The 45,055-nt window shown below is 39.6% G+C and carries 33 protein-coding genes (1 of these 33 running past the window's edge); 18 read left to right on the top strand and 15 right to left on the bottom strand.

The features are described from left to right. Both PL9214_RS14090 and PL9214_RS31270 read right to left on the bottom strand, forming a co-directional pair. On the bottom strand, positions 1-1,399 hold the 5' portion of the coding sequence (locus PL9214_RS14090) for a DUF6930 domain-containing protein (RefSeq protein ID WP_072719423.1). Its footprint begins 245 nt before the window's first position; only the first 1,399 of its 1,644 coding nucleotides appear in the window; its start codon is at positions 1,397-1,399; the stop codon falls past the left edge of the window. Positions 1,400-1,563: 164 nt separating this feature from the next. Further along, on the bottom strand, positions 1,564-1,719 hold the full coding sequence (locus tag PL9214_RS31270; RefSeq protein WP_186440364.1) for a hypothetical protein: 156 nt from the start codon (positions 1,717-1,719) through the stop codon (positions 1,564-1,566). 464 nt (positions 1,720-2,183) lie between these two features. On the opposite strand from PL9214_RS31270, the gene PL9214_RS14095 reads away from it, so the two are divergent. From PL9214_RS14095 to PL9214_RS14105, 3 genes are all read left to right on the top strand, one after another. After that, a complete protein-coding gene (locus PL9214_RS14095) occupies positions 2,184-2,540 on the top strand; it encodes a HesB/IscA family protein (protein ID WP_072719424.1) in 357 nt (118 codons plus the stop codon). Positions 2,541-3,146: 606 nt separating this feature from the next. Beyond that, positions 3,147-3,566 carry a tetratricopeptide repeat protein gene (locus tag PL9214_RS14100; protein WP_072719425.1) on the top strand — a complete coding sequence of 140 codons (420 nt, stop codon included), beginning with the start codon at positions 3,147-3,149 and terminating at the stop codon, positions 3,564-3,566. A 293-nt stretch (positions 3,567-3,859) separates the two neighbouring features. Continuing rightward, positions 3,860-4,057 carry a hypothetical protein gene (locus tag PL9214_RS14105; protein ID WP_072719426.1) on the top strand — a complete coding sequence of 66 codons (198 nt, stop codon included), beginning with the start codon at positions 3,860-3,862 and terminating at the stop codon, positions 4,055-4,057. A 443-nt stretch (positions 4,058-4,500) separates the two neighbouring features. On the opposite strand, the gene PL9214_RS14110 is transcribed toward PL9214_RS14105, so the two are convergent. After that, the gene (locus PL9214_RS14110; RefSeq protein WP_245824248.1) at positions 4,501-5,316 is read right to left on the bottom strand and encodes an ABC transporter permease; all 816 of its coding nucleotides are present in this window, start codon (positions 5,314-5,316) and stop codon (positions 4,501-4,503) included. Between the two features lie 393 nt (positions 5,317-5,709). Between PL9214_RS14110 and petC the strand changes: the two genes are divergently transcribed. The 3 genes from petC (at position 5,710) to PL9214_RS14125 (ending at position 8,362) form a co-directional block, all read left to right on the top strand. Continuing rightward, positions 5,710-6,252 carry a cytochrome b6-f complex iron-sulfur subunit gene (gene petC / locus PL9214_RS14115; RefSeq protein ID WP_072719428.1) on the top strand — a complete coding sequence of 181 codons (543 nt, stop codon included), beginning with the start codon at positions 5,710-5,712 and terminating at the stop codon, positions 6,250-6,252. A gap of 102 nt (positions 6,253-6,354) precedes the next feature. Next, positions 6,355-7,338, top strand: a complete 984-nt coding sequence (petA, locus tag PL9214_RS14120) for a cytochrome f (protein WP_072719429.1) — start codon at positions 6,355-6,357, stop codon at positions 7,336-7,338. A 178-nt stretch (positions 7,339-7,516) separates the two neighbouring features. Beyond that, the gene (locus PL9214_RS14125; protein ID WP_072719430.1) at positions 7,517-8,362 is read left to right on the top strand and encodes an alpha/beta fold hydrolase; all 846 of its coding nucleotides are present in this window, start codon (positions 7,517-7,519) and stop codon (positions 8,360-8,362) included. A 124-nt stretch (positions 8,363-8,486) separates the two neighbouring features. Here PL9214_RS14125 and PL9214_RS14130 read toward each other — a convergent pair whose 3' ends face one another. After that, entirely contained in the window at positions 8,487-9,593 is a 1,107-nt protein-coding gene (locus tag PL9214_RS14130; protein WP_072719431.1) for a HEAT repeat domain-containing protein, read from the bottom strand. 330 nt (positions 9,594-9,923) lie between these two features. On the opposite strand from PL9214_RS14130, the gene PL9214_RS14135 reads away from it, so the two are divergent. The 5 genes from PL9214_RS14135 to PL9214_RS14155 all read left to right on the top strand — a co-directional run bounded on the left by PL9214_RS14135 (position 9,924) and on the right by PL9214_RS14155 (position 22,359). Then, positions 9,924-12,740, top strand: coding sequence for a pentapeptide repeat-containing protein (locus PL9214_RS14135; RefSeq protein WP_072719478.1), 2,817 nt, complete (start codon positions 9,924-9,926; stop codon positions 12,738-12,740). Positions 12,741-12,934: 194 nt separating this feature from the next. Next, positions 12,935-19,261: an AAA family ATPase gene (locus tag PL9214_RS14140; RefSeq protein WP_072719432.1), complete on the top strand. Its 6,327-nt coding sequence runs from the start codon at positions 12,935-12,937 to the stop codon at positions 19,259-19,261. A 50-nt stretch (positions 19,262-19,311) separates the two neighbouring features. After that, entirely contained in the window at positions 19,312-19,815 is a 504-nt protein-coding gene (locus PL9214_RS14145; RefSeq protein WP_072719433.1) for a phosphoribosyltransferase, read from the top strand. 517 nt (positions 19,816-20,332) lie between these two features. Then, positions 20,333-20,614: a 4a-hydroxytetrahydrobiopterin dehydratase gene (locus tag PL9214_RS14150; protein WP_072719434.1), complete on the top strand. Its 282-nt coding sequence runs from the start codon at positions 20,333-20,335 to the stop codon at positions 20,612-20,614. 101 nt (positions 20,615-20,715) lie between these two features. Continuing rightward, positions 20,716-22,359: an HD family phosphohydrolase gene (locus PL9214_RS14155; protein WP_072719435.1), complete on the top strand. Its 1,644-nt coding sequence runs from the start codon at positions 20,716-20,718 to the stop codon at positions 22,357-22,359. A gap of 125 nt (positions 22,360-22,484) precedes the next feature. Here the strand turns inward: PL9214_RS14155 and PL9214_RS14160 are convergent, their stop codons facing one another. Next, positions 22,485-25,103: a colicin uptake protein gene (locus tag PL9214_RS14160; RefSeq protein WP_072719436.1), complete on the bottom strand. Its 2,619-nt coding sequence runs from the start codon at positions 25,101-25,103 to the stop codon at positions 22,485-22,487. Between the two features lie 271 nt (positions 25,104-25,374). On the opposite strand from PL9214_RS14160, the gene PL9214_RS14165 reads away from it, so the two are divergent. Next, positions 25,375-26,613 (top strand): hypothetical protein, encoded by a 1,239-nt coding sequence (locus PL9214_RS14165; RefSeq protein ID WP_072719437.1) that lies wholly within the window; start codon positions 25,375-25,377, stop codon positions 26,611-26,613. 30 nt (positions 26,614-26,643) lie between these two features. On the opposite strand, the gene PL9214_RS14170 is transcribed toward PL9214_RS14165, so the two are convergent. Both PL9214_RS14170 and psaB read right to left on the bottom strand, forming a co-directional pair. After that, positions 26,644-26,898: a ribbon-helix-helix domain-containing protein gene (locus PL9214_RS14170; RefSeq protein ID WP_072719438.1), complete on the bottom strand. Its 255-nt coding sequence runs from the start codon at positions 26,896-26,898 to the stop codon at positions 26,644-26,646. 123 nt (positions 26,899-27,021) lie between these two features. Continuing rightward, entirely contained in the window at positions 27,022-29,253 is a 2,232-nt protein-coding gene (psaB, locus tag PL9214_RS14175) for a photosystem I core protein PsaB (RefSeq protein ID WP_072719439.1), read from the bottom strand. Between the two features lie 574 nt (positions 29,254-29,827). Here psaB and PL9214_RS14180 point away from each other — a divergent pair. Then, the gene (locus PL9214_RS14180) at positions 29,828-30,136 is read left to right on the top strand and encodes a hypothetical protein (RefSeq protein WP_072719440.1); all 309 of its coding nucleotides are present in this window, start codon (positions 29,828-29,830) and stop codon (positions 30,134-30,136) included. 19 nt (positions 30,137-30,155) lie between these two features. Here the strand turns inward: PL9214_RS14180 and PL9214_RS14185 are convergent, their stop codons facing one another. From PL9214_RS14185 to PL9214_RS14200, 4 genes are all read right to left on the bottom strand, one after another. Continuing rightward, complete coding sequence (locus tag PL9214_RS14185; protein ID WP_072719441.1) at positions 30,156-31,610, bottom strand: FAD-dependent oxidoreductase; 1,455 nt, start codon at positions 31,608-31,610, stop codon at positions 30,156-30,158. 38 nt (positions 31,611-31,648) lie between these two features. Continuing rightward, complete coding sequence (locus tag PL9214_RS14190; RefSeq protein ID WP_072719442.1) at positions 31,649-32,716, bottom strand: ABC transporter permease; 1,068 nt, start codon at positions 32,714-32,716, stop codon at positions 31,649-31,651. A gap of 66 nt (positions 32,717-32,782) precedes the next feature. Beyond that, complete coding sequence (locus tag PL9214_RS14195) at positions 32,783-33,916, bottom strand: AI-2E family transporter (RefSeq protein WP_072719443.1); 1,134 nt, start codon at positions 33,914-33,916, stop codon at positions 32,783-32,785. Positions 33,917-34,015: 99 nt separating this feature from the next. Next, positions 34,016-34,870, bottom strand: a complete 855-nt coding sequence (locus tag PL9214_RS14200; RefSeq protein WP_072719444.1) for an Npun_R2479 family HD domain-containing metalloprotein — start codon at positions 34,868-34,870, stop codon at positions 34,016-34,018. A gap of 198 nt (positions 34,871-35,068) precedes the next feature. Here PL9214_RS14200 and PL9214_RS14205 point away from each other — a divergent pair, with 198 nt between their 5' ends. The 4 genes from PL9214_RS14205 (at position 35,069) to PL9214_RS14220 (ending at position 39,376) form a co-directional block, all read left to right on the top strand. Then, a complete protein-coding gene (locus tag PL9214_RS14205; protein WP_245824249.1) occupies positions 35,069-36,388 on the top strand; it encodes a mannosyltransferase family protein in 1,320 nt (439 codons plus the stop codon). Positions 36,389-36,450: 62 nt separating this feature from the next. After that, a complete protein-coding gene (locus PL9214_RS30090; protein WP_083580018.1) occupies positions 36,451-37,194 on the top strand; it encodes a YbaY family lipoprotein in 744 nt (247 codons plus the stop codon). A 15-nt stretch (positions 37,195-37,209) separates the two neighbouring features. After that, positions 37,210-37,986, top strand: a complete 777-nt coding sequence (locus PL9214_RS14215) for a polysaccharide deacetylase family protein (protein WP_072719445.1) — start codon at positions 37,210-37,212, stop codon at positions 37,984-37,986. Beyond that, positions 37,970-39,376 (top strand): DUF2079 domain-containing protein, encoded by a 1,407-nt coding sequence (locus PL9214_RS14220; RefSeq protein WP_072719446.1) that lies wholly within the window; start codon positions 37,970-37,972, stop codon positions 39,374-39,376. Before PL9214_RS14215 ends, PL9214_RS14220 begins: the two co-directional genes overlap by 17 nt. On the opposite strand, the gene PL9214_RS14225 is transcribed toward PL9214_RS14220, so the two are convergent. The 3 genes from PL9214_RS14225 to ispG all read right to left on the bottom strand — a co-directional run bounded on the left by PL9214_RS14225 (position 39,366) and on the right by ispG (position 42,589). Continuing rightward, a complete protein-coding gene (locus tag PL9214_RS14225; RefSeq protein ID WP_072719481.1) occupies positions 39,366-39,755 on the bottom strand; it encodes a diacylglycerol kinase in 390 nt (129 codons plus the stop codon). The genes PL9214_RS14220 and PL9214_RS14225 overlap by 11 nt on opposite strands. A gap of 120 nt (positions 39,756-39,875) precedes the next feature. Continuing rightward, positions 39,876-41,162 carry a carboxyl-terminal processing protease CtpC gene (gene ctpC / locus PL9214_RS14230; RefSeq protein ID WP_072719447.1) on the bottom strand — a complete coding sequence of 429 codons (1,287 nt, stop codon included), beginning with the start codon at positions 41,160-41,162 and terminating at the stop codon, positions 39,876-39,878. Between the two features lie 206 nt (positions 41,163-41,368). Next, entirely contained in the window at positions 41,369-42,589 is a 1,221-nt protein-coding gene (gene ispG / locus PL9214_RS14235) for a (E)-4-hydroxy-3-methylbut-2-enyl-diphosphate synthase (protein ID WP_072719448.1), read from the bottom strand. A 235-nt stretch (positions 42,590-42,824) separates the two neighbouring features. Here ispG and PL9214_RS14240 point away from each other — a divergent pair, with 235 nt between their 5' ends. Beyond that, the gene (locus PL9214_RS14240; RefSeq protein ID WP_083580019.1) at positions 42,825-44,663 is read left to right on the top strand and encodes a WD40 domain-containing protein; all 1,839 of its coding nucleotides are present in this window, start codon (positions 42,825-42,827) and stop codon (positions 44,661-44,663) included. A gap of 41 nt (positions 44,664-44,704) precedes the next feature. On the opposite strand, the gene PL9214_RS14245 is transcribed toward PL9214_RS14240, so the two are convergent. Further along, a complete protein-coding gene (locus PL9214_RS14245; protein WP_072719450.1) occupies positions 44,705-44,926 on the bottom strand; it encodes a four-helix bundle copper-binding protein in 222 nt (73 codons plus the stop codon). Positions 44,927-45,055 lie beyond the last annotated feature (129 nt).

Raw genomic sequence — 45,055 nt, forward strand, 5'->3', positions numbered from 1 at the left:
CATCTTCGGTTTTCAAAATTCCTAAATCATAATTGCGTCCCGCCATGGGGTCTTCACCCGGATTAAAACAAATACCTTCGAGTCCTCCCGCTTCTTGTAAACTGCGAATCAACAGTTCTGCTTTGGGTTTAGAGGTTTGAATAACAACCACTGGTAAACCATCTCCAATTTCAGGAATTTCCCCCTCGGCGGCTTGATGAAATTGGGTATTACTTCGTAAATATTTGGCAGTTTCCCAAGGAACAACACCTAAACTTAAGAACGATTTAGGAGGAACTAAATCATCGCGTAACCGAGGAACTTCTACCTCTAGTTCTTCTTCTTCTGATTCGTCATCAGAGGTCATTGCAGCTAATTCATCGGCAATATCAGGTAAGGTTTCCACCTTCACCGATACCTGTTTTTTCTCCCCATCGGGTAAATTAATCGGAATCCGATACCGACGGTTAAGACTGGGGAATTGATATCGAACTAATTTTTGAGTATTATCGCGTAAAAATCGATGTAGTGCTTCTAATGCCACTAAAACAACAGCCGCTTCTTCATCATACAAAATTGAACGTAATCCTTCTAAGGGATGAAGATTACCAAAATTCGGTTGAATTTCCGATAAAGGTAAGCTGGCGAGGTTAATAAAATCATCTTCATCTTCGTCTTCATCCAAATCATCTTCTCGATCAAAGGTGACAAATAAACAATCTTGAGTTAAAAAAGCTTCTTCTAAATTATCATAGGATTTATTTTTCACAACTCGCTCTCGAAACCGTTTTAACGAGTCCAAAGAACGATACATTAATACCCCATAATCCATCCCCAGTTTACCCAAGGTAGAGATATATAAGGTATCAATTCCAAAGAGATTCAATTCAATGGAAATAATTTGATGTTCTCCTAAGCGTTCCCAAGGCGCATCTTTCCAAATCTGATAAGCTTTTTCTGTAACAATTTCCGCATATTGCAGAGGGAGTTGAGGGGGGCGACTTTCCGCCACTTCTTGCAACCCCCGAAAAATTTCATCAATTAGAGGTAAATCCGGGACATATTCAATCACAATTTCTAAATCTTGCAGAACACCCCGCAGGAAAAATTGAATTTCGCGATCTTTAACGACTATTTTTTGAGGACGAGCGACAGGTGCGGGACTTTGGGGATGTTCCATTGCTCGTAATAACGTCCGCACAATTGCTTCTGGCCCCATATCCGTTGGAACCATATCCATTGCTCGCACCATCCCCTGAGAACCGTCCACCCAAATAATACATTCGCCCGGTGCTTCGGAGTCTGCATCAATACTAGGATTCGTATCCGTCGCCATGGGACGTCGATCCCCTTCCCACACACTGGGAATTTGGGGTAAATTTTGAAGCCGACGAAGGGTTGAGTGATTGAGACGTGCCATCAAATTAATCTTCTTGTTGGGTAGTTTCACCAGTTATGATGATGCCGCACAACCAATGGCTGAACCTGCCATATTGTAATGCAATGCTTTCTCCATCTTATAAGAAAAATTCCTGAAAACTCCGTCACTTTAGGCCAGGAGAGCCAAAATCTTACACCACACCCTTACCAAGGACTCCCAACGATTGTAAACCCTGACCAATAGTAGGGATGGGAAAAATCTCGGTTCATGTCAGGTAACTGAATCGGAGACTTTTCATCCACTTGTATATAATATCCTTGTAACGCCTCAAGTTCAATGTTGGCTTGACCTTGAATCATCGAAATTTGCGCCTGTCTTAAAAATTTAGGGTAGATGGTAGAGTTAATATCCCTACCGTCTTATTGTATGGGCGGCGGGTTCGGAATCGGAGAGGTTTCCTATTTTTGAAATACTTTGTTAAAGCAATGGGATAATACTATCATTTTTTTGAATAAACTCAATAATGGCATTAACGTTTTTTACAGTAAAGTTGTCTAAAAGCTTATTAATTTTTCTTTTTAATCGGCTATCTAGCAGGGCTTCAGACATATAGAAGATTTTTATAAGTGATATTTACTATAATAACGATTCGAGAATTCAGCACAACTAATGAGGGAAAGTCTCCAAACCGATTTATCCCTAATTAGAGATCCATTACCCGGCAACGGTGGTCTGCGATAAAATATCAGGAATACAGAAGCCGGATCAAAACACCATTATTTTTTGATCAGTTAAAACTTTACAAAAGGAGTCAGGCCAACCCATGACACAAGCGACTCAAACCCCAACGCAAGGGGTTCAGATGACGGAATCAGCGATTAAGCAAGTTCAATTTCTGCGCGAAAAGCAAGGAAAAGATCTTTGTCTGCGCGTGGGAGTCCGCCAAGGCGGTTGTTCTGGAATGTCATATTTAATGGATTTTGCTGACCCTAGCACCATTCGAGAGGATGATGAAGTCTTTGATTATGAAGGGTTTCAGGTGGTTTGCGATCGCAAAAGCTTACTCTACATTTACGGCCTAGTCCTCGATTATACAGATGCTTTGATTGGGGGTGGGTTCCAGTTTACAAATCCTCAAGCCACTCAAACCTGTGGTTGTGGTAAATCCTTTGCGACCTAAGAGTTAAGAAACCGGGTTTCTAGCAGTTGTTGTTTGATGAGCATCAACCTTTCTGATTCAGAAACCCAGTTTCTGTCTGAGTCATCAAAATTTTTATAGATTGCTTTCGCGTTTTAGATTATAATTAAAGATTGGCAATTAGCGATAGGTCATGAATCCGGCAGAAATCAACCGGTTTAACCTATCGCTATATTTTGAATGTACAACGACTCTTGACACACCTCGCCCTATAAGTGCGAGGATTCTTTAGAAGGAGATAACCCGATGGTCATTGCTCGAACCACAACTCCCAAAACCCTTCTTAGGCGTGTTCTAGTGTCGTGCGACAGGCGATGCCAATTGCCTCTACTCTCTCGCCCCGAAGGGTCTGAGCCTACTTTTAAGTCGTTTTTCACTCACTCGCTTAATCGTTTCTGCTTGTGGGGGCTAGAACTAGAGTGTCAACACCGGTTCAACCATTTCGGTTAAACGCCCTTTAACTAGAGCGTCCCACCACTGGGAATCTCACCCGTCAATTAAGGTCATCGTGGCTTTAATTATTCTAATCCTAGTTCAAATTAACGTAAAGCCGTCCTTCTAGGACGGGGTTTCTACCCAAAATTTTCGATGACAACTCCAGAAGAATTATTTAAGGAAGGTTTTGAACGGTATCAAGCGGGTGAAGACCCAGAAACATTGATTCCGGTGTTTAAAGAAATTTGTAATCAGGCTCCTAAAAATAGTAATGCTTGGACAAGTTTAGCGTGGTTATATTTGTTAGCAGATAAACCCAAATTAGCTTATAACGCGGCAAAATCAGCCGTTAAACTCAATCCCCATGATCCTCAAGCCAGAGTGAATTTAGCGACGGCGATGTTGGAGTTAGGGAAAACGGGGGTGCGTTCCCACGTTGAACTTGCGAGTCAACTGGTATTAGTCGATACGGATTGGCAGCAGGAAATCACTAAAAATTTTGAAGATGGATTAACTCGCAAACCAAATTGGAAATCCTTAATAAAAGTTAAACAATGGTTGTTTGGAGGTTAAGGAACTTTTACCTATTTTTGTGCATCTGATGAAATAATCTAGGTAATTATGCACAGAAACTCAGGCAATATTTGAGAAATTTCGGTTGCGGTGAATTGGGGGAAAATGGCTGTTAATGACTGAAAAGGGCTAAAAATCCAGGAACTCTTAGGAAGTATTGAGAAAATGTAACAAAAAATTACATAAATTCATAAACAAAAGCAAAAAACAGTGATAGTATTTGGTAACTTCAGTCATTAACAATCATAATCAACCGTTCACAAAAAACTTGATAGTTAAATTAAGGAGATGAGATGACTATGGATAGCCAAGTTTTTGTCAAACCCGAAACCCGTAATCACAAAGGCTTTTTTGTTAAACAAGGAGCCTATAAATTGAAAACTATTGATGAATCGGGCTGGGCCTTGATCTGCGTTGATGATACCGTTTGTTATTACGTTGATCCTGATAACTTAGATACAGAAGTTTCGGAGGAAACCGTAGAATCGTGATTCAAGCCATCTTATGTGAGCTTAGAATAAAAACCCTATCTAAATTACAGCGTTCTTGACTCCCGCTATACCCACTAGGGTTAGCGGGAGATAATTTTAGGGTAAAAAACAGTGTTTTAATCAAAATTTAAAAAGTAGAAATTCTTATATTAAATCCTGAAATCGATGCTACAGATTATTATCCTATAGCGCTACGCGCAAGGGAACAGGAAACAGGGAACAGGGAACAGTAAGAAGTGAAAGGGTTTGAGAATTCATAAATGTCCTAACCGTAATGCGTAGTGCTATAAACCTTTGTAGAGACGCGCCATGGCACGTCTCTACAGCGACTAGATGCGTAGCAAACATTTAAGGATTTAATATTAATTTTCAAAGCTGTCCCACTTAATCGAAGACAGCTATTTTTTTAGGGAATGATGAAGAAGGGAAATGTTCTGATTTGGTTAACGTTGATTGCGAAGACGAGGATTAAGAAAATCATTTAATCCTTCTCCTAATAGAGATAAACCAACGACCATAATTGTTAACGCCAAACCCGGAAATAAGGTTGTCCACCAAATTCCAGTGGGTAACGCTTCTAAGGCGATTCTTAAATCATGACCCCATTCGGGAACTTCATCCGGTAAACCTAACCCTAAAAATCCTAATCCGCCTAATGTTAAAATTGCATCCGCCGCATTCAATGTAAATAATACCGGAACACTTTGGATTACATTTAAAAATAAATAACGAGTTAAAATTGTCCAAGTATTAGCCCCTAATGCTTGGGCGGCTTCAATAAATAACTCGGTTTTAACCGAAGTCGTATGATTACGAACCACTCGATAATATTGAGGCACATAAGCGACACTTAAAGCCAGCGCTGCATTCAAAACCCCTTTGCCAACAACAAATGCTAAAGTAATGGAAAGTAATAATCCAGGTAACGTATAAATCGTATCCATTAAAAATAATAAAACCCGATCTATTTTTCCTCCTAAATATCCACTCACCATTCCCAAAGGAACCCCAATTCCCACACTCAAAAGCGTTGCTAATAACACCACTTGCCAAGCCACTTGAGTTCCAAATAACGTCCGAGAAAAGACATCATATCCTAAGCGACTGGTTCCAAACCAATGTTGCGGAGAAGGCGGTTGATGGATAGGATTAGACAGAAATTCTGTAGGACTTTGTATCCATCCCCAAGTTGAAAATAACGGGGATAATACTGCGATTAATAAAAATAAAACGGTCAGGACTAATCCACAAAAAGTCATAGCCGTTGACACAGAAGGAACCTGAAACCCCCTCAAAGGGCGAAAAGATGTAACACTCATTAACTTTAAGATGTTGTGTTTGACATTAGATTACCAAAAACAGAGCCAGGGAAGCAGGGTGAGAAAAGCAGAAGCAGAGGGAGGGGAAATCATTAACTTAAGTTTCGTTGAGCGGTACAAATAATGTGATAATGCTTAGTGAACGAAGATCGGGCTTGCCGTTGTCAAGCGGAGTGAGTCAGGTTTTCCAGTCAATCAGATGCAATCCTTTTTGTGATTGATCTCCGTATCTCTTTCGATCTACCCCTGAAAAAGGGGACGCAGTTGAAAAACTGCAAATAATACTTCCTCCGCGAGTTAAAATCGCGGTTTCCGTTCTCCAGTAAGGTTGAGATGACTCAAATTTCAGGAACCTCGGATGCTCCAAGCATGGGGCGTCGTCAATTCATGAACTTACTAACCTTCGGTTCAGTCACAGGCGTTGCTGTCGGTGCACTGTATCCGGTGGTCAAATATTTTCTACCTCCCGCTAGTGGTGCCGCAGGTGGTGGCGTTACGGCTAAAGATGCTCTGGGTAACGATGTTATCGTCAGTGAATTTTTATCCACCCATAAACCCGGTGATCGCGTTTTAGCCCAAGGCTTGAAAGGCGATCCAACCTACATGGTGGTTGAAAAGGATTCCTCCTTAGCGGACTATGGAATCAATGCGGTTTGTACCCACTTAGGTTGTGTGGTGCCTTGGAACGCCAGCGAAAATAAATTTATGTGTCCCTGTCACGGCTCTCAATATAACGACACAGGTAAAGTTGTTCGTGGGCCAGCACCGTTATCCTTAGCATTGGTTCACGCCACCGTTACGGATGACGACAAATTGAACTTTACTCCTTGGACAGAAACCGACTTCCGCACGGGTGAAAATCCCTGGTGGTCTTAATAAATTTTAGGCTTTAGATTTGGGCTTGGGTTTCTAAAATCTGGAATCTAAATCTAAATATGAAACAGTAGGTTGACTTTGAGAGAGATAGAACAATCTTTTATGCGACAAATTGATCAATGCCTAACTGTACGCCGTTCTAGGCTGTGGAAGTTAGTGTGGGTTGCTGTTGCTGCCGTCGCTTTCTTCTTTGGGGGTGATTTTGCTCTACCCCAGTCTGCTGCGGCTTATCCCTTTTGGGCGCAAGAAACAGCACCCCTGACCCCCCGTGAACCGACGGGACGAATTGTTTGTGCGAACTGCCATTTAGCGTCCAAGCCGACAGAAATTGAAGTCCCCCATTCTGTTTTACCGGATACTGTTTTTAAAGCGGTTGTTAAAGTTCCTTACGATACCAATGTTCAGCAAGTGCTTGGAGATGGTAGCAAAGGAGGTTTAAACGTCGGTGCGGTGTTAATGCTGCCCGAAGGCTTTAAGATTGCTCCTGAAGATCGCATTCCTGAAGAATGGAAAGAGGAAATTGGGGATCTTTATTTCCAACCCTATCGCGAAGATCAAGAAAATGTGGTCATTGTGGGGCCGTTACCTGGGGAAGAACATCAGGAAATTATCTTCCCGGTGTTGTCTCCTGACCCAGCAACGGATAAATCTGTTCACTATGGTAAATTTGCGATTCATGTCGGAGGAAACCGGGGTCGCGGTCAAGTCTATCCGGCTGGAAATTCTAGCAATAATACGCTTTATAAAGCTTCCGTTGCTGGAACCGTTACCCAAGTGACCACCGAAGAGGGAGCGGGTTCCCAGGTGACGATTCAAACGGCGGACGGTCAAACCGTTGTGGATGAAATTCCTCCTGGCCCTTCTGTGATAGTGTCTGAAGGCCAAACTGTTGCCGCCGGTGATGCTTTAACCAATAACCCCAACGTCGGTGGCTTTGGTCAACATGATACCGAAATCGTTCTGCAAAGTTCCACTCGTGTTACTGGGTTAATTGCTTTTATCGCCTTGGTGATGTTAGCTCAAGTAATGCTGGTGATGAAGAAGAAACAGATTGAGAAAGTTCAAGCGGCTGAAATGAACTTCTAAATTTTGATTCATTTTCATGATTTCAACCTGTGTAGAGACGTTGAATCCAGCGTCTCTACAGCTGTTTTGGGGAAGGGAACAGGGAACAGGGAATAGGGAATTACGAATTACGAATTACGAATTACGAATTACGAATAGGCAATAGGTAATTTAATTTAATTTAGGGTTTAAAACTATCATGTCAATTACTAAAAATGAGATTAAAGTTGGATCTTTAGAGTGGTTTTATCGGGAAACAAATCCGGAAAATACTGATAAAATTCCTGTGGTGTTTTTGCATGGATTAGTTTCTCAGAGTTATAGTTGGTTGGTGGTGATGGATGAATTAGAAAAACAAGGATATAAAGCGATCGCACCGGACTGGATTGGATCGGGATATTCAGGAAAACCGGATAAACGAGATTTTGCTTATACTCCTGATGCCTTTATTCAAGGGTTAGAGGAATTTTTAAAACAATTAAAAGTAGAAAAATTTTCTTTAGTTGTGCAAGGCTTTTTAGGTTCAATGGGATTACAATATGCGCTCCGTCATCCTGAACAAATTGAAAAATTAATTATTCTCAATACTCCGATTTCAACTTCTGCTAAACTTCCCTGGAAATTACAACAAATGGCGTTACCGTTTGTGGGAGATATGATGACTCAAGATCCGTTATTAGTGGATCGTACTTTGGAAGGTGGCAGTAAATATGTGATTGAGGATAAAGTTTTAGAAGTTTATAGGAGTCCCTTTTTAAAAGCATCTGCTGCGGGGCGATCGCTCTTAGCAACCTTAAAAAATTTACGGTTAAAAGATGCCCTAACTGAAATTGAATCTGGGTTTAAAAATTGGCATCATCCAACTCAAATTATTTGGGGATTAATCGATCCTTGGTTAGAGTTTACCGATGTTAAAACCTTTGCAAACGGAATTTCTGGGGCTGAAATTGTGACATTAGAAAAAGCCGGACATTATCCCCAAGAACATTGGCCTCAAGAAATCAGTGAAGCTTTAATCTTATTTTTGCGGAAAACGGTGGTTTAGAGAAGAGAACAGGGAACAGGCAACAGGGAATAGGATTTAAAAGTGTCCTAACTGTAATGCGTATTGCTATATAATTTTTTTCAGAAAAAACTAGCTTGAAATTCCCTGTTCTACCGCCTTACCTTCAATTCGGAGGTTCATCGTGGGTCGAAACAGAACGGAGGCGGCTTAATCGATTGGTTGCCCATTTAGCTAGTTCTTTAACTTCAGGATCAGGATCATCCATAGCTCGCTGTAAGATTTGATTCATTTGTGTTGCTAAATCATAAATTCGGGTTAAATCTCGAATAGCATTTTTTCTAACTTCGGCATTTTCATCTTGGAGAGACAAACTTAAGGCGCGGCTCAGGGGTTTTAACGTGCGAGTTCCAATTTCTGAGAGGGCAGCTAAAACTAAACTGCGTTGATTAGAATCAGAATAGATTAATAACTCTAATAACGGTTGAATGGCTCTCGAATCTCCTGCTTGTGCCAGTTCCCAAATTGCATTACTTCTAATATCAGGACTGGTCTGTTTTAAATCATTAATCCATCGTTCCTGGGGATCAAGCCTCAGTCCATAGGAGGGTGGGTGAAGATTGACCGTATCCGTTACAGGGATATTCGCTCCTAGGGGGTTTTCAGAGGTCGTCGGTTGATCGGATGGGGTATCGGGGGTAGAAACCTGTAATGTCGCGTCTCGATAACCATTCTGTTCTACAGGAGCCGGAGGCTGTGACCGTTGGAGAACGGTGGGAGAAACTTGCATCTGTCCCTGGGTAATGGCTTTAACCTGTACCGATGGTGGGGGAGATGGTATTTTTGGGGGTTCAGGGAGATTTTCTGGAACCGTTTGCGCCTCAATATCCACCACTGTACCTTCATCCTCATTAGGAGGACTGATCAGCCGAATTAAGATTAAAATGGCTCCGACCGTAATCACTAAAGCTCCTACCCCTAGGATTAACATCCGTGAGGGGAAGCGGAAAGATGATTTTTTAGGGGGCTGTTTTTGAGGCTTTTTGGCTGGTGGTTTTTCAGGGTTGCTTTGGGCAATTTGCCAGGATAAAGCAGAACGCTCTAAATCTGACCCAGCCGTGAGGGGTCGGGTAAAGAGATGGCTGTTTGTGTCTGTGAGATGTTGGGTTTCGTTCTCAACCTTCGCAACCGCACTCCCACTGAAGCAGAACGTTCCACCACAGTAGGCAATACAAGCGAATACAAATAAGGTCAGGCGATAAAAAGGAGCCATGAGACTCAATTGAGTTTGTGATCGACGCTTAGTGGATATCAGGTAAAACAAAGTTAACAGAGGTTGAGATAAGTTGACACTCTGAGGAAGGTCAAAACCTAGATCATCAGAATGGTGTCAGAAACAATTTTAGGGTGAATAGTAAAGATGTCCTGTTGTTGCAAGAGTTTTGCTCCTAGTTATTATCTTCCAAAAAATCACTTTTTTCCTTAGATTTTAAGGTAGAACTAGGGAGGGTTGAGGGTTGACTGTTGTTGGTGTGGGCGAGTCGCGCTGATGCACCCTACTCCTTGTCTCCTCCTTTCCTCTGTTCCCAACACCCTAAAAATAATGGGAGAATCTTTGTCCCCAGATCGTAAATTTATTACTACTGAACCCCTGTTTATGGCAGGAGAAAAAGCCGAATCTCAAGTCTGGATGGCGATTTGTCAAAGCTTTGAGCCACGAGATTGTATTGCCTATTGGCGTTATCCGATTTTCTCAAAATTGGGAACCTTTCGGAAAGAACCGGATATTTTAATCGTAGATGCAGAATTGGGATTAATTATTATTGAGGTGAAATCAATAACGATTGAGCAAATTCTGGGAATTACAGGTCATCGTTGGGAACTCCAAGAATTTTATACGACCCAGGCGAACCCCTATCAACAGGCAGAACATCAACTCTTTGCCCTACTGGACTATTGCAATTTAGAAGAGATTCTGCATCAGAAGGTTCCGGGTCGTGTCCTCGTCGCCTTACCTCGCATTCTTCACTCTCAATGGCAATACCGGGGATTTGATCGGTTGCCGAGTTCTCCTCCTATTCTATTTCAAGAGGATCTGGGGTTTAAGGGGGTCGAATCTTCGATCACAGCAAACACACCCTTTTTCTCGGAACCGTCACCTGTCAACGGTCAAGATTCCAGTTTAATTGAAAAAATTGAGAATGCACCGTTAGTCACGCGGGGAAGTGAACTTTCTGAGGAACAATGGGGACTGTTAAAGGCGGTCATTAGTGGAACACCGTTATTTCGTCCACCGACTCGTCGCTTTTTTTTCAGCCAAACGGATGATTTAGAAACCGCTTTAACCCGCAGTGCGGTCTTAGCTATTGCTAGACAACGTATTTCTGAACTGGATTTACAACAGGAACAAATTGCCAAAGTGATCCCCCCAGGGCCACAACGAATTCGGGGAATTGCGGGTTCAGGAAAAACGGTGTTACTGTGTCAAAAAGCAGCACAAATGCACCTGAAAAATCCTGAATGGGATATTGCGTTTGTATTTTTTAGTCGGAGTTTATATGATCCAATTTTACAACAAATTGATCAATGGTTAAGGCGATTTAGTTGCAATCAAATCAGGTATGATCCCCAGAATTCTAAATTAAAAGTTCTTCATGCTTGGGGGGCAAAGGATCAACCCGGTTTTTATCGCACCATTTGTCAAGCTGCGGGAGTTTGGAGCCAAAGTGTTCAACAAACAACTCGTTCAAACGCGAATGAAGCCTTAGCAGAAGCTTGTTATCATTTATTAGCATCGGCAACGATTCCCGCTATTTTTGATGCTATTTTAATTGATGAAGGTCAGGATTTTATTGTTGAGGAAGATCTAAAATTTGAGGGAAAACAGCCCTTTTATTGGATGGCGTATCAAGCCTTACGTCCTGTTCATCGGGAAGAAGACAATAATTCTGAAATTCCTCAAAAACGCTTGATTTGGGCTTATGATGAAGTTCAAAGTTTAGAAAGTTTAAAAGTGCCGACGGCGAGTGAATTATTTGGAGATGAGTGGGGACAATTAGTTACGGGAGAATATGGCAACGGAATTAAAAAAACAGAGATTATGTCTCGATGTTATCGGATTCCAGCCCCGATTTTAACGGCGGCTCATGGGATTGGTTTGGGGTTATTGCGTCCGCAAGGATTATTAACCGGAATGAAGTGGGCAGAAGATTGGGAAACGATGGGGTATAAAGTCATATTAACAAATTTGAAAGAACCAGAAAATGATCCCCACAATTCTCCTTTAAAATTGGGCGAAACGATTACCCTTTATCGTCCTGAACACAATTCACCTAATCCTGTATCAGCGTTATGGAAAAAACCTTTAATTGAATTTGAAGCTTATCGTTCTCGTTCCGAAGAATTAACCGCCTTAAGCGATCGCATTCTATATAACTTAAAAATTGATGGCTTGCGTCCCAGTCGAGAAATTTTAGTCATTGTTTTAGGAATGGGATGGGAAGCGATAGAACTTGAAACCAAGATTGCTAACTTTTTAATGCAGCAAGGAATTGATATTTTTATCCCTGGAACACCGGACTGTAATATTCTCAAACCGACTTCTAATAATGCCCATGCGAATCAATTTTGGTGTGAAGGCGGGGTAACTATTTCTCGTATTCATCGAGCGAAAGGACATGAAGCTGATATGGTTTATTTGGTGGGTTTAGATCAAATTGCGGTTGCTGAAAATAATCTTAATTTCCGTAATCAATTATTTGTGGCGATGACTCGTTCACGGGGTTGGCTGAGGTTAAGCGGTTTAGGTTCCTATCCTTTTTATGAAGAATTAGCACGAGTCATTGAAAGCGGAAATACTTTAACGTTTCGTTTACGGTTTCCCCCCCAACGGGATATTAGCATCACCGATGGCGGAGAACTGCTGCGAAGATATAAGAATGGCGATCGCAATTTTCAAGGCGCAAATCTATCCGCTCTCGATTTAACGGGGGTGAATTTAAGTCATGCTAATTTAATTGGAGCGAATCTTCAACAAACCAACCTCACCCATGCTAACTTAAATTACGCTAAATTAGTAGTGGCGAATTTAAGCCAAGCTAACATGACAGGTGCTAATCTACAGCGAGTCAAATGTGTTGGCACTAATTTACAACAGACTCGATTGAATTCTTGTGATTTGAGTCGTGCAGATCTCAGTCATGCTGATTTGAGTCAGGCGCAATTGGTTCGTGCTAATTTGAAGGATGCTAATTTGAGTGGGACAAATTTAACACAGGCTGATCTTTCCTATGCTACTCTTCAGGGTGCTGTTGTTAATGAGGCCAACGGCACAGAAGTAATCCTAACAGGGGCAATATTACCCGATGGTTGGATATTTGCAGGGGCTATCGGACGACCCTCACTGAATCAATTATCATGAAAAGAGTTGAGGATGTTGAGCGCTGAGAGTTGACCGTTGTATGTTCTGACACCCGCTACCTCCACCCGCCACCGCGTACTCAACAAACCGCTTCGTAACTTGCCTTTCTGATGTGAAGGAGTGAGGTGTTAATCACCACACGTCCTATTTCCAGATGACACCCTTTCCCGGTTTCGATAAACAAGAACCCCGCTATGATCACTTTACCTGGCTATCAGATTCTTAACCCGATCTATAATGGTTCGAGAACACTGGTTTATCGTGGGATTCGTTTGTCTGATGGTTACCCGGTTGTGATTAAACTATTACGCAGTGAATATCCAACCGTACCCTCTTTGATTGAATTTAGAAATCAATATCGCATTGCCAAAGCTCTTAATATATCCGGTATTGTTCCGATTCTGGATTTGGAACCCTATTGTAATGGGTTTGCCTTGATTATGGCTGATCAAGGCTATATTTCACTAGCCGATTATTTAGTACAGCGAGAACTAACCTTAAGTGAATTATTAAAAATTGCCATTGAAATTACTCAAATTTTAGAACAATTGTATCAACATCGGGTGATTCATAAAGATGTTAAACTGCAAAATATTTTAATTCACCCGGAAACTTTGAAAGTTCAACTGATTGATTTTAGTATTTCTATTCAACTGAATCATTCCCATCAAGAAGTTGTTAATTCTCAAGGATTAGAAGGAACTTTAGCTTATATGTCTCCCGAACAAACCGGACGAACCCATCGGGGTATTGATTATCGCACAGATTTGTATTCTTTAGGCGTAACACTTTATCAATTATTAACTCGAAAACTTCCGTTTCCATCTTCTGATCCCCTAGAATTAATTCATGCTCATTTAGCCCTGCTTCCTCAGCCTTTAAGCGAAATTAAACCGACCTTACCGATAATGCTCAATAATATTATTTTAAAATTGATGGCTAAAAATCCAGAGGAGCGTTATCAAACTCCATTAGGACTGCGCTATGATTTAGAAAATTGTTTAGAACAATGGGAAAAACTGGGGGATATTCCTCCGTTTCCTTTGGCGACGATTGACTTAAATGATCGATTTATTATTCCCAATAAATTTTATGGACGAGAGCCAGAAATTGAGCGTTTAAATTCGATTGTGAACACGGCTCAATCAGAAATTATTGTAATTACAGGTCAATCAGGAATTGGCAAGTCTTCCCTGGTTCAAGAATTCTATCAAACCGTTGCATATTGTGGAACAGGAGTTTTGCCTATAACTCATTGTGTCACCTTAGACAGTTATTTTATCACAGGCAAATTTGATCAATTTAAAACGAATACGCCTTTTTGGGGATGGGTACAAGGGATTAAACAATTAATTCAACAAGTATTAACTGAACCTTTGGAACAGGTAGAAGCTTGGAAAAAGAAACTTTTAAATGGACTCGGAGATCAAGCCCCGGTTTTAATGGCTGTTATTCCTGAACTGAAAGTTTTATTAAATCAACAGTCTTCCCTGACTGAATCAGAGGTTAATCTTGACCTGAATCAATTTAATCGTTTAATTCAAAAGCTAATTCAAACTTTTGCCAAACCTCATCATCCCTTAGTCATTTTTTTAGATGATTTACAATGGGCAGATGTTGAATCCTTACGATTAATTCAGGTTTTGATGAGTCCTGAACAAAATATTTATTCTACACCTCCAACCTTAGTGCTAATTTTAGCGTATCGGGATGACGAGATCGGGGAAACACATCCTTTAATTAAAATCTTAGAAACCTTAGAAAATTCAGGAATTCCCTTACATCGAATTCCTTTAAATGCTTTAGAAGATTCTGCGATTAATCAACTAATAGCAGAAACATTAGTTTGTTCCTTAGACCGGGCTAAACCTTTGGCAGAATTAGTCAGTCAAAAAACTCAAGGAAATCCTTTTTTTGTTCGTCAATTTCTACAAACCTTATATACAGAAGAACTAATTTGGTTTAATCCGCCTCAATCTTCCTTAAAAAATCGAAATTTATTCGGAGGTTGGCAATGTAATTTAACTCAAATTAAAACCCGTTCGATTAACTCTAATATTTTAGATTTAATTCTTCATCAATTACAACAATTACCTCCAGACACCCAAGAAATTTTAAAAATTGCGGCTTGTTTAGGAAATCAATTTAATGCCGTAGATTTAGCTACCGTAACTGAAAAAACTTATTTAGAAACATTAAAAGCTTTAGAAATTGCTTTACAGGCTCAATTTATTGTTATTGCTAGAGATATTTATCCCTTTTATTCCTTAGAAACTGAAGTATTTTCCCCTCCACACTTTGATCCAAATGAAACCTTACCGTTGTTACAGCCCGGTATTGATAAATACCAATTTATTCATGACCGAGTTCAACAAGCTGCTTATCTTTTAATTCCAACTCATCAACGACAAGCGACTCATTTAAAAATCGGAAATTCGCTTTTAAATCAAATCAAAAAACAATATTTTAATCAATCCATTAAGATTATTTTACATATAATTTCAACCGAAGTTTTATTAAATATCATTAATCAACTCAATTTAGGAGTAGGCTTAATTCAGGATCAAAAAGAACGAGATCAATTAGCCTTATTTAATTTAATAGCCGGACAAAAAGCGAAAATTGCCACCGCCTATCCGACAGCTATTGGACATTTAGCGATTGGTCTGGGGTTATTGGTAACGGAGAGTTGGGAACGAGACTATCAATTAACATTAGAATTATACACAGAAGCAGCAGAAATTGCTTATCTCAGCCAAGATTGGGAAAATTTACACAAGTGGGGAAATATTGTTTTAGAAAATGTTAAAATATTCGGGCATAAAGTAAGAATTTATGAATTAATGATTCAAGCTTATAGGAGCCAAAATCAAGATCACAATGCGGTCAATCTTGCGTTAGCTGTTTGTCAACAATTAGGGTTCACCTGGGGTGATAATTTTAGTGAAGAAAGTTGGCAGGAATTCAAGCATAATTTTATTAAAAATTTAGGGGGAAGAACACCCTTAGCATTATTAGATTTACCCGAATTATCTAATACTAATTTAGTAAATTTATTTAGAATTTTAACCTCTGCTTTTCCTTCTGCTTATCGGGTAATTCCCAAACAATTCCCATTTTGGGTTTTAAAACTGGTTCATTTATCCTATCAACAAGGAAATACAACGTTATCAAGTTTTGTCTATGCTGTATTTGGATTTATTCTTTGTACGCAAGGGGAAATTGAGTTCGGAAATCAAATGGGAGAATTAGCTTTAGAATTATCGCAAAAACAAGCAAATTTTGCAATAATTATCAAAGTTAAACAACTGGTTTATCGGTTTATTAAACCTTGGAAAACTTCCTTAAAGCAGATTTTATCTCCTCTCAAAACTTGCTATTTACAAGCTCAAGAAGCCGGGAGAATTGATGAAGCTTATTGTCTTGCTCAAGCTTATCTTGAAATCGCTTATTTCACGGGAAACGATGTCTCTGAATTGGAGCTTGAATTGAGTCGGTGTTTAAATCAGTTACAAAATTTTAAATCTCCGTCAGAACTATTAATTTTTACAACCTATCATCAAAGCTTGCAAATTTTAAATGGAAAATTAGAGGGAGACACCTCATTAAATTTTACGGGTCATGCTGAAAACGGGACAATAGGAACGACTGAAATTGGATATTCTTCCCAGGAAATTCCTTTTGAACTTAGTTTAAATTTCATGGTTCTGAATTATAGATTAGATAGATTACAACAGGCGAAGGAATGGTCTCAGCAAGCTGAATGCTATTTAAACAAAGACACCTATTTTGTTTTACAACCGTTTTTTTATTGTTATCAATCTTTAATTGATTTAGCAATCTACCCGGAGTTATCGTCAGAAGACCAAGTTAAAATTTCAGAAAAAGTAACTCAAAACCAAGAAAAATTAAAAGCTTTTTCTCAGGGGACTCCGATGAACTTTTCCCATCTATTTTATTTGGTGGAGGCAGAATTTAACCACATTCAAGGAGATTATATTAAAGCCATTGAAGCTTATGAACAAGCGATTATGCTGGCTAAAACCTATCAGTTTATTCAGGAAGAAGCTTTAGCAGAGGAATTAGCGGCTAAATTTTATTTAGATTGGGGAAAAGAAAAAATTGCCAGGGTTTATTTAATTGATGCTTATTATAGTTATGCTCATTGGGGTGCTTTTGCCAAAGTGAAGGATTTAGAATCTCGTTATCCTCAACTTTTAAATTCTATTTTAGCACAACTTGTTATTCCCACAACAGGAACAACAATCAGTAATAATACGACAGAAACCATTATTTCTAGTAGTCATGGAGGTTCGGCTGCTCTCGATTTAGCAACGGTGACAAAAGCTTCTCAAGCTTTATCTCAAGAAATCGATTTAGAACAACTCTTGAAACGATTAATTCAAGTGGTGATTGAAAACGCAGGAGCCGAAAAATGTTGTATTCTTTTATCTAAATCGGGAAAATTAGCGATAGAAGCAATAGCCAGTTTAAATCCGATTAACGGAGGGTCTATTGAGATTGAATCCTTATTAAAATCTGTTTCTGTAGAGCAAAGTAATGCCTTACCTTTATTGATTCTGAATACCGTGATTCAAACCCAAGAGTTTATGATTTTAGCAGATGCTCGTCAAGAATCTCGGTATCGTAATGATCCTTATTTAATAGAACATCAATCCAAATCAATCCTCATGACTCCCATTCAAAATCGGGGGAAATTGATTGGAATTCTGTACCTTGAAAATAACTTAGCAACCGCAGTGTTTACTCCAGAACGATTAGAAGTCCTCAAAATTCTGTTTTCTCAAGCCGCGATTTCCATTGACAATGCTAAACTTTATTCTCAAGTTCGCAATAATGAACAACAGATGACGCAATTCTTAGAAGGAATTCCGGTTGGCGTTGCTGTTTTAGACCCTACGGGTAAACCCTATTTTACCAATCAAAAAGCTCAACAATTGCTCAAAACTAAAGTCACTCCTGGATTATTTTGTGAAGCTTTATCTAATATTTATCAAGCTTATCTCAATTGGTGTCAACAGCATCAATTTGATCAATTAACACCTTATTGTGATTTATATAATCCTACACCCGATACCACGTTTATTTTAGAAGTGAATCAGGGAGAACAAACGATATTGCTTGAAAATTGGGTGACACCGACTTATGATGAAGAGGGGGATTTAATGTATGCGATTCTAGCGTTCCAAGATATAACAAAACGTCAGCAAACAGAACTGGCTTTAAGGCAAGCTGAAGAAAAATATCGCAGTATATTTGAAAATGCCAGTGAAGGCTTATTTCAAACCACCAGGGAGGGGCATTATATCAGTGCAAATCCTGCCTTGGCGAAGATTTTAGGTTATGATTCTCCCTGGGATTTAATGTCAACGGTGAGGAATGTTGAAGAACAAATTTATGTAGATTCTCAACGCCGATTAGATTTTATACAATTAATTGATCAACAAGGGGAAGTTTCAGGATTTGAATTTAAAGCCTACCGCAAAGATGGCAGCATTATTTGGATTTCAGAAAATGCACGGGCTGTCTTTAATGATAAAAATGAATTACTTTATTATGAAGGGTTTGTCGTTGATATTACAGAACGAAAAACTGCCGAAGAAGAACGCTTACAATTTATGGCAAAACTTTCAGAATTGAATCATCATTTAGATGAAGCGTTAGATTCGGAATTTGAACTGACGGATGCAGCGGCGCGATTTGTTCCCCATGAATTTTTATCTTTTTTAGGTTATGAAAGTATTGTGGAAGTTCAGTTAGGGGCAGCAGTTCAAAAAGAAATGTCGATTTTATTTGCTGATATTCGGGATTTTACCAGTCTTTCTGAAGATATGACTCCTGAAGATAATTTTAAATTTATTAATGCGTTTTTAAGCCGTATGGAACCTGCCATCGTCGAAAATTATGGTTTTATTGATAAATATATTGGGGATGAAATTATGGCATTATTTGGCGGGTCTGCTGATGATGCAGTTCGGGCTGGGATTTCAATGATTAGCCGACTGAATGAGTATAATGAAACCCGACAACGCCCCGAACGTCCTCCGATTAAAATTGGGATTGGTATTAATACCGGAGGATTAATGTTAGGAATTGTGGGGGGTAAAAATCGACTGGATAGTACGGTTATTAGTGATTCGGTCAATGTCGCTTCTCGCATTGAGAATTTAACAAAAAATTATGGGGTGTCTTTATTAATTACCCATCCCACTTTTATGGCTTTAGAAAATGCCAACGAGTATGCAATTCGGATTATTGATCGAGTCAAAGTCAAAGGAAAATCCGATGCGGTAACGGTATATGAAGTATTTGATTCAGATTTGCCGGAAATAAAAGCTGGAAAACTTCGGACAAAAACCACCTTTGAATATGGATTAATGCAATATTATTTAGAACGTTACTCAGAGGCTGCCAGATTATTCCAAGAATGCCTACATCACCTCCCTATGGATAAAGTTGCTCAAATTTATTTAGAACGCTGTTTATCTAAAATGTTCTAAGTCTTTGATATGATTTGAACAATCCTTTGTGTGTTGAACGATTACCCAGTATGAGCGATCTGTATATTTCAGCGACGGAATACCACCACAAAATTGAAACCTTAGCCGTAAAAATTTATCAGTCTCAATGGCAATTTAATCAAATTGTCTGTTTAGCGAGGGGAGGGTTACGAGTCGGGGATATTCTTTCTCGGATTTTTGAACAACCGATGGCGATTTTAGCGACATCATCTTATCATGGGCTAGGGGGAAAAGTTCGAGGCGCGATCAAAATTGCTGAACACTTAACTATGACCACAGACACCTTGGGAAGTCACGTTTTATTAGTGGATGATTTAGTCGATTCTGGGATTAGTTTACAAGAATCTATCCGGTGGTTGAAATCCCGTTATCCTCAAATCCAAGAGATGAAAACGGCTGTTCTCTGGTATAAAAGTTGTTCAGTAATGGCTCCCGATTATTTTGTGGATTATCTGGCGGATAACCCTTGGATTCATCAACCCTTTGAATGTTATGAAAACATGAATTTAGCCGAGTTGGAACAGCCGGGTTAAACAAGATGACTAATCGCTTTTTCTCACCCCCTGTTCCCTATTTTCTTTTCCCTTCTGTTCCCTGTTCCCAGTTAAGCTGTTCCCTCTTCCTCTCGATAGATTGTAAAATCTTAATTTTATCGATGTAAAATATTTGATTTTCTTAACATCTGGGGAACACACAATTTAAAAATCCTGTGTTATCTTAAAAAGCGTAAACACTGAACGCATTAAACCGTTTAGGGAGCCAAGGAGGTGATGCCCATGATTGAAAGTAGTAAACGCATGGGTCGCCGGATTGGAAAATGCCGACTGTGCGCCGGGGCTGTCATCTAGTGAAAAGTTTGTGTTCATTTAGGACACTCGCTGACCTAGATAACCGGACTCACACTCAATGATCTTCCGGCAGTCAGGTTCTAATCCAGGAGACCCGCTAGACCGCTCTTACCCTATTGTGAAGGCAAGTGCTAACACAAAGTCTGGGTGAGAGCGGATAGTTATTTTAATCCTACATTTATTGTCATTTTTAAAGTAGCCCATGGTAGGACGACTCAGTAATAGCGAAATTCAACAGCTTTCCCAGCAAGTTCCAGCTTGGACAGTAGAGGGACATTATTTAAAATTAGTCAAACGATTTAAAAATTTTATTGAAGCGATTGAATTTGTAAACAAGTTAGTCGAACCTTCAGAAGTTGCTGGACATCACCCCGATTTAGAGATTTCTTATAATAAAGTCACCATTAGTCTAACAACTCATGACGCGGGGGGTTTAACCGAGAAAGATTTTGCTTTAGCTCAACAAATTTCAGCACTGGGTTAATCATAACATCAGTGCTGTTTTTTTTTTCTGAATAATTTTAGGATAGAGGAACAAAATTTCACCGTATTAATAGTTCGAGGGAAGTGGAGTGAAAGTGTCGAATGAAAATAATTTTTGAGAAACCTGAATTGTTCCATAACTTCGATGAGCAAGCGGAACTCATTGAGAAACTGCTCGATATTGGTACGGCTCTGTCTGGAACTCAAGAGTTAAGTACCCTGCTGAATTTAATATTAACAAAAAGCCGTGAAATTACTTGGAGTGATGCGGGGAGTGTCTATCTTATTGATCACAGTGATAACAACCCCAAATTGCTGTTTAAAGTGGCACAAAATGCGTCTTTACCGAATTTGTCTTTTAAAGAATTTGCGATTCCTTTAACTCCTCGAAGTTTAGCTGGATATGTGGCGTTAAAATCCGTTTCATTAAATATTCCCGATGCCTATAATTTACCAGAACATGAACCCTATCAACTTGATCGCAGTTTCGATGAAAATATTAGTTATCGGACTTGTTCTGTTTTAGTGGTTCCGATGAAAAACCGCAAAGGAGAAGTGATTGGGGTTCTACAACTCATTAACCGCAAAATTAACCCGGATGTGGCAATTACGGCAGAAAATGCGGTAGAAATGACCCAACCTTTTTCGATTTGGGAAGAGCGAATTTTGCGATCGCTTGCCTCCCAAGCTGCTATTTCCATTGAACGAAATCATTTACAAGAAAGTATTGAACATCTGTTTGAGGGGTTTGTTCGCACGTCTGTACAAGTGATTGAAGCTCGTGATCCCTGTACCTTTGGTCACTCAGAACGAGTGGCAGAATTAGCAGTTCGTTTAAGTCAAGAAGTTAATACGGTTAATTCGGGTTCCTTAGCACCTTTTTGTTTTAGTGAACGTCAACTCCAAGAACTTCGCTATGCTGCATTATTACATGATTTTGGGAAAGTGGGTGTTCCTGAAGCGATTTTAACCAAACCGAAAAAACTTTATTCCCTTCAATTAGATGTCATTCGCCATCGATTTGCCTTAGCACAACGCACCTTAGAATTAGAATGTACCCAAACTAAATACGAACATTTGTTGCAGCATTCCGCCCAGAAATTATCATCAGAAACTGAATGTCAGTTTTGTAAATCTCTGCCCGAATTAGATACAAAATTATCAGAATCAATTGCTAAATTAAGCCAATATTGGGCTGTTTTGTTAGAAGCAAATGAACCCAGAGTATTAGCCGAAGATCCCTTAAACCATCTGCGGGAACTGGCTCAAATGACGTATCGAGATTTAGATGGACAAATCAAACCTTTATTAACTTCAGAAGAAATTCATCAATTATTAGTAGAACGAGGCAATTTAACCCCAGAAGAACGAGAAAAGATTGAATCCCATGTTAGTTATACTTATGAATTTTTAAAGCAAATTCCCTGGACAAATGACTTAAAAAATATTCCCACCATTGCTTATCGACATCATGAAAAACTGGATGGAACCGGATATCCTTTGGGATTAAAATTCCCCGAAATTCCCATCCAAGCTCAAATTATTACTATTGCAGATATTTATGATGCCCTAACAGCCGGCGATCGCCCTTATAAAAGCGGATTACCTACTGTAACAGCTTTAAAAATCTTACAACAAGAAGCCGCCAACAATAAAATTAATGCTGATTGTTTAGAACTTTTTAAACAACGAAAAGTCTATGAAGTGTTAGGACATACAATTGATGTGGTTATGGAATTAGCTTGAATAGCAGGGAACAGGGAACAGGGAAAAAGTGATTAGTCATCTAAGCAATTATTTTTAGCAAACATTTAAGCTTGGAATATAAAATACCCACACTAACTTTGAGAAAAGTGTGGGCAGTCGATTCGTTATGGTTGATTGGGTAAGGAAGCGGGATTTACTAACCCATTGGCTGTACTGAACAAATTAATCGGACTTTTGCCATCGGTGATTAACATACTTTGAAGCCCCAACCCTTGTAATAGACGCACTTGTAGTTCTGGCCCTGCTTGGGCGATCGCTCGCAACGTGTCAGGCCCAATCGCCTCCACTTTTTGCCGAAACTCATCCGCTTGAATTTGCGCCAACCGTTGCGCTTTTTCAATTTCCAAACTCATCAACGCTTGCTGATGCGCCAGTTCAGTCTCCTGTCTAGCCCGTAACTGCGCCAATTCCGCTTCTGAACGAATGAGAGCCGCTTCGGCCTCCTGTTGCGCCAAACTCACCGTTAATGCTCCTTGAATTTGTGCGGCTTCTGCTTTCGCTCTGGCTTCTGCCGTGGCTTGTCCCGTAGACTCAATGGCAGCATTTTCCGCTTGAAACGCTAACAATTGCCGCCGTTCCCCTTCCGCAGCACTTTTATCGACAATAATTTGGCGTTCCAGCCTTGCCTTTGCCTCCTGTTCAATTCGTTCTGCATCGTGACGGGCGGCGGCTTCCTGGGCATCGGTGGTAATTTGAATGGCAATTTGTACCGATTTTTGCAAACTTTTCAAAGTTTCTTCATCAACGGGTTCAACGGTCTGAATATCAATATTTGTAATCACCAAATGATTTGCTCGAAATCGAAACTCCTCCCGTACCCGTCCTTCTTCATCAGTCCCAAATACCGCCGTGCGGATAATTCGAGCAGAATTGCGGTGAAATTCATCAAACTTCACCCCCGCAACTGCCCCTCGCACCCGTGATGCGATCGCCTTGCAAGCATCCCCGACAAAATCCGGCACTTGAAACAGTCGCACCGCCGCTTGTTCATCATGACGATTGACGTCAAAATACCAGTTATAGGACAGTTGCAACTGTAAGCGGGCATGATCCGAGGTTTCAACGATAAAAATATCCGTCATAAAATCCGGCCCTAACAACAAAGCCAAGGATTTAATCAAATTGGGTTGTTTGGGTTTACCCCCAGACAAACTCAACACCGTAAACGCTTCATCTGGGTCTAACATGACCAAATCAGGGCCAAAAACTGTTCGGGCGGAGCGATTTTTATAATCGTGAATTTGAACCGCCGAATTTTGCGGAACATGGAAAACAACGGCTCTTGTTTTGTTGCGGGGCGGGCGTGGAGTTTTCCGCGTTACCAGAAGATCCCCATCTTGAACATTGCGATCGGCAATTGGATCTCGCTGTTGCATCAGCAACCCTTCCACCACAGGGGGAAGTTCTTTTTCCCACAATTCCTCATAGGGACTCAACATATAAGCTTGTGGCCCGTTAACTAACTTTAATTCCCCCGTTTGCGTATCTCGTACATAAATCCCTTCATTCTTATCTAAGGGAATCGCTTGTCGCTTTTGAACCACTTCCACTTCCACCGGAGGAATATAATCCCTCGGCCCTGTAATCATCCACAGATCCCCCGGTTGCCGGATTGTAGCCGTTGCCCCCGTACCTTCTGTAAAGGATTCTCTGGCTCGTAACAACAAAGCTTCTTGCTCACTTAAAATATAAATATACTGAATTCCAGCTTCCAGTCGTTCCCCTGGATGTAAGAAAAAAGAGGTTCGTCCTTGACGCACTTCCCGTAACCCCAATTGGGGTCTACCCGTCTCGTCAATGGGGTTCAGTACCACACACCATTCATGATCATCCAGGGTGGTAATTTGAACTTCCCCCACCACCTCTTCATAAACATCGGGAATATGAATTTCTGCATCGGCTAAGGTGACTAACCATTCATCCCCCGCCCGTCGTTGTCGTCCCAAGACATCCTGAAACGTGCGTTTAGCTCGCAGATGCAAGGCTTTGCGTTCGGTTAACACATAGGCATTGATAATATCAATCACTTCTTCATCGACACCGGGAAGATAGGCCCCTTCCTCCCGCACCAGCCATTCTTCTCCAGCCCGACGACGATGACCTTGGCGATCCACACAAGCTTGGCGGGCGAGTAACCGTAAAGCTTGGTTGGGTTTAATCACTTTAGCTTTGACCGTTTCCACCACTTCCACGTCCACACGCGGAATATAAGTGGCTGGCCCTTCAAACAACCATTCATCACCAGCCCGACGGTCTAGGGTTTGTTCTTCGGTGTCTAGGGTTTGAATTTCGCTAAAGTCTCGCAGTGCCCGTAACCGTAAGGCTTGATTGGTTTCAACGACGTGCAGGCGGGTAACATCCCCGATTAATTCTTCTCCGGGGTACAGGGGAAAGGGATCTTGAGCAAAGCGAATTTCTTGATCGCCATAGCGCAGGCGAATTTGACCATGTTGATCCGCTAAGGGTTGACCGTCTTCATCTCGCAAAACCGGATTAGTAATGATGCAATAATAGCGAGGAGGGACAACGATCATGGACTCTGGACGTAAGGCAAGGCGATCATGATCCCGAAGCGTAATGGTTTGGGGGCCAACTTCCAAACGAGTGACCCCGGTATTGGTATCGAGAATATGGATATATTGTTGGGGTTTGAGGCGAATAACTCCACTAGCGGTTTCAGGACTATCCATCCGGTTGTCCGCCTTGCGTTCTCCAGTCAACATGGTTGTGGCCTAAATACTGTAAATCCACTATCTTCTGATACGAATTAGAGTTGTGTGATAGGGATCACGGTCGTGTTGGGGTTTGGGTCAATGGGTTTGAGAAGAATAATTTTTTAATCAATATAATAGGCTAATGTTCTTTTCTGTTTGAAAATCTATTGGCTGATGTTAAAATCAAATGGGTTTAATTATGTTAATCCTCATAAGCCACTAAACATAAAGACCTGAGTTGCTTAATAAAATGTGTTTTTTTGTGTTGAGATGTAAATTAATGTTTCAGTCTAGCAAGAAGCTTTTGGCCATTCTTATCTCAAGCTTATTTATCATCGTTCATTCAGGATTTATAGGAACAGCCGGAGCTTTGGCTAATAGACTCACAGTAACAAATGCTAACTCACCGACTGTGATTTTAGTTAGCGATTTTGCCATGCTTAATGATGTTGGTCAATTAATTGAAAAGACGAAAGTAGGATCTCTCAATAAGATTAAAGGCTCACAGGCTTTTCTTGATGAACAAGTTCAGCACTTGATGGAAAAGGAAGCTGAAATGGCAGATCATTTAAGTGCTGAAGCAAAAGCTTTGTTAAGTCGGGCCAATATTTCACAGATTATTAGTAATATTGGTACTTCAATTGAAGAAAATTTAACTCTTAGTAAAAAAAGTATGCAAGATCTCAGTGATTTTGTTGCTAGCAGTCAGTTTATCGAAGCCAGTAAAAATGTGTTGGAACAGCAAAATATTGCTAAAGATCGAGTTTTAGAAGAAACGAATCAATTACTCAAAGCGAAGGCAGAATTAGGTTTACAAATCCTCAAAAATACTCAAACAACAATGGGGGATACATTAATTTCATCAAAGCAAATCTTAGAGGATGCAAGTAAAGTAACTGGTGATAAATTGCAGTATAGTCAAATGCTTGTTCAAGACTTTGGCAACAACATTAAGACAATGAATTTTTCAGATATTTCAGCCAAAACTCAATCATTGGTAGATAATATCAATATCCCAGTCAATCAACTTATTTTAGACTCTATATCTTTTGCAGGTGAACAATTGCTTGGAGGTAACAAACAACTCCAAAAAGATATGAAAATTTTTATGGAATCAACTCCAGAAACAATGTGTCAAGCGTATCTGGATATGTCTCAAGGGGTTGATAGCTTACCTTGGAAGACTATTCAAAAAGGTGGAAGTGCAACATTTACACTATTTCGCTCTATAACAGCTGCTTCAGCGGCTGGTGCAGGAGCGTTATCAGGTTATGCCGGAATCGCTTCTACTGTTTCTCAGTTGGGTTTAGGTGGCTTAACTCAGTTAGTTGCAGGTTGGTTGGGTAGTAGTGCGACTGGAGCCGCTGCTACAGCAGTTGTGACTTCAGCCGTGGGAGGCCCTCTTGTTATGGGAACCTTATTGGTTGGAGGAACAGGTGCATTTGCTTATGGAAGCTACCGATTTGGTCAATTAATTGCAGGACAGTTAGACGATTGGGCTAAAACTAACTGCAAGTAAGTTGATAACATAGCGACTCATTTTTGTATCCTAATGGGTTGGCTTAAACTGTTCTAAAATCCCATTGATAAAAGTTTCACCATCAAGGGGAGGATTTTCTTCAGAGGTGGATACAGCCGCATCGATTTTAGCTGCCACATCTTTAACCCATTCTGCCTCAGCCCTTTGCCATTCATCCAGTAGGCGCAACGCAGTTGAGATGACTTGTTCAGGGGTTTGATATTTCCCAGATTCCAGTTGAGTTTGAATAAATTGTTCTTGGTCAGAGGTGAGATTAATGCTCATTTTTGTGTTGCAACAAGGTTCATCCCTATAATAGCTAACCTGATTTCTAATAATTCCAAGCACAAAAACATAGGGGCAACTTTCGTCACCCCTATGGTTAATTATTCATTATTTCACGGATGATCAGCCAAATTTCCCGGCCGTTGAAGCCAGTAGGAATGCAGCATAGGTAAGGATATAGCCCACCGTAAAGTGAACTAAACCCGTTAACCATCCTTGAACAATTGACAGCGAAACGGGTTTGTCTTTCCAGATCACGAGGTTTGCCAGAGGGGTGCGTTCATGGGCCCAAACTAACGTTTCAATCAGTTCTTGCCAATAACCTCGCCAAGAGATCAGGAACATAAACCCAGTGGCCCAAACCAAATGTCCGAACAGGAACATCCAGGCCCAAACCGAGAGGTTACTGGTTCCGTAGGGGTTGTAACCATTGATCACCTGAGCCGAATACAGCCATAGGTAATCGCGCAACCAACCCATAATATAGGTTGAGCTTTCATTAAATTGAGCGACGTTTCCTTGCCAGACCCCTAAATGCTTCCAATGGAAATAGAACGTTACCCAACCAAGGGTATTCAGCATCCAGAAGGTAGCCAGGAAGAAAGATTGCTCCCAAGCCGACGTTTGACAAGTCCCGCCCCGTCCAGGGCCATCACAAGGGAAGGTAAAACCGAAGTCTTTTTTATCAGGCATCAGTTTAGTGCCACGGGCATCTAACGCACCTTTGACACAAATTAAGGTGGTGGTATGCAGACCCAGGGCGATCGCATGGTGAACGAGGAAATCACCAGGGCCAATAGTTAAAAACAACGAATTCTTACCAGAATTAATCGCTGCTAACCAACCCGGCAACCAAACATTCCCATGATTTGGCCAAGCGGTATGGGCAATACTGTCAGGGTTCGCCAGTAACACATCCATTGCATAAAGGGCTTTACCGTGAGCCGCTTGAATGAACTGAGCAAATACAGGTTCAATCAAAATTTGCTTTTCCGGTGTCCCAAAGGCGACAACCACATCATTGTGAACGTATATACCCAGGGTATGGAATCCCAAAAACAGAGACACCCAACTTAAATGAGAAATAATCGCCTCTTTGTGATTCAAAACCCGATCTAAAACGTTGCCTTTGTTTTGGTCGGGGTCATAGTCCCGTACCCAGAAGATGGCAGCATGGGCAAAGGCTCCGACCATGAGGAACCCAGCAATATATTGATGATGGGTATACAGCGCCGATTGGGTTGTATAATCCCTGGCGATAAACGCATAAGGTGGCATCGAATACATATGCTGCGCCACCAGCGATGTCACCACACCCAACGCAGCCAGATGAATTCCTAACTGGAAGTGCAGGGAGTTGTTATAGGTATCATACAAACCTTGGTGGGGTAAGTTGAACTGTCCTTCGGTGGGAACCCCAAACAACGGATCTTTCGAGTTCAACATCTCTTTAATACTGTGGCCAATGCCGAAGTTGGTTCGGTACATATGACCCGCAATAATAAAGATCACCGCGATCGCTAAATGGTGATGGGCAATATCCGTCAGCCATAACGATTCAGTTTGGGGATGAAACCCACCCAAAAACGTTAAAATCGCCGTTCCTGCCCCGTCCGATGAGCCAAAAACGTGCCGTGCTGTATCAGGATTTTGGGCATAAACCCCCCAATTTGCAGTAAAGAAGGGTTTGAGTCCGGCTGGATGGGGTAACGTGGTCAAGAAGTTATCCCATCCGACGTGCTGGCCACGGGATTCAGGGATGGCAACATGAACTAAATGGCCTGTCCACGCTAGACAACTGACCCCAAATAAACCCGCTAAGTGGTGGTTTAAGCGAGACTCCGCATTCTTAAACCAAGACAAACTCGGACGATACTTGGGTTGAAGGTGTAACCAGCCCGCAAACAAAAACAATGCCGCCAAAAGCAGGAGGAACACAGCGCCTTGATAAAGCTCGGCGTTAGTTCTCATCCCAATGGTATACCACCAATGATAAACGCCCGAATAGGCAATATTAACGGGGTTTATAGCTCCGGCTTGGGAGAAGGCTTCCACCGCCGGTTTGCCAAATTGAGGATCCCAAATGGCATGGGCAATGGGACGAATGTGCAGGGGATCTCGAATCCACTGTTCAAAATTTCCTTGCCAAGCGACATGGAACAGGTTGCCGGATGTCCATAAAAAGATAATTGCCAAATGACCAAAATGGGAGGCAAAAATCTTTTGATAGAGATTTTCCTCGTTCATGCCATCATGGCTTTCAAAATCATGGGCCGTGGCAATCCCGTACCAAATTCGGCGAGTGGTTGGGTCTTGAGCCAGACCTTGATCAAATTTTGGGAATTTCGCTGCCATGTATTTACTGACTCCATCAGAGCGAATCCAAGTTGCTAAAGATGAGCCAGTGCATCCGGGTTAATATTAAAAAAAACCCATTCATTAATCACAGAAAGGGATAGAAAAAAATCAAACCCGACTGCACTAGCAACACCCAACTTTGGAGAAATTGTGTTTCAGCGTTGAAACGAAACGCTACAATTCATCACCAACTTTATCGATAAAGATGGCAATCTCAACCCTCAAAAGAGGACATTTTTTACTTAAAAATCCCATTAAATAATCCAAAAAGGAGTTAAGGGATATTTAGCAATATGAATCCAGAAAATTTCAATTCCCAAGCTTAACTTCATAGAGAAGTAATCAATACTTTACCGATTTCTGATCAATTCATTTTCTAACTTAAGGTAGAGATTTTGTTAATTTCGCTTGTAATCAATGATGAGACTTCTTCAATGGATGAGTTTTATCGCTTAATTTACAAACCGAATTCACAAACAGATCATGCTGAAGTTAGATGAGGGGAAACAGTCATCCCTTCAGAATAGATGAGTATTAGCTTTAGCTTACCTCTTTGTTATTCCTAACTGCCATGTCTCAAATTTTATATATTTTTAATCAAGTTTCACCGATCCTATTGCAGATTGTTTGCTTTAGTGTTGCTTGGTTATTCGTTTTTTCGTTAATCTGGAGTACCTATAGAACACTGACACAAGGAATAACCAGCGTTAAAGAATTACATAAAATTCCTTGTTCAACCTGTAAATTTTTTACCGAAAATTATCAATTAAAGTGTACAATTAACCCCAAAATTGCGTTAACGAAACAAGCCATTAACTGTTCAGATTTTTCGGATTATCAAACTTTAACTTCTTACCTGGGTGAACAAGGTAGAAGTTAGCTTCTCAATCCCAGTTGAGTTAGACGTTAAAACTGAATCCCAGAACAAATAATATGCCTAATAGCGTTACACTGAAAATGAACAAACGTTGGTTTGTGCGTTGGTTTTGATGCCAAATTTCTTGATAACTGAGTTGATAATCTTGAATCATCAAAAATGCAGGAGGGCTGAAAAAGAAAGGCAAAAACCGATTCAGAAGCAGTCCGATTAAAAAGTTGATATCCCATAACTTTCGACGGAACCAATTTTGGTTATATTGCCAAGGAAATGTTGTTTGAGCTAAATGAATTAACGCTTCAATATCTCCAGAACGTCGAGCTTCATATAGGGGTAAAGCCAATAACAGATCATCCTGGGTTTCTTCGAGAACTTGCTGTAAAATATAAACATCTTCTAACGCTGAGTTGACCCCTTGACCAATATCGGGGGGAAAACAATGGACTGCATCTCCTAATAAGAGGATGGCAGAGAAAGTTTGATCAGATTTCAATAAAAAGTGTAATCCCGAACAAAATTGAGGAACAGGAAAAACACCGCCTTGACTGTTGACAAATCGTGTAATTTCAGACTCAGAAATAATATCACGAATGGATAATTGAGGGAAAGATTGTTCTAAAAAGCGATATAATTCTTCATTCGTTTTTAAAGTCCAAATTTTATGATTAGGATAAGTAATAATATTAGCGGTTCGAGGTTCATCGGGATTTTTCATGGGTAATAAACCCAAAGAAATTTTCTTCTGACCTTCTACGGTTTTACCCCGAATTGCATAAGCCATGGTACAAACAGATTGATCATCTAGTTGGTTTGAAAGCGGAAATTGAGGCGGTAAGGTTAATACTTGATAGCGCAGTCCTGAACTAGCGGAGGGAAAATACTGCATTTCAAAGCGATGATGATCAGGTTTTTCCCAGTCGTTTAGGGTTTGACGAACAATAGAATTTAAACCATCACAACCAACTACAAAACCAGGTGTAAAACTCATTAATTCACTATTTTTTGATTCAACAATTACCTGCAATTGTTCCTGTTTTTGCTTTAATTCAATACATTTTGCTTCAAATAAAACGGTGATTTGCTGTTGCCAATTGCGTTCAATTTCTTCATAAAGTAGAGAAACAAAGGTTCTTCGAGGCAACCAATAAGCTGTTTTTCGATTAGGATTAATAAAGGGTAATTTTATCGTTTTTCGCTTTCCATTGGGTTGAATTAACGTTAAGTAAAATTCTTGGCTGGAAACACTTATTTCTGCTAAATTTGGAGTTAATCCCAGCCAATCTAATAATTTTTGACCTCGACCATCAATTTGATAGTTAAACGCTTTATCGGGTTCGTAATAGTCAGCCGTTTTTCGTTTTTCTAAAACAGTAATTTCTGTCCAGCCCCGTTTTGCTAACATTAAAGCGATCGCCAATCCCGATGGGCCGCCCCCAACAATTACAACATTTCGACATCCAGATTTATCAGTTAACATCGGTAGAACTTGAATTCAATTGTGTTTATAATCATCTATTATCGTTGCAGACTCCGAGGATCAAGGGCATCTCTTAACCCATCTCCTAATAAATTAAAAGCTAATACCGTTAAAATAATTAAAATTGCAGGAGGCCAAATTAACCAAGGTTGTAACACTAAAATTGAAGCGTTTGTTGCCGAAGACAGTAAATTTCCCCAAGAGGGATCGGGTTGTTGAATTCCTAAGCCAATCAAACTTAAAACCGATTCTGCAATAATAAAACCGGGAATTGATAATGTTGCTGAAATAATCAGATAGGTTGCAGTTTGGGGTAGAACATGACGAGCAATAATATATAAAGAATTAGCTCCAATAGCCCGTGAAGCTTGAACAAATTGTTGTTCTTTAATAGATAAAACTTGTCCTCGAATCACTCGTGCTAACCCAGCCCAACTAATAAAAGAAATAATCACCACAATCAATAGAAAACGCTGGCTACTGGTTATTTGTGGGGGTAATACGGCGGCTAAGGCTACTAATAAATATAATCCTGGAATCGTCATTAATACTTCAACAATTCGCATGGTAAAAGTATCTAGCCATCCGCCAAAATAACCGGAAATTCCGCCAATAATCATTCCTAACGGGAACGAAATTAGAATTCCAACTAATCCTATACTGAGACTAATTCGACCTCCAAAAACAATCCGACTAAATTGATCTCTGGCTTGTTCATCGGTTCCCAGTAGGTTAATTTGTCCAGCCCCGACTGTTCCAAATAAATGACGATCAAATGGGATAATTCCTAATATTTTATAGGGTTCTCCCTGAACGAAAAATCGGACAGGACTGGGTTGACTTTTATCAACATTAAGTTGACGAATTCCCGTTTCAATATCCACCGGGCCTTGAGTTGTAGGGTAAACATGGGGGCCAATCCATTGCCCTTTTTGGTTATACCAATAAATTTGAGTCGGTGGCAATAATGAAGCGTTCAGTTGCGACTGATAAGGACTATAAGGCGCAACAAAATCTGCTGCAATGACGATCAGATAAAATAATAATAAAATTCCGGCTCCAAATTGAGCTAAAGGATTCGTTTTAAGTCGTTGCCACCATTTCATAGTTCAGATTTTTCACTCAAAGAATTGTTGAAAAACTTGTAGAGTTGTGTCTCTATTTTTTTTATTTTACACCTTTAAGCGTTCCTGTTCGGCTAGAGATAAAGTTTCCGTTGGTGTTAAGTCACTTTTTGAATCTAAAGGATTATAAAAAAAGGAACCAGTTTGAGGGGGTAAAGTGGGATCAACAACCACTTCAATAATACTTTTAATCACCCCTGCCATGGGAATTGCCAGAATAAATCCTAATAATCCTCCTATTTTTCCTCCTAATAATAAAGCACTAAAAATAATCACAGGGCTTAATCCGGTTAAATCTCCCATAATTCGAGGAGCAACAATATTATCCTTAACTTGTTGAATGGCAACGGCAACGGCTAACACTTGTAAAGCCAGCCACCAATCAATAAAAGCCACAATAATCGTAACAGTTCCAATCCCTAATGTGGCTCCCACAAAGGGGATAATTTCCAATAATCCAATCACAACAGCAAATAATAGGAAATAGGGAACTTTTAACATTAAAAAGGCAACGGTTAAGGTGACAGCCATAAAAATTCCCTGCAAGGTTTGTCCTAAGACAAATTTTTTCAAATTCCGTTCTAGTGAAAAGGTTAAAACCTCGCGAATTTGGGGGGATAAAATAGTGATTAGGAGGTTCCATAACCGTTCCCCATCTAATAACATATAAAAGGCAATGACCAAAATAAAAATTAAGTCAAAAAACCAATTAAAGGTTCCTAGCACTAAACCTAAACTTCCGGTGAGAATCGGTTCAATGGTTCCTTGAATTCGAGACAAAAGTTGCTGTTGTAAAATTCCGACATCAAAGGGTAAATTTCGGTCAGCACTCCAAACTTGAAATTCCGCTAACTGTTGCCGTCCTGATTCTATTAATTCGGGTAATCGAGTAATTAATTGTCGTCCTTGATTAAAGACAGGTGGGACAAGAGTTAAGGCAATAATTACAAAGGTTACAATCGCAATTAAATACACTAAAGCGGCGGCAATTCCTCGCGGAATAAAGCGTTCTAATTTTGCCACAGCGTAGTTCAGAAGAAAGGCAATTAATCCAGAGGTAACTAATATACTGATTAATTCGCCAACATAACCTAAAAATTGAAAGCTTAACCAACTCACGACTAAAATCAGTAAACCCGTGAGTAAACGACTTTGTAAAGGCGAAAAAACAGAATTCGTCATGGAACTCATAGAAAATTTAAAATATAAAGTAGTTTACCCTATTTTGGGATAGATGACCTGATGGAACATTAAAATTTTATCCTTCAACGATTAAACAGATTAAACCATGACGACCTCCTTGATGGTTTCCTCATGTTCAACCAGGAAGACATTGGCGTGCAGGTTAGCAATAATTTGTTGGCCTTGCTGAGTTAAAGATAAGTACCGTAGACTATCTTTAATATAGGGATACACTTTATGCCAATAAAATTGAGGGTAATTTCTTCGCAACTCTCCGGCATTATGATAGCCTGCTTTTTGATTAAATCCTGTTTCTTCAAACTCATAAAATAAGGCACTAATTTTTTGAAGATATCGAGGATCACTCAATTGACCAATTAAATCCGCCGCCCGCACTAAACCGGGATAATGTATTGTATCTTGATGATCGGATTTTTGAGGAACCGGAAATCGTGTCAGTTCAATATTAGATTGAATCACATCTGACTTAATTAAAGGATGTCCCCCAAATCGTTCTCGAATAAACAATTTAGCTCGATCAACATGATAAGGCATTAAACTCGCATCTGTACATCCAAAGGGCAAAAGTACCCTGTTTTCATCACATCCTGTAGCATAATATCCCTCTCGATCTTGGCGACAAACCCCTTTAACATAACCAATATCATGACAAACTAGAGAGAGCATAAAATGTAGCCAATCTTCGCTAGAAACCCCACCTTCGCGGATATGTTTTCCGCGTAAAATTTCTTGACCGACTAATGTAACGATAATTGTATGTTCAACATCATGATAGAGGGCATCGCTATTGGCAATATTTTCTAAAGCCATCCCTCCAGCCCAAGCGACAATATCCCCATAATGGGCATTAAATCCCCCATAGGTATGATGATATCCTGAGCGAAGTTGTTCAACAAAGTTATCAATTAAAAGTTGAGTTGCATTGAAAAACATAGGACATTTCCTGGCACAAATCGAGGTTTTGAGTTACAGAGAAAGCAGTGGTCAGCTTTTTCTTCCCTTGTTCATTTTTCTAGCATAGTTTATCGGAATCTGCCATTTTTCTTAAGAATGTCAATTTTGCCTGATCCTTGGTAGAATTTCTCTAATTGTAAATTAAAGTTGATTTTTAATTGAATTGTAAATAAAGGCGTGAAAGAACAACCCATGAATTCTCAGAAGGTGCTAACTCAACTTTTTGCTAAATTACAAGATTTTTTAACTAAAATTGCCAAGATTTGTCAATCTAATGGGATTATTTTTGCCTTAACAATGGGGGTACTGAGTCGCAGTATTATTCTGTTGACGTTTTTTGCAATTGCTTTCTTTTCTCCTGTTTCTTCTCAGTGGGGTTGGGAGGTTTTTTCAGCTTGGGATAGTCCCCTCTACCAAATTATTGCCACCTCTGGATATGAAGTCATTAATCAGACCGAACCGGGCGGAAATGTGGCATTTTTTCCATTATTTCCGTTATTAATTCGAGGATTAATGAATTTAGGTTTACCCTTTGAAGTAGCAGGCGTTTTAATTAATAATTTGGCTTTTTTTGGAGCTTTAATTTTACTCTATCAATGGGTGGAAATAACCAATAATTCTCAAGCTGCCCGTTGGGCAACAGCTATATTAGCTTGGTGTCCTTTATCGATTTTTGGCACTGTTATTTATACGGAAGGTTTATTTTTATTTTTGAGTATTGCTGCTTTAAAAGCTTTTGATTTAGAAAAGTATCCTCAAGTAATTTTGTGGGGGAGTTTAGCCACGGCAACGCGCATTACTGGAATCGCTTTAATTCCAGCTTTTCTAATTACAGCTTGGCAAAAACGAAAACCTGCGATCGCTTATTTATCCGGTTTATTAAGTGGCTGTGGTTTATTATTCTATAGTCTCTATTGTTGGATAAAATTTAATAATCCCATTGCCTTTATTACCGTTCAACACACCCAATGGCAACGCCAAACCGGATTTGATAGTCAAGGCTGGTTGAAAATGATCATGCAAATTTTAATCGGTTCTCAAAATTGGAAAAAAGGTACAATTGTTGATCCTTGGCATCCTTTCCTGGTTATAATTCTTGCTATCATAGGTTATCTACTTTGGCGATATCGTGATCAATTAGGAGAGGTAAAATTTGACTATAGTTTCTGTTTTTTACTGTTTATTTTATGGTTAATTGCAGGTGATCCCTTACTCAATACATCGATTATTTTAGGGAGTGGTTATTTACTGTGGTATTTACGTTATGAACTCAGTTTAGTTGCAGTAAATTATGGCTTCTGTGCGTTAGGTTTATTGTTAGCGTCTGGCGGTACAATTTCCCTCAGTCGTTTAGCGTATGGGATTGTTTCTGTTAGTTTAGCTTTAGGGGTAATGCTATCTCATCATCGTCGTTGGGGTTATGTGACCTTGGGATTTTTCACCCTGTTACTGATTAGTTTTTCAGTTCGCTTTGCTCAACATCTTTGGGTAGCTTAAGGGTTTATAGTATGAAAAAATAATGATATAATATCAATTTGAGCAAATTACAATGGAAAAAGATGATCAGCACCCAAAATCAACAAAAAAGTCCATTTCTTGTCCGTTTATTCCTAACGTCTACATTATTAACTTTAACATCAGCCCTTAATATTATTCCTCCCGTCCTCGCACAACGAGAAATAGATTTTGCTACCCAAGGTTGTCGCGGTGTTCCCCAGGAAGCATATTTTATGACAGAGAATTATCACATTAATATTTGTCAAGGACAATCGGGTTTATTCATGGCGGTAAGTTATCGTAATGGACAACTATTTGATCGGTTTTCTGTACAACAACAGCGAGAGGGTTATGCAGGAAATTCTCAAAAAGCATCCTATCAAGTGAACTCCAGAACCTTCACAATTCAACCGAATAATAATCAAAGACCAATTACAGAACGGGTACTGAGAACCCAAGGAAATCAAAGACCCCAAGAATCAAAAGTAACTGGAACAATTACTTACCGTCAACGCATTGCATTACCTCCGAATTCAACTGTTGTTGTTACATTACAAGATACAACCAGTCCAAATCGTGCACCTCGAAATATTACTCAACAAACTATTCCATTACGGGGTCAACAGGTTCCGGTTCCCTTTTCTTTGATTTATAATCCCGCCCAAATTCAACAGAATGGGATTTATAGAATTCGGGCAGAAATTTATGTTGATGGTCGATTAACTTGGGCAAATATGGGTCAAGATCGGGTGATTACGGGGGGAAATCCGAATAATATAGAAGTCATTGTACAACAGCTTAATTAGATTTTTTAGGGTGTTATGAGGAAGTATATTCTCCTAAATTTTGATGTAGAAGAATTTGATGCTCCCCTGAAATATGGAGAAAAAATAAAACCTTCTGTCCAGTTTGATATCTCGTTAATGGGATTAAGAAATATTCTGTCTTTACTGGAACATTTAAAGATTCGGGCGACATTTTTTGTAACGGCAAATTTTGCCTTACACCATCCTGAATTAATTGAAGCGATCGCGAGAACCCATGAAATCGCTTCTCACGGTTTTTATCATTCTAAATTTTCCCCGGAAGATTTGTGGAAATCTAAACAAGTGTTAGAAGAAATTTCGGGACAAACGGTTTCTGGGTTCCGTATGGGGGAACAGCAAATTATTAATGAACAAGCGATTTTAGCATCAGGATATCAATACCATTCTTCCTTCAATTCTAATTATTATCAGGGTAAACGTCGCACAGTTCATTATTGTGATCATTTACTCAATCTTCCCATCTCCGTAACACCCTTTGTCCGCTTTCCCCTCTTCGGGTTAAGTTTCAAAAATCTTCCCTTTCCTTTAATTCAGTTCGCCTCTCAAATTACCCTCGATAGCGATCGCTATCTCAATCTCAATTTTCATCCTTGGGAATTTACCGATATTTCTAAATTTAAACTTCCCAATTCCGTGAAACGTTTATCAGGAATTCATTTATTAAATCGACTAGAAAAGTATTTAATTTGGCTGAAAAAACAAGCCGAATTTTCAACGATTTCCGACTGGATCAACCGCATTAAACATCAGAAATATGATATTCTTGGATAAAAATCCCTTTAAACTTCATCCGGTATTAACCGCAATTTTCATCAGTAGCTTGATTTTATTTGCTTGTAGCAGTTTACGTCATGCTTTATTTCAATCTAATGCTTATGATTTAGGAATTTTTGATAATGGTATTTATTTAATAAGTCAAGGACAAGAACCCTTTGTCTCTTTTCGAGGATTACATATTTTAGGAGATCATGCTGCCTATATTCTATATATTATTGCTTTATTTTATAAAGTTTATCCTGATGTTCATTGGTTATTTGCGATTCAAGCTTTTTCCCTTTCCTTGGGTGCATTACCGACTTATCAGCTATCGTTACAAGCAGGTTTAAAGGAAACCCAAGCTCAAACCTTAGCTTTTGTGTATTTATTATATCCATTAATTTTTAATGTTAATTTATTTGATTTTCACCCTGAAGTAATTGCTTTACCTGCAATTTTATATGCAGTTTTGTTTGCTAGAAGCAATAAGATTTTAGGATTTATTTTCACAATTTTTATTATTTTAGGTTGCAAAGAAGTTTTATCTTTATTATTAATCGCAATGGGAGTTTGGTTATTCATCTTTGAGAAAAAAACCCGTTATGCTATTGTCTCAATCATTTTAGGACTCTTCTGGTTTTTCCTATCTACAGAATTCATTATCCCCCACTTTTCCCAAGCCCCTCCTATCGCCGTTGGCGTTTATAGTTTCCTCGGTAATTCTCTCGGAGAAATTACTTTAAATATTATCTTAAAACCGGGATTAGTATTAAGTAAAATTTTCACCTTAGCCAATTTAGAATACTTAATTTTACTTCTAATTCCCCTAATTTGGGGCCTATGGGGACGACATTTAACCCCCCTAATTTCTGCCACACCAATTTTATTTTTAAATCTGTTAGCTGAAAATCTGCAAATGAAGAACTTAACGCAACAATATTCCTTGGCGATTTTACCCTTTCTGATGTTAGCAGTTATTGAGAATTTGGCGCACGGTGAAGGATGGTTTAAACAGAAAAAATGGATAATTTTATGGTCTTTAATTGCCTTTTTTGCTTTAGCAAAATATGGTTATTTTACCTCTAAATATTTAACAACCCTGGATAATTGGCAAGCAACACGGGAAGCCCTCGGCTATATTAAAACGAAGGATAATATCTTAACAACCGATAAAATTGCCCCCCATCTCACCCATCGTCCCCATTTAGAACTCGCTATTCAAGGACGAGAAAAACTTGATTTAGAACCCTTTCAATACGTCTTATTAAACCAACGTCACCCCGGATGGCCGAGTTCTCCTGAATTAATCATTGGGTTAGTAAAACGTTTGCAAAATAACCCTAATTTTCAATTAAAATATTATCGAGATGAGGTTTTGTTGTTTGAAAAATTTTCTAGGGAATAAACAAATTGAATAACGACCACAGATGGTGGCTTTCAAAAATTAAAGCTACTGCCCAAATTAAAATACTGATGCCAACAGCAGCAGCAGAAATGTCTTTGATAGCGCGAATTCTCTCATCATACTGTTGTTCCAAAAAATCACATAAACCTTCAATGCTACTATTGAATAATTCAGCGATTAACATTAGGCCTGTAGCTAGAAAAATCAACATTAGATCCTGCCATTGACTAAAAATCACAGCAATGACTAAGACGACGACAGATACAATGACTTTGTAAGCAACACTAAACTCCGTTGCGATCGCAATATGAAGACCTGCTAAGATTACTTTTAGCTTGCGAATCGGATGATAACCAGATTGGCGGAACTTGCTAGCCATAAATTTTATCTGTAGCGCCCCTTTAAGGATTTCATCTTCAATTTTCGTAGAATTTTCACAGAAAATGTTATCATTAATCATTAAGGGCGAGTGTTCCCGCCCCTATATTCTCGCTTCTAATTATTTAGATTGAGCTTGGGTTCCTTGTTTTGTTTTAGCAATTTCACCCTTGAGAATTTCTAACCCTTTAACATATTGAGGATCATCCGTTGTTCCTACTTTTGTCCGATCTTTTCTTAACTCATCTCGTTGGGCTTCGGTGAGTTCAACTTTAATATCTGGTTGAATTCCTTCATGGTTAATATCTCGACCACTGGGAGTAAAATATTTCGCAATGGTTACGGCTAAACCTGAACCATTTCCCACCCCTCGGACAGATTGAACTAACCCTTTCCCAAAGGTTTTTGTTCCCACTAAAACCGCCCGTTTGTTATCTTGTAAAGCACCGGATAAAATTTCACTGGCGCTGGCTGAACCTCCATCTACTAAAACCACTAAAGGTTTATTGGTTAAAGCGCGATTATTTGCTTTTTGACGGTCTGTTTCCCCTTGACGATCAACCGTAGAAACAATATCGCCTTGATTTAACCACATCCGAGCAATTTCAATGCTAGAATACAGTAATCCCCCTGGATTTGAACGTAAATCAAGGATATAACCCGCCACATTTTGTTTCTCTAAATCATTAATGGCTTCGCGCATTTCTTCGGCGGCATTAGCGCTAAAAGTATTTAAGCGAATATAACCAATTTCTCCCGCCGAACTGGGATTTTTAGACGAACGAACCGGATGAATTTCAATGCGATCGCGAGTAATATTAAAATCTAAAGGTTTATCTCCCCGTAATATTTTAATATTAACTTTTGTTCCCACCGGCCCCCGAATTAAACTCACCGCTTCATTAATATCCATTCCCTCAGTGGTGCGACCATCAATTTCACTAATAATATCTTGAGCTTGAACTCCGGCGGTAAAGGCGGGAGAACCTTCAATGGGAGAAATCACCACTAACTTTTTCGTCTTTTCATCTTGGGTTAATTGAATGCCGACCCCGGTTAATTCCCCAGAAGTATCAATTTGCATATTTTTGAATTCTTCGGGGTTCATGAAGCGCGTGTAGGGGTCGTCGAGCTTCTTCAACATTTCCCGAATAGCGGTGTAGGCTTGTTCGTCGCTGGTGTAGTTGCGGTTTAAATATTCAGTGCGAACAGCCGTCCAGTCCACTTGATTAAAGGTTCCATCGACATAACTTTTATGGATCACCTGCCAAACTTCGTCAATTAACTCCTTGGGACTTTCCCGAAAGGATGCTTGACTCGAAAGATGAATTCCCGCCCCTGCAACCGCTACAGCCGTTAACATCACTGCCGTTGCACCAAGAACAAGCCCACTTCTTGAAATAACCATCTGTTTGTTGAACCAGAAAATATAAATTTCAATATCAATACGCCCAATGTAGCACAGGTTTCAGTTGACTGTTGACCGTTATAGCGCGTAGAGCTAGGGAACTGTGAACTGGGAACAGGATTTAGTAGAGACGTGCCAAAAGCCTACGGCATGGCTGGGCCCAGGCGCGTCTCTACATGAATTAAATTGTCTCTACATGAATTAAATTAAGGATCAACCCAACGGCCATCCGCTTTAATTAAGTTAATTAATTCTTCTACCCCTTGGGTTTCAGGGACTTTTTTAATCTCTTCTCGACCGCGATAAAGAGAAATAAAACCGGGTTGTTTACCCACATAACCATAGTCTGCATCGGCCATTTCTCCGGGGCCATTGACAATACATCCCATCACCGCAATATCTAACCCGGTTAAATGTTTTGTGGCTTCGCGGACTTGATGTAAAACTTCTTCTAAGTTAAATAAAGTGCGACCGCAGGACGGACAAGCGACATATTCCACCATCGTTTTCCGCAGCCCTAACGCTTGCAGAATACTATAACAAACGGGAATTTCTTTTTCAGGTGCTTCGGTTAAAGAAACCCGAATGGTATCGCCAATTCCTCCAGCTAATAATGTACCAATTCCAGCCGTTGATTTAATCCGACCATATTCTCCATCTCCGGCTTCTGTCACCCCTAAATGTAAGGGATAATCCATCCCTAATTCATCCATCCGTTTGACCATTAAACGGTTCGCTGCGACCATCACCGGAACCCGTGACGCCTTGAGGGAAATCACAATATTTTGAAAATCCAAAGATTCACATATTTTAATAAATTCTAACGCCGATTCCACCATGCCTTCGGGAGTATCGCCATAAGTAAATAACATTCGTTCTGCTAAAGAACCATGATTCACACCAATTCGCATGGCTTTTCCTTGATCACGCAAAGAAACCACTAAAGGTTCTAAGGTTTGCCTAATTTTATCGCCAATTTCATCAAATTCAGATTGAGTATATTCGGTGCGATCGCTTTTCGGTTTTTCAAACACATATAACCCTGGATTAATTCGCACTTTATCGACATATTTTGCCACTTCCAGGGCGATTTTCATGCCATTGTGATGAACATCCGCCACTAAGGGAACAGGTTGATATGTTTCGGCTAATTTCTGTTTAATTTTGCCAACAGCCGTCGCATGACCCACACTCGGAACCGTCACCCGCACAATTTCACACCCAATTTCATGCAAACGACGTACCGCCGCCGTCGCCCCATCAATATCCATCGTATCTTCATTAATCATCGATTGGACAACAACCGGATGACCTCCCCCAATGGTCACAGTTCCCACCTGGACAGGACGAGTCTTGCGGCGGTGAATCATCGTATCCACCGGAGTTTGATCGGATGTCGGTTGAGTTGGAACAGGTAAAGTTTGCATAGTTAATAATAGATTTCTGTCAATCAGCGATCAGAATAGTGTCTCCTATTAACTAATAGATTGCCATAAAAGGGGCATTTGGGGAATGACCCGGGCGGATACTGAAGGGGTTAGGGAGGAAAGACAGAATTTATTTTACAATTTAAACTACGCTTAACTTTATTTTTTATTTATAACCTTAATCAATTAAAATCACACTAGGGATTGCACCAATTCAGAAGGAATCACAAGACCTATGTACATGAATGATTATCTTAAAGACAAACAAGCTGAGTTTATTCATCGCCTCAAAAATGGATTAAATAGTTTACTCTTTTATGAAAGACCGGGAATTTATGGAGAGATTAAAACCCTTTCGGGTCAGGACTTAAACCCCATTCGTCAACACGCTTGGGATATGGTTAGAAAATATCGGAAAGCTGACCCTCAAGTGGTTTTCAGAAATACGATGATGGGAAAACTGGGAGAAGAAATCGTTAAGAAATATTTAGGAGATTTTGTCGGTAATATTAACTATGAAATTATCCCAGAAACTGGCGATGGTCTGATCGATCTCCGTATTAGTACGGATTATTCGATTGGAATTCAAGTGAAAACTCGCTATAGTTCTCCAACAATGGCGCAATGGTGGGTGAGTTGGGAAGAAATTACTAAAAATCAAGCTATTGTTTGTATCTTAATTTATTCTAATTCTCAGACTATTGTTAAATTTGATGAGTTTAAATCCGAATATTCTGCTATTATTGCTGGGTTTCTTCCCGCTCGTTTACTTCAAAAGCGCATTGAACAAAAAGAAATCAGTTTAGAATATTATCAAAATCACAGTATTGTTAAATTGCAGATTAATGACTTACATTATGGCGACGGTCTAAGGAATTTCTTAAAAGGCTTAACCAATAATCCTGATTTTTACCTAGAATCTGGGTTAAATTGTGCTGAACAACAGGGAGATTATCAAACCGCCATTAAAAATTATACGAAAGCATTACAACTACAACCTACTTATGCAGATGCCTATCGTTATCGCGGAATAGCTTATTTTAAAATAGGTCAAAAACAGGCAGCCATTGATAATTTATTAGATGCTTCCGATTTATATTCTAAACAAGGGAATATTAAGGCAGTTCAAGAAATTAATTTCATGATTCGAGATGTTCAAAAAATCAATGAACCTCTCTCAACAGTCGAAAAATGGAATTGTATCCAAACTCTAAAACTCCATTCCGCTAATATTTTTTGCTGTACTATCAGCACCAACGGTCAAATTTTAGTCACCGGAAGTAAAGATAAAACCGTTAAGGTTTTAAATCCTCAAACTGGAGAACTATTGCACAGTTTTATCGGACATCACGATCATATTTATGCCGTTGCTATTAGTCCCAATTCTTCTATAATTGCCAGTGGGAGTTGTGATAATACTATAAAACTCTGGAATTTACAAACCGGAGCATTAATCAAAACTATTAAGCTTAATTCCCATTATATTACCAGTTTAAAATTTACTCCCGATGGCGAAAACTTAATTAGTGGCTGTTGGGATTATAGCGTGCAGTTATGGAAAGTCGCCACTGGAGAAAACCTCAGAACCCTTTATAAACATTCTGGGGGTGTTGATTGTGTCGATATGACTTCCAATTGGGATTTTATTGTTAGTGGGGGAAGGGATAGAAAAGTGATTATTTGGGACTTGAGAAATATGAAAATTTGCCGAACTTTAATTCAACGATTTTATATTCGATCTTTAGCTATTAGTCCCGATAATCAATTTATTGTCACCAGTAGCGATGACGGTAAACTCTTTATTTGGAATCTGCAAAAAGGTCAACTTATTCGCACGTTAAATCATCATAAAAATTGGGTTTATACCGTTGCAATTAGTCCCGATGGCAATAGAATTGTCAGTGGTAGCGCTGATCAAACCCTGAATATCTGGAATCTACACACTGGAGAATTAATCGAGAGTTTAAACCCTCAAGGCGGTGCAATTTATTCCGTTACTTTTATTACCCCCGATGGTCATACTTTCGCTAGTAGTCATGGAGATGGAAGCATTAAAATTTGGAAACAGAGTTAGAGAATAGCTAGAGATTTCGTTATTATGATTAAAAGACAACCTTAAATCGCAGCACCCACCATTGCAATTTTCCGGTATTCTTCGGCTGCATTTTGGCAAGCTGTAGCACAGCTTTGACAGTGAGTATTATTGTGTTTTTGACATTCTTTAGCGCAAGCTTCACAAATTTCTAAACAAGTCCGACACAGAGGCGCAATAAAGCGGGAACCACGACTCATAAACCCTGCAATTGTCCAACATAGTTGTCCAATAGAAATAAACATTACTAAAACTACTATAGCAATCCTATTTGAGTTGTATCCAAAATTTCTGCTCAAAAGGGAACAGGGAACAGGGAACAGGGGTAATACTTCTAGCTGTTTCATATCAGTTTTAAATTATCACAACCTATT

The sequence above is a fragment of the Planktothrix tepida PCC 9214 genome (assembly GCF_900009145.1).
Taxonomy (GTDB): Bacteria; Cyanobacteriota; Cyanobacteriia; order Cyanobacteriales; family Microcoleaceae; genus Planktothrix; species Planktothrix tepida.

Coding starts and splice junctions, on each gene's coding strand:
- PL9214_RS14215 (WP_072719445.1), top strand. CDS start 37,210: ATGAGGAAGTATATTCTCCTAAATTTTGATGTAGAAGAATTTGATGCT.
- PL9214_RS14170 (WP_072719438.1), bottom strand. CDS start 26,898: ATGAGCATTAATCTCACCTCTGACCAAGAACAATTTATTCAAACTCAA.
- PL9214_RS14140 (WP_072719432.1), top strand. CDS start 12,935: ATGATCACTTTACCTGGCTATCAGATTCTTAACCCGATCTATAATGGT.
- PL9214_RS14100 (WP_072719425.1), top strand. CDS start 3,147: ATGACAACTCCAGAAGAATTATTTAAGGAAGGTTTTGAACGGTATCAA.
- PL9214_RS14185 (WP_072719441.1), bottom strand. CDS start 31,610: ATGTTAACTGATAAATCTGGATGTCGAAATGTTGTAATTGTTGGGGGC.
- PL9214_RS14135 (WP_072719478.1), top strand. CDS start 9,924: ATGGGAGAATCTTTGTCCCCAGATCGTAAATTTATTACTACTGAACCC.
- PL9214_RS14150 (WP_072719434.1), top strand. CDS start 20,333: ATGGTAGGACGACTCAGTAATAGCGAAATTCAACAGCTTTCCCAGCAA.
- petA (WP_072719429.1), top strand. CDS start 6,355: ATGCGACAAATTGATCAATGCCTAACTGTACGCCGTTCTAGGCTGTGG.
- PL9214_RS14240 (WP_083580019.1), top strand. CDS start 42,825: ATGTACATGAATGATTATCTTAAAGACAAACAAGCTGAGTTTATTCAT.
- PL9214_RS30090 (WP_083580018.1), top strand. CDS start 36,451: ATGATCAGCACCCAAAATCAACAAAAAAGTCCATTTCTTGTCCGTTTA.
- PL9214_RS14200 (WP_072719444.1), bottom strand. CDS start 34,870: ATGTTTTTCAATGCAACTCAACTTTTAATTGATAACTTTGTTGAACAA.
- PL9214_RS14145 (WP_072719433.1), top strand. CDS start 19,312: ATGAGCGATCTGTATATTTCAGCGACGGAATACCACCACAAAATTGAA.
- PL9214_RS14160 (WP_072719436.1), bottom strand. CDS start 25,103: ATGTTGACTGGAGAACGCAAGGCGGACAACCGGATGGATAGTCCTGAA.
- psaB (WP_072719439.1), bottom strand. CDS start 29,253: ATGGCAGCGAAATTCCCAAAATTTGATCAAGGTCTGGCTCAAGACCCA.
- PL9214_RS14165 (WP_072719437.1), top strand. CDS start 25,375: ATGTTTCAGTCTAGCAAGAAGCTTTTGGCCATTCTTATCTCAAGCTTA.
- PL9214_RS14195 (WP_072719443.1), bottom strand. CDS start 33,916: ATGACGAATTCTGTTTTTTCGCCTTTACAAAGTCGTTTACTCACGGGT.
- PL9214_RS14130 (WP_072719431.1), bottom strand. CDS start 9,593: ATGGCTCCTTTTTATCGCCTGACCTTATTTGTATTCGCTTGTATTGCC.
- PL9214_RS14225 (WP_072719481.1), bottom strand. CDS start 39,755: ATGGCTAGCAAGTTCCGCCAATCTGGTTATCATCCGATTCGCAAGCTA.
- PL9214_RS14220 (WP_072719446.1), top strand. CDS start 37,970: ATGATATTCTTGGATAAAAATCCCTTTAAACTTCATCCGGTATTAACC.
- PL9214_RS14190 (WP_072719442.1), bottom strand. CDS start 32,716: ATGAAATGGTGGCAACGACTTAAAACGAATCCTTTAGCTCAATTTGGA.
- petC (WP_072719428.1), top strand. CDS start 5,710: ATGACTCAAATTTCAGGAACCTCGGATGCTCCAAGCATGGGGCGTCGT.
- PL9214_RS14180 (WP_072719440.1), top strand. CDS start 29,828: ATGTCTCAAATTTTATATATTTTTAATCAAGTTTCACCGATCCTATTG.
- ctpC (WP_072719447.1), bottom strand. CDS start 41,162: ATGGTTATTTCAAGAAGTGGGCTTGTTCTTGGTGCAACGGCAGTGATG.
- PL9214_RS14125 (WP_072719430.1), top strand. CDS start 7,517: ATGTCAATTACTAAAAATGAGATTAAAGTTGGATCTTTAGAGTGGTTT.
- PL9214_RS14245 (WP_072719450.1), bottom strand. CDS start 44,926: ATGTTTATTTCTATTGGACAACTATGTTGGACAATTGCAGGGTTTATG.
- PL9214_RS14095 (WP_072719424.1), top strand. CDS start 2,184: ATGACACAAGCGACTCAAACCCCAACGCAAGGGGTTCAGATGACGGAA.
- PL9214_RS14110 (WP_245824248.1), bottom strand. CDS start 5,316: ATGACTTTTTGTGGATTAGTCCTGACCGTTTTATTTTTATTAATCGCA.
- PL9214_RS14155 (WP_072719435.1), top strand. CDS start 20,716: ATGAAAATAATTTTTGAGAAACCTGAATTGTTCCATAACTTCGATGAG.
- PL9214_RS14105 (WP_072719426.1), top strand. CDS start 3,860: ATGACTATGGATAGCCAAGTTTTTGTCAAACCCGAAACCCGTAATCAC.
- PL9214_RS31270 (WP_186440364.1), bottom strand. CDS start 1,719: ATGATTCAAGGTCAAGCCAACATTGAACTTGAGGCGTTACAAGGATAT.
- ispG (WP_072719448.1), bottom strand. CDS start 42,589: ATGCAAACTTTACCTGTTCCAACTCAACCGACATCCGATCAAACTCCG.